This is a genomic window from Pseudomonas sp. GL_090 (assembly GCF_057837765.1).
The window spans coordinates 5,810,172-5,867,085 of the sequence record NZ_CM174452.1; the positions used below are offsets into that span (position 1 = coordinate 5,810,172).

51 protein-coding genes, 1 tRNA gene and 1 pseudogene (2 of these 53 only partly in view) are annotated in these 56,914 nt (G+C 60.1%); 30 read left to right on the forward strand and 23 right to left on the reverse strand.

All coding sequences use genetic code 11. From position 1 onward, the window contains the following. Both AC3ITA_RS26315 and AC3ITA_RS26320 read left to right on the forward strand, forming a co-directional pair. A protein-coding gene (locus tag AC3ITA_RS26315; RefSeq protein WP_489278780.1) for a bifunctional diguanylate cyclase/phosphodiesterase crosses the window boundary here: on the forward strand, positions 1-1,407 show its end. The gene continues 2,340 nt to the left of window position 1, outside the view; 1,407 of the gene's 3,747 nt are visible here — the last part of the coding sequence; its start codon lies off the left edge, out of view; the stop codon is at positions 1,405-1,407. 15 nt (positions 1,408-1,422) lie between these two features. Then, positions 1,423-1,499: transfer RNA gene (locus AC3ITA_RS26320), tRNA-Ile, on the forward strand. A 74-nt stretch (positions 1,500-1,573) separates the two neighbouring features. Here the strand turns inward: AC3ITA_RS26320 and AC3ITA_RS26325 are convergent. Next, on the reverse strand, positions 1,574-1,879 hold the full coding sequence (locus AC3ITA_RS26325) for an XRE family transcriptional regulator (RefSeq protein ID WP_008051594.1): 306 nt from the start codon (positions 1,877-1,879) through the stop codon (positions 1,574-1,576). Then, positions 1,872-2,237: a type II toxin-antitoxin system RelE/ParE family toxin gene (locus tag AC3ITA_RS26330; protein WP_150672013.1), complete on the reverse strand. Its 366-nt coding sequence runs from the start codon at positions 2,235-2,237 to the stop codon at positions 1,872-1,874. The genes AC3ITA_RS26325 and AC3ITA_RS26330 overlap by 8 nt, the downstream gene beginning before the upstream one ends. A 581-nt stretch (positions 2,238-2,818) precedes the next feature. Here AC3ITA_RS26330 and AC3ITA_RS26335 point away from each other — a divergent pair. After that, positions 2,819-3,127, forward strand: coding sequence for a DUF3077 domain-containing protein (locus AC3ITA_RS26335; protein ID WP_489278783.1), 309 nt, complete (start codon positions 2,819-2,821; stop codon positions 3,125-3,127). A gap of 88 nt (positions 3,128-3,215) precedes the next feature. On the opposite strand, the gene AC3ITA_RS26340 is transcribed toward AC3ITA_RS26335, so the two are convergent. Further along, the gene (locus AC3ITA_RS26340) at positions 3,216-3,896 is read right to left on the reverse strand and encodes a zinc metalloprotease (RefSeq protein ID WP_489278784.1); all 681 of its coding nucleotides are present in this window, start codon (positions 3,894-3,896) and stop codon (positions 3,216-3,218) included. Positions 3,897-4,024: 128 nt separating this feature from the next. On the opposite strand from AC3ITA_RS26340, the gene AC3ITA_RS26345 reads away from it, so the two are divergent. From AC3ITA_RS26345 to AC3ITA_RS26390, 10 genes and pseudogenes are all read left to right on the forward strand, one after another. Continuing rightward, a complete protein-coding gene (locus AC3ITA_RS26345; protein ID WP_007980298.1) occupies positions 4,025-4,486 on the forward strand; it encodes an Lrp/AsnC family transcriptional regulator in 462 nt (153 codons plus the stop codon). A gap of 222 nt (positions 4,487-4,708) precedes the next feature. Next, positions 4,709-6,391, forward strand: coding sequence for a flavin monoamine oxidase family protein (locus AC3ITA_RS26350; protein ID WP_489278786.1), 1,683 nt, complete (start codon positions 4,709-4,711; stop codon positions 6,389-6,391). Positions 6,392-6,403: 12 nt separating this feature from the next. Beyond that, the gene (locus AC3ITA_RS26355; RefSeq protein WP_095944840.1) at positions 6,404-7,198 is read left to right on the forward strand and encodes a carbon-nitrogen hydrolase family protein; all 795 of its coding nucleotides are present in this window, start codon (positions 6,404-6,406) and stop codon (positions 7,196-7,198) included. A gap of 48 nt (positions 7,199-7,246) precedes the next feature. After that, a pseudogene (gene pqqF / locus AC3ITA_RS26360) lies at positions 7,247-9,678 on the forward strand (pyrroloquinoline quinone biosynthesis protein PqqF). Between the two features lie 167 nt (positions 9,679-9,845). Then, on the forward strand, positions 9,846-9,920 hold the full coding sequence (gene pqqA, locus AC3ITA_RS26365; RefSeq protein ID WP_003444522.1) for a pyrroloquinoline quinone precursor peptide PqqA: 75 nt from the start codon (positions 9,846-9,848) through the stop codon (positions 9,918-9,920). A 77-nt stretch (positions 9,921-9,997) separates the two neighbouring features. After that, positions 9,998-10,909 carry a pyrroloquinoline quinone biosynthesis protein PqqB gene (pqqB, locus tag AC3ITA_RS26370; RefSeq protein WP_150672018.1) on the forward strand — a complete coding sequence of 304 codons (912 nt, stop codon included), beginning with the start codon at positions 9,998-10,000 and terminating at the stop codon, positions 10,907-10,909. 141 nt (positions 10,910-11,050) lie between these two features. Continuing rightward, positions 11,051-11,803 (forward strand): pyrroloquinoline-quinone synthase PqqC, encoded by a 753-nt coding sequence (pqqC, locus tag AC3ITA_RS26375; RefSeq protein WP_095944837.1) that lies wholly within the window; start codon positions 11,051-11,053, stop codon positions 11,801-11,803. Then, the gene (pqqD, locus tag AC3ITA_RS26380; protein ID WP_090451769.1) at positions 11,800-12,075 is read left to right on the forward strand and encodes a pyrroloquinoline quinone biosynthesis peptide chaperone PqqD; all 276 of its coding nucleotides are present in this window, start codon (positions 11,800-11,802) and stop codon (positions 12,073-12,075) included. Before pqqC ends, pqqD begins: the two co-directional genes overlap by 4 nt. Next, positions 12,047-13,219, forward strand: a complete 1,173-nt coding sequence (gene pqqE, locus AC3ITA_RS26385) for a pyrroloquinoline quinone biosynthesis protein PqqE (RefSeq protein ID WP_095944835.1) — start codon at positions 12,047-12,049, stop codon at positions 13,217-13,219. Before pqqD ends, pqqE begins: the two co-directional genes overlap by 29 nt. After that, positions 13,185-15,011, forward strand: coding sequence for a S9 family peptidase (locus AC3ITA_RS26390; RefSeq protein ID WP_489278790.1), 1,827 nt, complete (start codon positions 13,185-13,187; stop codon positions 15,009-15,011). Before pqqE ends, AC3ITA_RS26390 begins: the two co-directional genes overlap by 35 nt. A gap of 156 nt (positions 15,012-15,167) precedes the next feature. Here the strand turns inward: AC3ITA_RS26390 and AC3ITA_RS26395 are convergent, their stop codons facing one another. From AC3ITA_RS26395 to AC3ITA_RS26410, 4 genes are all read right to left on the reverse strand, one after another. Then, positions 15,168-15,326, reverse strand: a complete 159-nt coding sequence (locus AC3ITA_RS26395) for a YqaE/Pmp3 family membrane protein (RefSeq protein ID WP_003228885.1) — start codon at positions 15,324-15,326, stop codon at positions 15,168-15,170. 82 nt (positions 15,327-15,408) lie between these two features. After that, positions 15,409-15,729 carry a helix-turn-helix domain-containing protein gene (locus tag AC3ITA_RS26400; protein ID WP_414929565.1) on the reverse strand — a complete coding sequence of 107 codons (321 nt, stop codon included), beginning with the start codon at positions 15,727-15,729 and terminating at the stop codon, positions 15,409-15,411. After that, on the reverse strand, positions 15,722-16,078 hold the full coding sequence (locus AC3ITA_RS26405; protein ID WP_095944832.1) for a type II toxin-antitoxin system RelE/ParE family toxin: 357 nt from the start codon (positions 16,076-16,078) through the stop codon (positions 15,722-15,724). Before AC3ITA_RS26405 ends, AC3ITA_RS26400 begins: the two co-directional genes overlap by 8 nt. Positions 16,079-16,329: 251 nt before the next feature. Then, positions 16,330-17,613 (reverse strand): aspartate aminotransferase family protein, encoded by a 1,284-nt coding sequence (locus AC3ITA_RS26410; RefSeq protein ID WP_489278792.1) that lies wholly within the window; start codon positions 17,611-17,613, stop codon positions 16,330-16,332. 169 nt (positions 17,614-17,782) lie between these two features. Here AC3ITA_RS26410 and AC3ITA_RS26415 point away from each other — a divergent pair, with 169 nt between their 5' ends. Beyond that, positions 17,783-18,712 carry a LysR family transcriptional regulator gene (locus AC3ITA_RS26415; protein ID WP_489278794.1) on the forward strand — a complete coding sequence of 310 codons (930 nt, stop codon included), beginning with the start codon at positions 17,783-17,785 and terminating at the stop codon, positions 18,710-18,712. Positions 18,713-18,939: 227 nt separating this feature from the next. Here AC3ITA_RS26415 and AC3ITA_RS26420 read toward each other — a convergent pair whose 3' ends face one another. The 4 genes from AC3ITA_RS26420 to AC3ITA_RS26435 form a co-directional block, all read right to left on the reverse strand. Beyond that, positions 18,940-20,718 (reverse strand): acyl-CoA dehydrogenase C-terminal domain-containing protein, encoded by a 1,779-nt coding sequence (locus tag AC3ITA_RS26420; protein WP_414929563.1) that lies wholly within the window; start codon positions 20,716-20,718, stop codon positions 18,940-18,942. A gap of 174 nt (positions 20,719-20,892) precedes the next feature. Then, positions 20,893-22,689: an acyl-CoA dehydrogenase C-terminal domain-containing protein gene (locus AC3ITA_RS26425; protein ID WP_489278796.1), complete on the reverse strand. Its 1,797-nt coding sequence runs from the start codon at positions 22,687-22,689 to the stop codon at positions 20,893-20,895. Between the two features lie 85 nt (positions 22,690-22,774). Beyond that, a complete protein-coding gene (locus AC3ITA_RS26430; protein ID WP_095944827.1) occupies positions 22,775-24,067 on the reverse strand; it encodes a GGDEF domain-containing protein in 1,293 nt (430 codons plus the stop codon). Between the two features lie 196 nt (positions 24,068-24,263). Continuing rightward, positions 24,264-26,069, reverse strand: coding sequence for a phenylacyl-CoA dehydrogenase (locus AC3ITA_RS26435; RefSeq protein WP_489278799.1), 1,806 nt, complete (start codon positions 26,067-26,069; stop codon positions 24,264-24,266). A gap of 317 nt (positions 26,070-26,386) precedes the next feature. Between AC3ITA_RS26435 and AC3ITA_RS26440 the strand changes: the two genes are divergently transcribed. Further along, a complete protein-coding gene (locus AC3ITA_RS26440; RefSeq protein ID WP_489278801.1) occupies positions 26,387-27,631 on the forward strand; it encodes a hypothetical protein in 1,245 nt (414 codons plus the stop codon). Positions 27,632-27,692: 61 nt separating this feature from the next. On the opposite strand, the gene AC3ITA_RS26445 is transcribed toward AC3ITA_RS26440, so the two are convergent. The 6 genes from AC3ITA_RS26445 to bioB form a co-directional block, all read right to left on the reverse strand. Next, positions 27,693-27,989, reverse strand: a complete 297-nt coding sequence (locus AC3ITA_RS26445; RefSeq protein WP_489278803.1) for a pyrroloquinoline quinone biosynthesis protein PqqE — start codon at positions 27,987-27,989, stop codon at positions 27,693-27,695. 123 nt (positions 27,990-28,112) lie between these two features. Further along, on the reverse strand, positions 28,113-28,793 hold the full coding sequence (bioD, locus tag AC3ITA_RS26450) for a dethiobiotin synthase (RefSeq protein WP_095944823.1): 681 nt from the start codon (positions 28,791-28,793) through the stop codon (positions 28,113-28,115). Beyond that, positions 28,790-29,602: a malonyl-ACP O-methyltransferase BioC gene (gene bioC / locus AC3ITA_RS26455; protein WP_095944822.1), complete on the reverse strand. Its 813-nt coding sequence runs from the start codon at positions 29,600-29,602 to the stop codon at positions 28,790-28,792. The genes bioD and bioC overlap by 4 nt, the downstream gene beginning before the upstream one ends. Beyond that, entirely contained in the window at positions 29,595-30,326 is a 732-nt protein-coding gene (locus AC3ITA_RS26460; protein WP_095944821.1) for an alpha/beta fold hydrolase, read from the reverse strand. Before AC3ITA_RS26460 ends, bioC begins: the two co-directional genes overlap by 8 nt. Then, on the reverse strand, positions 30,319-31,497 hold the full coding sequence (bioF, locus tag AC3ITA_RS26465) for an 8-amino-7-oxononanoate synthase (protein ID WP_150672026.1): 1,179 nt from the start codon (positions 31,495-31,497) through the stop codon (positions 30,319-30,321). Before bioF ends, AC3ITA_RS26460 begins: the two co-directional genes overlap by 8 nt. Positions 31,498-31,656: 159 nt before the next feature. Beyond that, positions 31,657-32,712 carry a biotin synthase BioB gene (gene bioB, locus AC3ITA_RS26470; protein WP_095944924.1) on the reverse strand — a complete coding sequence of 352 codons (1,056 nt, stop codon included), beginning with the start codon at positions 32,710-32,712 and terminating at the stop codon, positions 31,657-31,659. A 93-nt stretch (positions 32,713-32,805) separates the two neighbouring features. On the opposite strand from bioB, the gene AC3ITA_RS26475 reads away from it, so the two are divergent. From AC3ITA_RS26475 to rarD, 5 genes are all read left to right on the forward strand, one after another. Then, positions 32,806-33,546, forward strand: coding sequence for a ComFC family protein (locus AC3ITA_RS26475; protein ID WP_095944923.1), 741 nt, complete (start codon positions 32,806-32,808; stop codon positions 33,544-33,546). Positions 33,547-33,609: 63 nt separating this feature from the next. Further along, entirely contained in the window at positions 33,610-34,374 is a 765-nt protein-coding gene (locus AC3ITA_RS26480; RefSeq protein WP_095944922.1) for a TOBE domain-containing protein, read from the forward strand. 67 nt (positions 34,375-34,441) lie between these two features. Then, a complete protein-coding gene (locus AC3ITA_RS26485) occupies positions 34,442-36,343 on the forward strand; it encodes a PhoX family protein (protein ID WP_095944921.1) in 1,902 nt (633 codons plus the stop codon). Between the two features lie 179 nt (positions 36,344-36,522). Next, on the forward strand, positions 36,523-37,497 hold the full coding sequence (locus tag AC3ITA_RS26490) for a serine/threonine protein kinase (protein ID WP_489278807.1): 975 nt from the start codon (positions 36,523-36,525) through the stop codon (positions 37,495-37,497). A 216-nt stretch (positions 37,498-37,713) separates the two neighbouring features. Beyond that, positions 37,714-38,601: an EamA family transporter RarD gene (gene rarD / locus AC3ITA_RS26495; RefSeq protein ID WP_414929556.1), complete on the forward strand. Its 888-nt coding sequence runs from the start codon at positions 37,714-37,716 to the stop codon at positions 38,599-38,601. A 215-nt stretch (positions 38,602-38,816) separates the two neighbouring features. Here the strand turns inward: rarD and AC3ITA_RS26500 are convergent, their stop codons facing one another. Further along, the gene (locus AC3ITA_RS26500; RefSeq protein ID WP_414929555.1) at positions 38,817-39,335 is read right to left on the reverse strand and encodes a glycine cleavage system transcriptional repressor; all 519 of its coding nucleotides are present in this window, start codon (positions 39,333-39,335) and stop codon (positions 38,817-38,819) included. A gap of 546 nt (positions 39,336-39,881) precedes the next feature. On the opposite strand from AC3ITA_RS26500, the gene AC3ITA_RS26505 reads away from it, so the two are divergent. Continuing rightward, positions 39,882-42,059, forward strand: coding sequence for a malate synthase G (locus tag AC3ITA_RS26505; protein ID WP_095944917.1), 2,178 nt, complete (start codon positions 39,882-39,884; stop codon positions 42,057-42,059). A gap of 108 nt (positions 42,060-42,167) precedes the next feature. Here the strand turns inward: AC3ITA_RS26505 and AC3ITA_RS26510 are convergent, their stop codons facing one another. Then, entirely contained in the window at positions 42,168-42,629 is a 462-nt protein-coding gene (locus AC3ITA_RS26510; protein ID WP_095944916.1) for a response regulator, read from the reverse strand. Positions 42,630-42,882: 253 nt separating this feature from the next. On the opposite strand from AC3ITA_RS26510, the gene AC3ITA_RS26515 reads away from it, so the two are divergent. The 8 genes from AC3ITA_RS26515 to AC3ITA_RS26550 all read left to right on the forward strand — a co-directional run bounded on the left by AC3ITA_RS26515 (position 42,883) and on the right by AC3ITA_RS26550 (position 52,094). Next, entirely contained in the window at positions 42,883-44,823 is a 1,941-nt protein-coding gene (locus tag AC3ITA_RS26515; protein WP_095944915.1) for a DUF294 nucleotidyltransferase-like domain-containing protein, read from the forward strand. Further along, on the forward strand, positions 44,820-45,527 hold the full coding sequence (locus AC3ITA_RS26520) for a 3'-5' exonuclease (protein WP_095944914.1): 708 nt from the start codon (positions 44,820-44,822) through the stop codon (positions 45,525-45,527). Before AC3ITA_RS26515 ends, AC3ITA_RS26520 begins: the two co-directional genes overlap by 4 nt. A gap of 226 nt (positions 45,528-45,753) precedes the next feature. Continuing rightward, on the forward strand, positions 45,754-46,272 hold the full coding sequence (locus tag AC3ITA_RS26525) for an RNA polymerase sigma factor (protein ID WP_008048225.1): 519 nt from the start codon (positions 45,754-45,756) through the stop codon (positions 46,270-46,272). Further along, positions 46,269-47,243: a FecR domain-containing protein gene (locus tag AC3ITA_RS26530; RefSeq protein WP_095944913.1), complete on the forward strand. Its 975-nt coding sequence runs from the start codon at positions 46,269-46,271 to the stop codon at positions 47,241-47,243. The genes AC3ITA_RS26525 and AC3ITA_RS26530 overlap by 4 nt, the downstream gene beginning before the upstream one ends. A gap of 239 nt (positions 47,244-47,482) precedes the next feature. Next, the gene (locus AC3ITA_RS26535) at positions 47,483-49,918 is read left to right on the forward strand and encodes a TonB-dependent siderophore receptor (protein ID WP_095944912.1); all 2,436 of its coding nucleotides are present in this window, start codon (positions 47,483-47,485) and stop codon (positions 49,916-49,918) included. A gap of 72 nt (positions 49,919-49,990) precedes the next feature. Continuing rightward, complete coding sequence (locus tag AC3ITA_RS26540; RefSeq protein WP_095944927.1) at positions 49,991-51,121, forward strand: PepSY-associated TM helix domain-containing protein; 1,131 nt, start codon at positions 49,991-49,993, stop codon at positions 51,119-51,121. Continuing rightward, positions 51,118-51,306 carry a hypothetical protein gene (locus AC3ITA_RS26545; RefSeq protein WP_095944911.1) on the forward strand — a complete coding sequence of 63 codons (189 nt, stop codon included), beginning with the start codon at positions 51,118-51,120 and terminating at the stop codon, positions 51,304-51,306. Before AC3ITA_RS26540 ends, AC3ITA_RS26545 begins: the two co-directional genes overlap by 4 nt. Positions 51,307-51,464: 158 nt before the next feature. Then, positions 51,465-52,094 (forward strand): glutathione S-transferase family protein, encoded by a 630-nt coding sequence (locus AC3ITA_RS26550; protein WP_172435377.1) that lies wholly within the window; start codon positions 51,465-51,467, stop codon positions 52,092-52,094. Positions 52,095-52,275: 181 nt separating this feature from the next. Here the strand turns inward: AC3ITA_RS26550 and creD are convergent, their stop codons facing one another. From creD to rloA2, 4 genes are all read right to left on the reverse strand, one after another. After that, positions 52,276-53,646, reverse strand: coding sequence for a cell envelope integrity protein CreD (gene creD, locus AC3ITA_RS26555; protein ID WP_095944908.1), 1,371 nt, complete (start codon positions 53,644-53,646; stop codon positions 52,276-52,278). 94 nt (positions 53,647-53,740) lie between these two features. After that, on the reverse strand, positions 53,741-55,159 hold the full coding sequence (gene creC / locus AC3ITA_RS26560; RefSeq protein ID WP_095944907.1) for a two-component system sensor histidine kinase CreC: 1,419 nt from the start codon (positions 55,157-55,159) through the stop codon (positions 53,741-53,743). Next, on the reverse strand, positions 55,159-55,839 hold the full coding sequence (gene creB / locus AC3ITA_RS26565; RefSeq protein WP_095944906.1) for a two-component system response regulator CreB: 681 nt from the start codon (positions 55,837-55,839) through the stop codon (positions 55,159-55,161). Before creB ends, creC begins: the two co-directional genes overlap by 1 nt. Positions 55,840-55,898: 59 nt before the next feature. Next, on the reverse strand, positions 55,899-56,405 hold the full coding sequence (gene rloA2 / locus AC3ITA_RS26570; RefSeq protein WP_150672033.1) for a retropepsin-like aspartic peptidase RloA2: 507 nt from the start codon (positions 56,403-56,405) through the stop codon (positions 55,899-55,901). A gap of 164 nt (positions 56,406-56,569) precedes the next feature. Here rloA2 and yihG point away from each other — a divergent pair, with 164 nt between their 5' ends. After that, positions 56,570-56,914 carry the beginning of a 1-acylglycerol-3-phosphate O-acyltransferase, YihG family gene (gene yihG, locus AC3ITA_RS26575; protein WP_414929549.1) on the forward strand. The gene runs 543 nt beyond the window's last position, so 345 of the gene's 888 nt are visible here — the first part of the coding sequence; its start codon is at positions 56,570-56,572; its stop codon lies beyond the right edge, outside the window.

Here is a 56,914-nt window from a genome sequence, read left to right on the forward strand (position 1 = left end):
GAGAAGTTCATCACCCACTTTGTCGCGGTGTTCGCCGACATTTCCAGCCTCAAGCATGCCCAGGCCAAACTCGACTACCAGGCGCACCACGACCCGCTGACCGGCCTGCCGAACCGCACGCTGTTCGAAAGCCGCCTGCTGACGGCGCTCAACAACCAACAGGAAAACGGCGGTCAGGGCGCGGTGCTGTTCCTCGACCTCGACCGCTTCAAGCACATCAACGACAGCCTCGGCCACCCGGTCGGCGACCTGCTGCTCAAGGGCATCGCCGTACGCCTCAAGGAGCAGCTGCGTGACATCGACACCGTGGCGCGCCTGGGGGGTGACGAGTTCATTATCTTGCTGCCGGGCCTGCAACAATCCAGCGATGCCGACCACATCGCCACCAAACTGCTCAATTGTTTCGCCGCACCGTTCCAGGCCGGCGAACACGAGTTCTTCATCAGCGCCAGCATCGGCACCAGCCTCTATCCGAAGGATGGCTGCGACGTTGCCACACTGATCAAGAACGCCGACGCCGCGATGTACCGCTCCAAGGCCAAGGGCCGCAACCGTGTCGAAAGCTACACCCGCGACCTCACCGCCCAGGCCAGCGAACGCGTCGCGTTGGAACACGAACTGCGCCGCGCCATCGAACGCAACGAGTTGCACCTGTGCTACCAACCGAAAATCAGCCTCGAAGACTACGGCCTGGTCGGCGCCGAAGCCCTGATCCGCTGGCACCATCCGACCTTTGGCGACGTGCCCCGGGAACACTTCATCCCGCTGGCCGAAGAAAACGGCATGATCCTGCAAATCGGCGACTGGGTCCTGGAAACCGCCTGCCGGCAGATGGCCGAATGGCACCGGCTGTACGACAGTCCCGGCCCGCTGTCGGTCAACCTGGCCGGCGCCCAACTGCGCCAACCCAACCTGCTGGGCCGCATCGAACAGTTGCTCAAGGACAACGGCCTCAACCCCGGTTTCCTGCAACTGGAAATCACCGAAAACTTCATCATGAGCCAGGCCGAAGAAGCGCTGGCGGTGCTGCATCAACTCAAACAACTGGGCGTGCAACTGGCCATCGACGACTTCGGCACCGGCTACTCGTCCTTGAGTTACCTCAAGCGCCTGCCGCTGGACATCCTCAAGATCGACCAGTCCTTCGTCCGCGGTCTACCGGACGATCCCCACGACGCCGCCATCGTCCGCGCCATCATCGCCCTCGGACGCAGTATGCAATTCACCGTGATTGCCGAAGGGGTCGAGACCCGGGCGCAACAGCAATTCCTCGCCGCCGAGGGCTGTGAACAAATCCAGGGCTACATCGTCAGCCTGCCTCTACCCCCCGACGAATTCGCCGCGACGTTTCTTCGTACAAGCGTAAAGGCTTTTTCGGATAGCACAGTCGCAAAACCGTCGCTATAATCCGCGACCTACTGAGGGCCTATAGCTCAGTTGGTTAGAGCAGAGGACTCATAATCCTTTGGTCCACGGTTCAAGTCCGTGTGGGCCCACCAAACAAGAAAGCCGCGCAATGCGCGGCTTTTGCGTATTTGAATAGCCCAAAACAGTTGAGCCATTTTTTAATCGTTCAGTTGGCAAAGTTTTCGATCTTTACCTGGCCCTCGGGGAAAGTGGCGATGATTTCCAACTCGCCACCCATGGCGCGGATGTAGTTGCGCAAAGTACTGATGTACATGTCCGTTCGCCGCTCCATTTTGGAGATCGCCGCCTGGTTGACATGCAGTGTCCTGGCCAGTGTGTCCTGACTCAACGCTTGCGCCTGGCGCAATTCGTGAAGCGGCATTTGTGCTCGTAGCTTCTGATGCAAGGCCTCAACACGCGCTTGAGACTCTGGAGAGCGACGTGCCACCAAATCAGCAAATTTTTTAGCCATTGTCATAGCCCTCTTTCTTCAATGCTTCCAAATGCTCGTCGTAGAGACGTTCGGCCAGTGGCACCTGTTCCGAATACCAACGCTCCTGGCCGGTTTTATCACCGCCAATCAGCAGAATCGCGCTGCGCCGTGGATCAAACGCGTACAGCACACGGTAAGGCCTGCCAGCGTGCTGCACCCTTAACTCACGAAGGTTGCCATGCCGTGAACCCTTGATATCGCTGGTATGTGGAAAACCCAAGTGTGGGCCATCCTCGCCCAGCAACATCACCGTGGCCTGAACCGAGTCCTGTTCGGCCTCGTTCAGGTGATCCCACCAGGCCTCAAATTCATCCGTGTATTCGACGTCCCATTTCATACAAATATGCCACCAAAGGAATATAACCTCAAAGGAATAAATGTATGAGTTTCAGAGGTGCCCAACCATCCTGATTTCTCTGTCAATTGTTAACGATGGTTGCTGGCAGAGAGTTTGCCGTTTTGCCAATTGCTTCAGTGCCCTCACGACAACACGGGAACCGGGCGTTTGGCTCAACTACTCAGAGGATGCACCGGCCTGGAAAATCGCTCGTTGCGCCAGTCTTCGTTTACAGAGGGTGTCGCAATATCGGATGACGTCCGTAAACCTTGTAGGCAAACTCCGAACCTTGCTTTTGGGCACTTTGCCGCCTTGTTGCGCTTTTCTTCGACGGGATAGTCTCTGGACGTCGCTGACCAATCAGTGATCGGGCTTGGAAACCCGTCGGATCACAGTGCAACAGTACTCCTACCACGATTCCAGACGTTTTTTACTACTGTGAGTTTTGTGTTATGGCAGCTGTGTGCGGGACGCCTTCGGGCGTGCCGGTTCTGTGGTCCCCGGTTTTCCAACCTGCGCACAGCCGCCACCCATTCGCTTGGAAACGAACGTGGCGACTACTCTAATCTTGGAGTACGACCATGACTAAAACTGATTCGCCCTCGCCCTCAGAACTCAAAACCATCGGTTTCACCCCCTTCCTGTATCTCTCGAATCAACCCCTGTTCCACGTCTGCCGCGACGTCCCCATCGCCGACGCCCTGGCCCAAGCCTCCGACCTGCTGTTCCTCGCCAAGTCCCTCACCGTGGACGCCGCCTACGCCCAAGACTCCGACCGCCACGCTTGGGCCGCGCATTACCTGACGACGATGAGCAAAGCGGTGATTGATGATGTGGTGAAAGTGCTGACGCGAAGGCCTGTTCAATCAAGAGCGGATGCAGATCAATAGAACACTGTTCACAGGACCGGAAAACTCCCAAAAAGGGACTGGGCGTTCCCTTTTTGGAACTGATAGAGCCGGCCTCTTCGACCCTTCGTTATTTGCAGTGCTGGACGACATCACTGCAACTGTCAGTCCAAACACGTAACGAAGGGATGGTCTGCACTGCCCGCAACCGCTCCAGCATCGGCCCCGTCAACACAACCTCATACGTATCCGCCGCCCGCCCCCACTGCTCCACAATGACCATCCCGTCCACCAGCGCCCCGGCCAATTCGGCAATCGTCCCGGCCTGATCCTCGATGATTTGTTGCGTCCGATCCCACACGCGATCAGTCATCGCTTTGAGCTGCGCAGTTATGCGTTCAGACGACGCTGGATCGATATCGGGGTAGAGGATATTACGCAGCAGGTGCTGTAGCTCCCTGACTTTTGCGTAATCCTGTTCCGCCCCCTGCTCGCCTTTGAGGATGGCTGTCGCTTGCCGCTTATCGACGCGTTTTGCGGCTGAAGGTTTTGAAGGCAGTGTTTGCGCCATTGCGCCAGCCAGGAGCACCATCATCCGGGCTTCCAGGTATTCCTTCATGGCTTCCATCGACAAAATTGACCGCACCAAGTTGATGGAGGCCCCCCCCTTATGTCTAAGGTCCATGGTCACTGTCAGGCTCACCCCACCCGTTTCAAATCCCAGGGCGCGGGCCACCACGTAGTGCCCCATTTCGTGATGGGCGATCTGCAATGCACGGTCCCGTACAGCGGCAGGCAGCTTTATTGTCATGTCCTTGGCCTCTCACCCTAGACAGCATCAATCTTAGTCGATTGCCTACTCTCTTTCGGCCACAAGCGTCGCGTCGAACGAGCCTGTAACATGCAGGACCATTGATTCACGCCTCTGGAGCCACGCCGTTGCCCGACACTCGCCCCCCTGTTCTCGATGAAATTGACCGCCAATTGATTGCCGCCCTGCAGATCAACGCCCGCGAGAGCGTGGCCATGCTCGCCCGACAACTGGGCATCGCCCGCACCACGGTCACTTCGCGCCTGGCGCGGCTGGAAAAGGCCAAGGTGATCACCGGTTACGGCGTGCGCCTTGGACAGCGGGTGGTGGATGGCGGGTTGCAGGCGTATGTGGGGATAACCGTGCAACCGCGTTCCGGCAAGGAAGTGTTGCGACGCCTGAGCGCGATGGCGCAGGTGCAGCAGTTGTGTGCGGTGAGTGGCGAATTTGATTATGTGGCGTGGTTGCGCACCGATTCGCCGGAGCAACTCGATCAGTTGCTGGATCAGATTGGCAGTGTGGATGGGGTGGAGAAGACCACGACGTCGATCATCTTGAGTAGCAAGATTGATCGGGGGCAGCCGGTTTGACATTCCAATTCAGGTTTCATGGGTGTCTGAGCTGACGCTATCGCGAGCAGGCTCGCTCCTACAGTGGGCAGTGTGTATCGATAGACCGTCATATTGATCGTTGAATTGGCAAAACGACGACACTTTGCGTCTTATTAACGTGCTCCGTGCTCTCTAGAATGGCTGGCATCTTTTCCTATACTCAGATGCGCATTCCGCGTCGGGTCGCCAGCAAGGTCAGCCATGAACAAGAACAATCGCCATCCTGCAGACGGTAAAAAGCCAATCACCATTTTTGGCCCGGACTTTCCTTTCGCCTTCGACGACTGGATCGAACACCCGGCCGGGCTGGGCAGCATTCCCGAGCACAATCACGGTGCCGAAGTGGCGATTGTCGGCGGCGGGATTGCCGGCCTGGTGGCGGCGTATGAGCTGATGAAGCTGGGCCTGAAACCGGTCGTCTACGAAGCCTCGAAAATGGGCGGCCGCCTGCGCTCCCAGGCGTTCAATGGCGCCGAAGGCGTCATTGCCGAACTGGGCGGGATGCGCTTCCCGGTGTCGTCCACCGCGTTCTATCACTACGTCGACAAACTGGGTCTGGAAACCAAACCTTTCCCTAACCCGCTGACACCCGCGTCGGGCAGCACAGTGATCGACCTCGAAGGTCAGACCCATTACGCACAGAAGCTGTCGGATCTTCCTGCATTGTTCCAGGAAGTGGCTGACGCCTGGGCCGATGCCCTGGAAGCCGGCTCGCAGTTCGCCGATATCCAGCAAGCCATTCGCGACCGCGACGTGCCGCGCCTCAAGGAACTGTGGAACACCCTGGTGCCGCTGTGGGACGACCGCACCTTCTACGATTTCGTCGCCACCTCCAAGGCCTTCGCCAAGCTCTCGTTCCATCACCGCGAAGTGTTCGGCCAGGTCGGTTTCGGCACCGGCGGCTGGGATTCGGACTTCCCGAACTCGATGCTGGAAATCTTCCGCGTGGTGATGACCAACTGCGACGATCACCAGCACCTGGTGGTTGGCGGTGTGGAACAGGTGCCACAGGGCATCTGGCGCCATGTGCCGGAACGTTGCGCGCACTGGCCGGCCGGCACCAGCCTCAGCTCGCTGCACAACGGCGCACCGCGCACCGGCGTGAAGAAGATTGCCCACGCGCCGGGCGGCCGTTTCGCCGTCACCGACAACTGGGGCGACACCCGCGAATACGCGGCCGTGTTGACCACCTGCCAGAGCTGGCTGCTGACCACTCAGATCGAATGCGACGAAAGCCTGTTCTCGCAAAAGATGTGGATGGCTTTGGACCGCACCCGCTACATGCAGTCGTCGAAGACTTTCGTGATGGTCGACCGCCCGTTCTGGAAGGACAAGGATCCGGAAACCGGCCGCGACCTGATGAGCATGACCCTCACTGATCGCCTGACCCGTGGCACTTATCTGTTCGACAACGGCGACGACAAGCCGGGAGTGATCTGCCTGTCGTACTCGTGGATGAGCGACGCGCTGAAAATGCTCCCGCAGCCGGTGGAAAAACGCGTGAAACTGGCCTTGGATGCGTTGAAGAAGATCTACCCGAAAGTCGATATCGCCGCGCGGATCATCGGCGATCCGATCACCGTTTCGTGGGAAGCCGACCCGCATTTCCTCGGCGCGTTCAAAGGTGCGCTACCCGGCCACTACCGCTACAACCAGCGCATGTATGCGCACTTCATGCAGGACGACATGCCAGTCGAGCAGCGCGGGATTTTCATCGCCGGTGACGACGTTTCGTGGACGCCGGCCTGGGTTGAGGGCGCGGTACAAACCTCGCTCAACGCGGTGTGGGGCATCATGAAACACTTCGGCGGTGCAACTCACGCCGAGAATCCGGGTCCAGGAGATGTATTCAACGAGATCGGACCGATCGCCCTGCCCGAGTAAGAGGATTCCGAAATGCGCGTAGCCCTTTACCAATGTCCACCGCTGCCCCTGGATGTCGCCGGCAACCTTCAACGCCTGCATCAGTTGGCGCTGGAAGCCAAAGGCGCCGATCTGCTGGTGCTGCCGGAGATGTTCCTGACCGGCTACAACATCGGTGTCGATGCCGTCAGCGTGCTGGCGGAGGTGCATAACGGTGAATCGGCGCAGCAGATTGCGCGCATTGCCAAGGCTGCCGGGATCGCCATTTTGTATGGCTATCCCGAGCGCACCGAGGACGGGCAGATCTACAACGCCGTGCAGTTGATCGACGCTACTGGCGAGCGCATCTGCAACTATCGCAAGACCCATCTGTTCGGCGATCTGGATCACTCGATGTTCAGCGCAGGTGCCGATGAGTTTCCCGTCGTTGAACTCAACGGCTGGAAACTCGGTTTCCTGATCTGCTACGACCTGGAGTTTCCGGAGAACGCCCGACGTCTGGCCTTGGCCGGTGCCGAGCTGATTCTGGTGCCGACCGCGAACATGATTCCGTTCGATTTCGTCGCCGATGTCACCGTGCGCTCCCGCGCCTTCGAAAACCAATGCTATGTGGCTTACGCCAACTACTGCGGCCATGAAGGCGACATCCACTACTGCGGCCAGAGCAGCATCGCCGCACCGGATGGCAGCCGTATCGCCCAGGCAGGCCTGGATGAAGCATTGATCGTCGGTGAGCTGGATCGTCAGTTGATGGTTGATTCCCGCGCCGCCAATCGCTACCTGATCGATCGTCGTCCCGAGCTTTACGGCGACTTGAACAAGCGCTGACTCACTCTAATCCGCTAGCATTGGCACTTCACTGTTCTGGAAGTGCCCATGCCCGCGCCGAATCCCCTTCACCCCCACACTGAAACCCTGGCCAACGGCTTGCGGGTGACGCTGCGTCACGTCCCGAATTTGAAGCGCTGCGCAGCAGCGTTGCGGGTCGCCGCGGGCAGCCATGATGTGCCGCTGGCGTGGCCCGGCCTGGCGCACTTTCTTGAGCATCTGCTGTTTCTGGGGACTGAGCGTTTTCCTGCCGAGAAAGGGTTGATGGCCTACGTCCAGAGTCATGGCGGCCAGGTAAACGCGCGGACCAGCGAACGCACCACGGACTACTTTTTCGAATTGCCGCCTCAAGCATTCGCTGGTGGAATGGAGCGTCTGTCAGACATGCTCGCCCATCCGCGTATGAATCCGGACGATCAACTGCGGGAACGGGAAGTGCTGCACGCGGAATATGTCGCGTGGTCGCAGGATCCGACAGCGCAGCAGCAGTTTGCGTTGTTCAATGGCCTGGCTGAGGCTCATCCGCTACGAGGTTTTCATGCTGGTAATCGCGACAGTCTGCCGGTAGAGCAAACTGAGTTTCAGCAGGCGTTGCAGGATTTTCATCAGCACTTTTACCAGACCGGGCAAATGGCCCTGAGCCTGGTCGGACCGCAGAGCCTCAATGAGTTGAAGGCAATCGCCGAAGCCTTTGGCAGCGTCATCGCCACAGGCGAAACAGTCACGCAACAAGCGCCGATATCGTTGATGGATACGCCGGATAAAAGTTATCAACAGGCTGGCGAACGACGTCTGGAGCTGCTGTTTGCTCTCGAAGCACTGCCCGACCGTTCTGCAGAAGCGTTGGCGTTCCTGTGCCACTGGCTGAACCAGGCTAAACCCGGGGGCTTGCTGGTGGACCTGCGCGAGCGCGGGCTGGCCTCGATCACTTGAAAGCCCAACCGCTGTACCAGTTCGCCGGGCAAGCTTTGCTGCATATCGAATTCACCCTGCCCGCCGCCGACTCGGCAACAGGCATCCGCGAACGCCTGCTGGACTGGCTCAGGTTCTTTGGCAAGCAAGACTGGGACCGATTGCGCGCAGAGTACGCCTCCCTGCTCCAGCGCCAGCAGCAAATCAGCAGCGCCATGCAACTGGCTCGACTGGACAGCGAACAACGCGAAGTCGGGTTATCCGAGCCGGGTGTTACAGCCCTCACGCAAATTCTCCAACAAATCGGCACGGTGGATAACTTCAGCGGCCCATGGCAATTGCCGGCACTCAACCCTTTCCTGCACTCCGAAGCACCAACAGCCAACGCCGGATTGATTCGCGGCCAGACCAGCGCCCACCGCGGCCTGCGCACTTTTGCCCAGGATCGCTCGCGCAGCCGTCGTGAACGTTCGCCAATGCACTTCAGCCAGGCATGGCCGGACAACGGTGCTGAAGGTGCGATTTATCTGCGCTGGCGTCTGGACTCGACTCCCGGCAGCCACCTTCAATCACGGCTGGAAAACCACCTGCAACCGTTGCGCGAAGACGCGCGTCAGGCCGGTGTGGATTTTTCCTTCAGTGCGTCGGGCAACGAATGGCTGCTCAAACTGAACGGGCTACAGGAGCCGATGCCCAGCGTCCTCGAGCATGTGCTGAAAGAACTGACAAAACCTGATGCCGCCGTCTCACAAGCCGAATCGACCAGCGTTGCGTTGATACCGATTCGACAACTGCTCAAGGCATTGCCCGATCACTGCCTCGGGCACGCCGCGAACTCGGACGATGTGCAGCAACTCTGGTCGAGTGCGCGATGGGATGGGCTGGCCATCGGGTTATCGGCTCAGACTCAAGCAGCCATGGGCCTGGCCTTGAGCCGCATACCCGGCGCGCCGGACAATCAACTGACGCCGCCCTCGTCGATCCTTACACAGCATCTATGGAGCACTGTCGATACCGCTTCCAGCGAACACGCCTTGCTGCTGTTCTGTCCGACAGCCACCCAGGAAATGGCCGACGAAGCCGCGTGGCGTTTGCTCGCGCATGTCTGCCAGACCCCCTTCTACCAACGCCTGCGGGTGGAACTTCAACTCGGCTATGCGGTGTTCAACGCCCTGCGGCAGATTCACGGGCAAACCGGGCTGCTGTTCGGTGTGCAATCGCCAAACATTGCGCCGGTGGAGTTACTGCAACACATCGAGCAATTCCTGAATCGATTGCCGGAACTGATCAACGCACTCGACGACACCGCTTTCAACGCTCAACGCCAAGCCCTGGCGGATCAGTTTTCCAGCGCTGCGCTCACCACGGATCAAGCGGCCGAATTGCTCTGGCAGGGCAAGCTGGCCGGCCGTTCGTCGGATTATCTGACGCAATTATCCGAGGCCATTTTGCGCATTGACCGGACCGCTCTACTGGCTGCGGCCCGACGCCTGAATCAGGCCGAGGGTGGCAGGCTGTGTCTTGCCAACAGTCTTGCCCCAGGTACGCCGTGGCAAGCGGCAAAATGATCATTACCGAGGCTGCAAGGAGCTTTCTCAAAGTTTCACGGACAATCCCTTTGAAATTTTGAGTAACATAGCCGCCTAACTAGCCTAACTATCTGGAACATCTCTGATTTGAGGTGGACTATACCTATAGATAGCGCTGTCCCACCCCACTTGAAGGAGTTCAACTTATGGCCTGGACCAAACCTGCCTACACCGACCTGCGTATCGGCTTTGAAGTCACCATGTACTTCGCCAGCCGCTAATCTGCTTAGGCAGACTGCAGCTAACGCCTCGGTTATCCGAGGCGTTTTATTTTCAGCGTTGAAATGATGGAGCGTCCATGTTTGTCCAGATTCTAGGTTCCGCTGCCGGCGGCGGCTTCCCCCAGTGGAACTGCAACTGCGTGAACTGCGCGGGCTTTCGCAACGGCAGCCTGCGGGCCAAGGCACGGACGCAATCGTCCATCGCGATTTCCGACGATGGCGTGAACTGGGTGCTGTGCAACACCTCCCCGGACATCCGCGCCCAACTCCAGAGCTTCGCCCCGATGCAACCGGGCCGCGCCCTGCGCGATACCGGGATCGGCGCGATCATCCTGATGGACAGCCAGATCGACCACACCACCGGCCTGCTCATGCTGCGCGAAGGCTGCCCGCATCAGGTCTGGTGCACCGACATGGTCCACGAAGACCTGAGCACCGGTTTTCCGCTGTTCACCATGCTCAACCACTGGAATGGCGGGCTGACCTGGAATCGTATCGAACTGGACCAAAGCTTCAGCGTACCGACATGCCCGAACCTGCGCTTCACCCCGCTGCCTTTGCGCAGTGCCGCGCCGCCCTACTCACCGCATCGCTTCGACCCGCATCCGGGCGACAACATCGGCCTGATCGTCGAAGACCTCAACACCGGCGGCAAACTGTTCTACGCACCGGGCCTGGGCAAGGTGGATGATGCGCTTCTGGAAATCATGGCCGGCAGCGATTGCCTGCTGGTGGATGGAACCTTGTGGGATGACGATGAAATGCGGCGGCGCGGCGTCGGTACTCGTACTGGGCGCGAGATGGGACACCTGGCGCAGAACGGCCCCGGTGGGATGCTTGAAGTGCTGGAGCAACTGCCCAACCAGCGCAAAGTACTTATCCACATCAACAACACCAACCCGATTCTTGATGAGGATTCGCCGGAGCGCGCAGAACTGGATCGGCGCCAGGTGGAAGTTGCGTATGACGGCATGAGTATTGTGTTGTAAGTAGCCGAGACCGCTGTGCGGTCTATCGCTAGCAGGCTAGCTCCCACAGGGGTATGCGTTTCAACTGTGGGAGCTAGCCTGCTAGCGATAAGGCCAGCTCAGGCACCAAAGATTTCAACGGTTGTACACCGGAGAACCGCCATGACCGACACCCCGATGTCCCCCGCCGAATTCGAAGCGGCCCTGCGCGCCAAGGGCGCCTATTACCACATCCATCACCCCTATCACGTGGCGATGTACGAAGGCCGGGCCACCCGCGAACAGATCCAGGGTTGGGTCGCCAACCGCTTTTACTATCAGGTGAACATCCCCCTGAAGGACGCGGCGATCCTCGCTAACTGCCCGGACCGCGAGATCCGCCGCGAGTGGATTCAGCGCCTGCTCGACCACGACGGTGCGCCCGGTGAAGATGGCGGCATCGAAGCCTGGCTGCGCCTGGGCCAGGCCGTGGGCCTCGACCCGGATCAATTGCGTTCCCAGGAGCTGGTGCTGCCCGGCGTACGCTTCGCCGTGGACGCCTATGTAAATTTCGCCCGCCGCGCCAGTTGGCAGGAAGCCGCGAGCAGCTCGCTGACCGAACTGTTTGCCCCGCAGATCCACCAATCGCGCCTGGACAGTTGGCCCCAGCATTACGCGTGGATCGACCCGGCCGGCTACGAGTATTTCCGCACGCGCCTGGGCCAGGCACGGCGTGATGTCGAGCACGGTCTGGCGATCACGTTACAGCACTACACCACCCGTGAAGGCCAGGAACGCATGCTGGAAATTCTCCAGTTCAAACTGGACATTCTTTGGAGCATGCTCGATGCCATGAGCATGGCCTACGAACTGAAACGCCCGCCGTATCACAGCGTGACCGGGGAACGGGTCTGGCACAAAGGAATCACCTTATGAGTTTCGATCGCAGCAAGACCCCGACCTGGCGTCCCGGCTACCGCTTCCAGTACGAACCGGCGCAGAAAGGCCACGTGCTGCTGTATCCGGAAGGCATGATTAAACTGAATGAAAGCGCTGCATTGATCGGTGGCTTGATTGACGGTGAGCGGGATGTCGCGGCCATCATCAATGAGCTCGACCGACAGTTCCCCGGCGTGCCCGAGCTCGGTGACGACATCGAGCAATTCATGGAGGTTGCCCGTGCGCAGCACTGGATCGAACTTGCCTGATTCATCGGTGCAAGTACCGCCCAAACCCGAGGTCGGCCTGCCGCTGTGGCTGCTCGCCGAGCTGACCTATCGCTGTCCGCTGCAATGCCCGTACTGCTCCAATCCGCTGGATTTCGCCGAGCAAGGCAAAGAGCTGAGCACCGAACAGTGGATCAAGGTGTTTCGCGAAGCACGAGAGATGGGCGCGGCGCAGCTCGGCTTTTCCGGTGGCGAGCCGCTGGTGCGCCAGGACCTCGCCGAACTGATTGCCGAGGCCCGCAAACTGGGTTTCTATACCAACCTGATCACCTCCGGCATCGGCCTCACCGAGCAGAAAATCAGCGACTTCAAGAAGGCCGGTCTCGATCACATCCAGATCAGTTTCCAGGCCAGCGACGAGCAGGTGAACAACCTGCTGGCCGGTTCGAAAAAGGCCTTTGCGCAGAAACTGGAAATGGCCCGGGCAGTGAAGGACCACGGTTATCCGATGGTGCTGAACTTCGTCACCCATCGGCACAATATCGACCAGATCGACCGCATCATCGAGCTGTGCATCGCCCTGGAGGCGGACTTCGTCGAACTCGCTACGTGCCAGTTCTACGGCTGGGCACAACTCAATCGCATCGGGCTTTTGCCAACCAAAGAGCAACTGGTGCGCGCCGAACGCATCACCAATGAATACCGAGCCAAACTGGAAGCCGAAGGGCATCCGTGCAAGCTGATTTTCGTCACGCCGGACTATTACGAAGAACGCCCGAAAGCCTGCATGAACGGCTGGGGCAGTATTTTTCTGACGGTCACGCCAGACGGAACCGCCCTGCCCTGTCACGGTGCCCGACAGATGCCGGTGCAGTTTCCCAACGTGCGCGATCACAGCATGCAGCACATCTGGTATGACTCGTTCGGCTTCAACCGCTTTCGTGGCTACGACTGGATGCCCGAGCCGTGTCGCTCCTGTGACGAGAAAGAAAAAGACTTCGGTGGCTGCCGCTGCCAGGCGTTCATGCTCACCGGTGATGCCAGCAACGCCGACCCGGTGTGCAGCAAGTCGCCACAACACGGCGTGATCCTCAAGGCCCGCGAAGAAGCCGAGAACGCCACTCAGACCATCGACCAACTGGCCTTTCGCAATGAACGAAACTCACGCCTCATCGCCAAAAGCTGAACCTTTCAGCGCTGCCAAAGCCGTGGCCGCCGGTATCGACTTTGCCGAACTGCAGGTCGGTCGGCAGGGCCTGTTCTGGAACGAGTACCGCCCCGAAGACGCGGCGTGCCGGATCTGGCATTGGCGCGACGGTGCAGCGAAATGCCTGACGCCACCGGGGTTCAGCGTGCGCAGTCGGGTGTACGAATATGGCGGCGGCGCGTTTTGTCTGACGGATGACGGCATCGTTTTCGTCAACGAGGCCGACCAGCAGTTGTATCGACAATCCTTGCAAGGCGAAGCGCCCGAAAGGCTGACGTCCGGGGCATGCCGTTTTGGCGATCTGCAGTTCGCCAACGGCCAGGTGCTGGCGGTCGAGGAACATCGCGATCAACACCGACTGGTGGCGATCGATCTGTTCGATGGCGCACGTCACCTGCTGGTCGAAGGTGCTGATTTCTACGCCGCACCAACGCTGAGCCCTGATGCCCGGCGTTTGGCCTGGATCGAATGGGGTCGCCCGGATCAGCCATGGACAGCGACCCGCTTGATGGTTGCCGAACGCCTCGCCAACGGCGGCTTTGCCGAGGCTCGTTGTGTGGCGGGCGACGGCGTTCAAGAGTCAGTGCAACAACCGCGGTTTGATGCCAGCGGGTGCTTGTATTGCCTGACGGATCGCGCGGGTTACTGGCAGCCATGGAAAGAATCTGAAAAAGGCTTGAGCCCATTGCCAAGTGCGACCGCCGACCATGGCCCCGCGCCCTGGCAACTCGGCGGCAGCACCTGGTTGCCGCTGAGCGACGACAATTATCTGGCCAGTTGGACCGAAGGCGGGTTTGGCCGATTGGGCATAGGCGGCGATTCCAGCGCCGACTTCACCGGCGACTACAGCCGCTTCCGCCATCTCGCCGTGGATGAGCGGTTCATCTATTGCATCGCGGTATCGCCCGTCAGTTCAACCGCCGTGATCGCCATCGACCGCCAGAGCCGGCAAGTACAAGTGCTGGCCGGCGGCATCGCGCCGCTTGCTCCCGAACAGATCAGCCGCCCGCAAACCTTGCACTACCCAAGCGGCTCAGGCGAAGCCCACGGCTTCTTCTACCCGGCGATGACCGGCGAGGCGAAACCACCATTGGTGGTGTTCGTCCATGGTGGCCCGACTTCGGCGTGTTACCCGATGTTAGATCCGCGTATCCAGTACTGGGCACAGCGGGGCTTCGCCGTGGCCGACCTCAACTATCGCGGCAGCAGCGGTTATGGCCGGGCCTATCGTCAGGCATTGCATATGAGCTGGGGTGATGTGGATGTCGAAGACGCTTGTGCGGTGGTCAGCCATCTCGCCGAGCGTGGTTTGATCGATGGCACTAAAGCGTTCATCCGCGGCGGCAGCGCCGGCGGCTACACCACCCTCTGCGCCTTGGCCTTTCACAACGTGTTCCGCGCCGGCGCCAGTCTGTATGGGGTCAGCGACCCGGTGGCGCTGGGCCGCGCGACCCACAAATTCGAAAGCGACTATCTGGACTGGCTGATCGGCGATCCGCAGCTGGATGCCGAACGCTACGCCGCCCGCACACCACTGTTGCATGCCGGCAACATCCGCGTGCCGATGATCTTCTTTCAAGGAGAACTGGATGCCGTGGTCGTCCCGCAACAGACCCGCGACATGGTCACGGCATTGCAGGACAACGGCATCCTGGTCGAAGCGCATTACTACGCCGATGAACGCCATGGCTTTCGCAAGGCCGGCAATCAGGCCCATGCGCTGGAACAGGAGTGGTTGTTTTATCGGCGGGTGATGGATTCAATGGACTGAAGCCCGCGCTCATTGCCGAAACGGTGGCGCCTCAATCGCGAGCAGGCTCGCTCCCACAATTAATCGCGTTCCTTTGGGAGAACTCGGTCGAATGTGGGAGTGACGGTGCGGCGATCCGACCTGCTCGCGAAGACGATCTACCTGCCGACACTCCTCTCAGCGCTTGGCGATGATGTACACCGCATGCACGATCCCCGGAATGTAACCGCACAACGTCAGCAGAATATTCAGCCAGAACGCCCCGCCGAATCCTACTTGCAGAAACACACCCAGTGGCGGCAACAGGATGGCGATGATGATGCGAATAAAGTCCATGGGGCAGCTCCTGATTGGGGTGAATTCGTTCGAGCCTACAGCTAATCGACCTGTGCCGTTTGTCAGGGTTCAGCCCGATTCCTCAGGCCAGTATCTCCAGGCCGTGTTTGCGCACGACACTCAGCAACTTCAACGCCATGCCACTGGGGTGCTTATCCCCGGCTTCCCATTGTTTGACCGTGGAAGCGCTGGTGTTCAGGTAGCGTGCGAACACCGGTTGGCTGACATTGTTGCGCTCACGCAATGCCTTGATCTCTTGCGCGGGAATTGCATCCGGTACCGTTGCAAGACAAGACTCATCGAACTCACGCATGGTCGCCTTGCTGATTGCACCGATGGCGTACAAGGCACTGGCCGATTCGTGGATCGATTCCGATAGCTCACTTTTGAATTTTTTACTCATTTGGTATCTCCACAAACTCCTTTGCATCCAGCAAGCGCTGAATTTCCATTTCGGTCAGTCCACCATATGTCTTGGCCAACTCTCGCAAGTCGAGCAAATGCCTGGGACTGATATTGCTCTGATCTTTCTTTGCGTACAGGAACTGATAGACCCAATGAGCACCGCCCTTGGCCAGGATAATCGAGCGATGGCGGTTGGCATTCAAACGCTTCTTCCAGACCCCGCCGCCCAAATTGTCAGCCTGACCATTGAGCATTTCGGTGAATGCCTCCCGGAGTTCGTCATCACCGATCCAGGCCTTGGCAGCCTGCATTGCGAAGCGCTTTGTCTTGAACAGCCTTGGTGACATCGGCATCCCTTCCATAAAACATACCACTCAGTGGTACAGAAATCAAAACCAACGCGACAGCAATACCGTTTCGCTGGCACCGGCACTCCCTGCCGATGCACGCTAGAAAGCCATTGATGTGCTAACCGCTCAAGCCGAAATTGCCTTTGGAAAAGACCAGCCACAAAAAAACGCCCCACGCCAAAAGTGTCGGGCGTGAGGCGTGCGTATTACCGCGAGACGGTTCTGGAATGTGTGCAGGGCGCGTCTGATCAGACGGCAATCCCTTTGCGGCACTGCAACTGCGCGGTGCGTACTCGGGAGAAGGCCCGCGTCAGGCGCAGGAGCATTTCATCGATGTTGGCGTTGCTGACATTGAGCGCAGGGGTAAAGCGCAGGCAGTCGGGTTGTGGGGCATTGAGCAGCAACCCTTCGTACAGAGCGGCCTTGACCACCGCGTCAGCGGAGTCGTCCGACAGCGTCAGCCCCCAAAGCAGCCCTTGTCCGCGCAACTCGCCGTGACCGTAACGATGGGCCAAACGACCCAAGCCTTCACGCAGGTGTTGCCCGGCTTGTGCGACGTGTTTGAGGAAAGCCTTGTCCTGCACGGTATCGAGCACCGAAAGTCCCGCCGCGGTCATCAACGCATTACCGTGATGAGTGCCTGTCACCTCGCCAATATCGAAACAGCAAGCCTTGCCCCGCGCCAGCAGCGCGGCCAATGGCACGCCGCCGCCCAAGCCTTTGCCGAGCACAACGATATCCGCCGTGACGGCGCAAGACTGTTCCGCGAGCAAGGTGCCACAACGGCCGATGCCGGTTTGCACTTCGTCGAGGATCAGCAAAATGCCGAGTTCACGGCACAAGCGTTCGACGCCCTTGAGGTAGTGCGCGGTGGCCGGAATCACGCCGGCTTCGCTCTGGATCGGCTCGAGCATGATCGCCACGGTCCGTTCATCCACGGCCGCATGCAACGCTGGCAGGTCATTGAACGGAACACGACTGAAGCCTGGCAGTTGCGGCTCGAATCGGTTGGTCAATGTCGAACTGTCCGACGCTGAAATCGTCCCCAGGCTCCGGCCGTGGCAACCGTTGTTGGCCACAATGATTCGCGACGCACCGCCACGATGCCGTTGACCCCATTTGCGCGCCAGTTTGATCGCCGCCTCACAGGCTTCGCTGCCGGTATTGAGCAGGTAGGCCTGATCACTGCCGGTGCTGGCACACAGATGTTCGGCGAGGCTGAGCATGCCGCGGTTGTGCAGGCTGAAACCCGGGTTGATCAGCGATTGAGCCTGGGCAGTGATTGCGTTGACCAGAACCGAAGGGCTATGACCAAGGCTATTGGCCCCGCCGCCCTGGGAAAAATCCAGGTACGCACGGTCATCGCTGTCCCACAACCATGAACCCTGGCCACGCACAAACACCTGTTTCGGCCGTTCGACACTGGGCATCAAGTACTCGCTGGAAAGGTTATCGCCTTGGGATGGCCGGGAGGCGTCCATGACCAGATCATCAAGACTGGGAGGACTGCGGCGCAGACTGAACAGACTCATCTGACAAAACCTCTGATGAGGTTTTTTGCCTTACCTATGTAAATACCATCGAAGCAAAGGGTATTCATCGCGCTCTGTGGCCCTGTAAGCCCTGTGAATGCGCTTAGACTAGGCTCAGGCGAGGCGTTCAGCCATTTCGATTTCCCAGCAATTTCGATAAGCATTACTTATGGATTTCAAGCAACTGCGTTATTTCGTCGCGGTCTATGAAGAAGGTCAAGTGGGCCGGGCCGCCGAGCGCCTGTCCATCTCCCAGCCGGCGCTGTCCCAGCAAATCCGCCACCTCGAACAAAACCTCGATGTGTGCCTGTTCGAGCGCAGCAGCAAACGCCTGTTGCCGACCCTCGCGGCTCATACGCTGTATAACCACGCTCTGCCATTGCTCGATGGCCTGCAGCGGGCACGGGAAGCGCTCGGCAACTTCAAGGGTCAGGCGCTGCGCACCCTGGCCATCGGTGTATTGCAGACCGTGCACACCAGCCTCGTCCCGCAGATGCTCGAACGAGTGCGCAAGGCGCAGCCGCATCTGGTGGTGCAGATCTACGAACTGACCGGGCTGGAAATCGAGCGGCGACTGCTCAACGGTTCTCTGGATATCGGCATCGGCTACCTGCCGCCCCGCCAGCCTGGCTTGCATGGTGTGATGCTGTACGAAGATGAACTGACCCTGGTCATCCCCGCAGAGCATCCGCTGCGTGAATTCAAGAAAGTGTCCATGAGTCAGGCCGCCGAACTGCCGATGTTGCTGCTGGGCGAGGAATTTCAGATCAGGCAGATCTGGCAGGCACAGCTGACAAGCCTGGGACGTCGCCCACAGGTGCAAGCCGAAGTGAACAACATGGCGGGCATCCTCGACAGCCTGCCCCACACGCGCCTGGCAACGGTATTGCCCGGTCGCTCGCAAAAGACCCATGGCAACCACGAACTGCTGTGGAAACCCCTTAGCGAACCCCGAGTGCCGCTGAAAGTCGGTTTGGTGTGTCGGGATGTGCAGCGGCAGCAGGCCTCGCTGGCATTGCTGCGGACATTGCTGGAGGAAGTGATAAACGGCCCGGATGAACGCTTGAACAGCGCGCAGACTCTGGATGGGCTGGGCTAGAAACTTTTCTTTGGGCAAAAGAAAACCCCGCCGAAGCGGGGCTTTGCAGACTGTTTCCCTGACATCCATTTCACTCCGCCGTCCTGGCAGAATCCTACGTGTCCCTGTTGTTGCTTCGCGCTTCCTGCGCTACGTCCATGTAAAGTAGATTAGCTGTGGATCCAATTTGCATCTATGGGAGAACAGCAGCACGTTATGTAAGAGAATGCTTACAAAATGCTACTTCATCAGAATTGTCCCGCATCCAGCAGGAACAACGATTCGCTACCGGCCTTCACTGACGCGCTCAACGAGTGAATGCGCGGCAGCAGACGGGCAAAATAGAACCGCGCCGTGCCCAGTTTGCTGGCGTAGAAATCGTCTTGCGCTTCCTTGCCAAAAGCCGCCTTGGCCATCAGGGCCCACATGTAGGCGTAGGCCACATAGCCGAATACTTGCAGATACTCGACCGACGCCGCGCCGATTTCGTTCGGATTGCTCTTCGCACGGTCCAGCAACCACGCGGTCAATTCATCGAGGGTGGTCACTGCGTCGTTCAGTGGCTTGGTGAATTCGGCGAGGTCCGCGCTGGCAGTCGCCGTGAAGTGGCGAATCTCGTCGGCGAACAGGTTGTAGAACGCCCCGCCGCTACCCACGATCTTGCGCCCGACCAGGTCCAGCGCCTGAATGCCGTTGGTGCCTTCGTAGATCTGGGTGATGCGCACGTCACGCACCAGTTGCTCCTGGCCCCACTCACGGATGTAACCGTGGCCGCCGAAAACCTGTTGGCCGTGTACGGTGGTTTCCAGGCCGAGGTCGGTCAGGAACGCCTTGGCCACCGGGGTCAGCAACGCCACCAGGTCTTCCGCGCGCTTGCGGGTGACGGCGTCTTCGCTGAACTTGGCGGTGTCCAGTTGCATCGCCACGTAGGTGGAGAACGCACGACCACCTTCGTTCGAGGCTTTCATGGTCAGCAGCATGCGACGCACGTCCGGGTGGACGATGATCGGGTCAGCCACTTTGTCCTTGTTCTGCGCGCCGGTCGGCGAACGGCTTTGCAGACGGTCACGGGCGTATTCCACAGCGTTCTGGTACGAGCGCTCGCCCGTGGCCAGGCCCTGGATACCAACACCCAGGCGCTCGTAGTTCATCATGGTGAACATGGCCGCCAGGCCTTTGTTCGGCTCACCGACCAGGTAACCCACGGCTTCATCGAAGTTCATCACGCAGGTCGCGGACGCCTGGATGCCCATCTTGTGTTCGATCGAGCCGCAGTTGGCCGGGTTGCGTGCGCCCAGGCTGCCATCGGCATTGACCATGAACTTCGGCACCAGGAACAGCGAAATGCCTTTCGGCCCCGCCGGTGCATCTGGCAGCTTGGCCAGCACCAGGTGGATGATGTTTTCGGTCAGGTCGTGTTCGCCACCGGTGATGAAGATCTTGGTGCCACTGACCTTGTAGGAACCGTCGGCCTGAGGCTCGGCCTTGGTGCGGATGATCCCCAGGTCTGTACCGGCGTGTGGCTCGGTCAGGCACATGGAACCGGCCCAGATGCCGGCATACATGTTCGGCAGGTACGCGGCTTTCAGCTCTTCGCTGGCGTGGGCGTTGATCGACAGGCAAGCACCGGCGGTCAGCATCGGGTACAGGCCGAACGACAGGCTGGCGGAGTTGACCATTTCTTCGACCTGGGCCGAAACGGCTTTGGGCATGCCCATGCCGCCGTAGGACGGATCGCCACCGACACCGACCCAACCGCCTTCAGCGTAGGTCTGATAAGCCTGTGGGAAACCTGCCGGAGTGGTGACGGCACCGTCGGCCCAATGGCAACCTTCTTCGTCAGCGGCACGGCTCAGCGGTGCGATGCTTTTGCTGGTGACTTTGCCGGCTTCTTCCAGGATGGCTTCGACCGTTTCTGCATCCACAGTCTCGGCCAGTGCAGGCAGTTCGGCCCAGAGTTTGGCGACCTCGAAAACTTCATTGAGGACGAAGCGCATATCGCGCAGGGGCGCTTTGTAGTCAGCCATGGCAAACCTCGCAAGATCTATACAGGTGATTCACAGGAAGAGTGTTTTCGTTGGGTCGGAGTGTACCCCAACAACTTTTGCGACACATAGGGTCAGCTCATGACCATTTTGTTATTTTTAGTCACCAACAAAAAGCCCGCACAAGGCGAGCTTCTTTGTAACGGACTTTTATGACTAAAGCGCAAACAACTCCGCCGGCAGTTGCATCAGGCAATCGCTACCCGCTTCAATGGCCGCCCGATGAGCGGCAGTGCGTGGCAACAGACGCTTGAAGTAAAACTCGTTGGTCGCCAGCTTGCCCCGGCAGAAGTCGCCTTCGCCGCTGCCGGCATCGAGCTGCGCCTGAGCCACCAGCGCCATGCGCAACCACAGGTAGCCGAGGATGATGTAACCGCTGTACATCAGGTAATCCACCGACGCGGCACCGACTTCATCCGGGTTTTTCATCGCGGCCATGCCGACCCTGGTGGTCAATTCACCCCACTGCTGGTTCAGTTGATTGAGCTGTGCCACATACCCGGCCAGTTGTGGATGCTCGGCGTTCGCCGCGCAGAACTTGTGGACGATTTTGGTGAAGCCGCGCAGCAGCTTGCCCTGGCTGCCGAGTACCTTGCGCCCGAGCAAGTCCAGCGCCTGAATGCCGTTGGTGCCCTCATAGATCGGCGCGATCCGGCAGTCACGGACCAGCTGCTCCATGCCCCACTCGCGAATGAAGCCGTGACCGCCAAACACCTGCATGCCGTGGTTGGTCACCTCCAGCCCGGTGTCGGTCATGAAGGCTTTGCAGATCGGCGTGAGGAACGCCAACAAGTCTTCGGCGTCCTGGCGCGCCGTTTCATCCGGGCTCAGGTGGGCAACGTCGAGCAACTGCGCGGTGAAGTAGGTCAGCGCGCGGTTGCCTTCGTTGAAGGCTTTCATGGTCAGCAACATCCGCCGCACATCAGGGTGCACGATGATCGGGTCGGCGGCTTTTTCCGGCACTTTCGGGCCGGTCAGCGAGCGCATCTGCAAACGGTCGTTGGCGTATTTGATCGCGCCCTGGAAGCTCGCCTCCCCCAGACACAGCCCTTGCATGCCGGTGCCCAGCCGCGCGTGGTTCATCATGGTGAACATGCAGTTGAGGCCCTTGTTCGGCTCGCCGATCAGAAAACCCTTGGCCTCGTCGAAGTTCAGCACGCAGGTGGCCGAGGCCTTGATGCCCATTTTGTGTTCGATCGAGCCGCAGGACACGCCATTGCGCTCGCCCGCTTCGCCCGTCGCATCGGGCAGGAACTTAGGCACGATGAACAGCGAAATGCCCTTGGTCCCGGCCGGTGCGTCCGGCAATTTGGCCAGCACCAGGTGAATGATGTTGGCGCTCATGTCGTGCTCACCGGCCGAGATGAAGATCTTGCTGCCGGAGATCGCGTAGCTGCCATCGGCCGCAGGTACGGCGCGGGTCTTGATGATGCCCAGGTCGGTGCCGCAATGGGCTTCGGTCAGGCACATGGTGCCGGTCCATTGGCCAGCGGTAAGCTTCTTCAAATAGGTCTGCTTCTGCGCCTCGGTGCCATGGGCGTGGATCGCCGACATGGCTCCGTGGGTCAGGCCGGGGTACATGCCCCATGAGGTGTTGCTGGAGCCCACCATCTCGCTGATCACCAGGCCCAGAGAGATCGGCAGCCCCTGACCGCCGTAAACCGGATCCGCCGCCAGGCCATGCCAGCCGCCCTCGACATATTGGGCGAATGCCTGCTTGAAGCCCGCGGGCGTTGTGACCACGCCATTGTCGAAATGACAGCCTTCTTCATCGCCGCTGCGATTGAGCGGCGACAGTACGTTTTCGCAGAACTTCGCGCCCTCCTCGAGGATCGCATTGACCATATCCGGGCTGGCATCGGTGGCCCCCAGCGCGGCGTAGTTGCGGTGAAAGTCGAAGACGTGGTCGATCAGAAAGCGCATGTCGCGCAAGGGAGCTTTGTACTCGGGCATGGTCATTCTCCGTCGGCAGATTTCTCCAACCTACTGCTGCCGACCACGCCTCACAATCACTTTGCGCTCGCTGAATGCGCCATCATCACTCAACCGTAGCGGCGTCCATGCGCACGGCGCCACGGCGGTTCTGCCCGAACGCCATCACGCAGTTGCGCCCCGCGCCCTTGGCGCTGTAGAGCGCCTGGTCGGCGGACTTGAGCACTTCTTCCGGGGTGCGTTGATCGACCCGTTCGGCAACGCCGATACTGACCGTCACCGACACACTCGACGCTGCGGAACCGGCACGCCGCTGGCGCCCCTGACTATCGTCCTGCGGGCGGTTTTCCTGATTGCGCAATTGAATATTGTAAGTGGCGATGGACTCGCGGATGACTTCCAGGTGCGGCATGCATTCCTCGAGGGTCTTGCCTGCAAACACCAGGGCAAATTCCTCGCCGCCATAGCGATACGCCTTACCGCCACCGCCGATTTTCGACAGCTTGCTGGCCACCAGCCGCAGCACCTGGTCGCCGACGTCGTGGCCGTGGGTATCGTTGAATTTCTTGAAGTGGTCGACGTCGCTCATGGCCAACACATAGTTGCGTCCCAAGCGCTGCATGCGTTCATTCAGCGCACGACGCCCCGGCAGCCCGGTCAGCTCGTCGCGGAAGGCCATTTGATAGGCTTCGTGGGCAACGGCAGCGGCGATCATCAGCATCGCCTGGCTGCACATGATGTTCAGCGTGAACGGCAGGATGAAGGTTTTCGGCAACATCCAGAACAACCCGAGCAGCCCCACCAGTTGCGCGGCATGCAGCGGTCGCGGGTTGCGCCAGTACTGCCAGGCCAGCAGCAAAAACGCGGCAATGAACACCGGATAGGACAACTGGATCAGGCTCATCCAGGCGCCATGCAAGGCAGGCCACCGAATCTCCGACAGCCAGATCAGCAGCGCATGTGGATAACTTTGCTCAAGCCCCAGCGCCACGCTGCCGACTGCGAGCAAGACCGCGAAACGCGCCACCATGTCCTGGAACAGATGGGTACGTTCCTGCCACGCCGCGAACACGCCAAACAGCAGCGGCAGCAGCAGGCAACACAAATGAAAGACCACGGCGGCATCGTCACGCACCTTACCGTTGTCGCGGTAATAGTCGGTCTGGGTGTCGAGCAGGAAATAGGCGATGTACACCGTGACCATCAGAAACAGTTCACGCTGGCGTCGGTACACCGCGCAATAGGCGCCACCGAGCAACAACACCAGGGTGGGCAGCACGTTGAACAGCGACGTGAAAAAGACGTTCAGATCCTTGATGTAAGCAGCCGCAAGCCCCGCCACCAACAGCACCAATGACGGCAGGAAATGACTGAAACGTACAGCAGATGAGCGCGGCAAGGGTAAAGCTCCGACCCGTCAGATCAATAGATGGCAATGTGCCCACTACTGTAACGGCAGGAAGCCCGAGTTACTGAGTAAATTACTGAGGTATTTTTCAAAGGGCGTTACAGACATTTTTCCGCCGGTAATCTTCAAAGCAAAAAAGCCGCTGGTCCCGAAGGAGCAGCGGCTTTTTCAAGTGCTTCGTTAAGGCTTAGTAGCCCAGGTCGAAGTTCTCTTCTTTCATGTCCATCAGGTTGTTGGCGCCCGACAGCATGGTTACGACGTGAGTGCGGGTACGCGGCAGGATACGCTGGAAGTAGAAGCGCGCAGTCTGCAGCTTGGCGGTGTAGAACGCCTCTTCGGAAGTGCCGGCAGCCAGTTTCTCGGCAGCCAGGCGCGCCATGTCAGCCCAGAAGTAGGCCAGGCAGGCGTAACCGGAATACATCAGGTAGTCCACGGAGGCCGCGCCGACTTCTTCGCGATCTTTCATGGCAGCCATACCGACCTTCATGGTCAGCTCGCCCCATTCCTTGTTCAGTGCAGCCAGCGGAGCGACGAACTCTTGAACCGCTTCGTTGCCTTCGTTGGTCTGGCAGAACTTGTGGACGATCTTGGTGAAGCCTTTCAGAGCCTCGCCTTGGGTCATCAACACTTTACGGCCCAGCAGGTCGAGCGCCTGGATACCGGTGGTGCCTTCGTACAGCATCGAGATGCGGCTGTCGCGGACGTTCTGCTCCATGCCCCACTCAGCGATGAAGCCGTGGCCGCCGTAGATCTGCACGCCGTGGTTGGCCGATTCGAAACCGACTTCGGTCATGAAGGCTTTGGCGATCGGAGTCATGAAGGCCAGCAGTGCGTCGGCTTTCTTCTTCTCCTCTTCGTCCACGCCGTATTTGACGATGTCGACTTGCTTGGCAGTGAAGTAAACCATCGCACGGTTGCCTTCGGCGAATGCCTTCATGGTCAACAGCATGCGGCGTACGTCAGGGTGCACGATGATCGGGTCAGCGGCTTTGTCCGGCGCTTTCGGGCCAGTCAACGAACGCATTTGCAGACGGTCACGAGCGTATTTCAGGCCGCCCTGGAAACCGACCTCGGCGTGGGCCAGGCCTTGCAGCGCGGTACCTAGGCGTGCGGTGTTCATGAAGGTGAACATGCAGTTCAGGCCTTTGTTCGCCGGGCCGATCAGGAAACCGGTGGCACCGTCGAAGTTCATCACGCAGGTGGCGTTGCCGTGGATGCCCATCTTGTGTTCCAGGGAACCGCAAGACACAGCGTTACGCGCGCCAACCGAGCCATCGGCGTTCGGCATGAACTTCGGCACGATGAACAGGGAGATACCTTTGGTACCAGCCGGTGCATCCGGCAGGCGGGCCAGCACGATGTGGACGATGTTGTCGGCCATGTCGTGTTCACCGGCCGAGATGAAGATCTTGGTGCCGGAAACCTTGTAGGAACCGTCGGCCTGAGGTTCGGCCTTGGTGCGCAGCATGCCAAGGTCGGTGCCGCAGTGCGGCTCGGTCAGGCACATGGTGCCGGTCCACTCGCCGGAAACCAGCTTGGTCAGGTAAGCCTCTTGCTGCTCGGGGGTGCCGTGCTCGGAGATAGTGTTCATCGCACCGTGCGACAGGCCTGGGTACATGCCCCACGACCAGTTGGCCTCGCCAACCATTTCGCTGACTGCCAGACCCAGGGACTCCGGCAGGCCTTGGCCGCCGTGCTCTACGTCGTGAGCCAGACTCGGCCAGCCACCTTCAACGAATTGCTTGTAGGCTTCCTTGAAGCCGGTCGGGGTTTTAACGCCAGACTCGCTCCAGGTGCAGCCTTCGAGATCGCCCACGCGGTTCAGCGGAGCCAGTACCTGCTCACAAAACTTGGCGCCTTCCTCAAGAATGGCGTCAACCATGTCCGGAGTTGCGTCGGCACAAGCCGGAAGGCTCTGATAGTGCGCTTCGTAGCCGAGCAGCTCGTCACGAACGAAGCGAATATCACGCAAGGGGGCCTTGTAGTCAGGCATAGCGATAAACCTCTGCTGATGTAACCGGGAATGAACGACCGCATGGATTCGTTGTTGCGATCAAACAGTTGTTTGAAACATACGTTTACGCCCAAATCTTGTCAAGCGTCGATCTTTTGCCGTTCGTCATCGCTAAAACCGGCAATGAACAGGGCCACAGGAAACTGGCCTGATTGACACTGAAAATGGCCAATAAAGCCTATCGTTCTGGTAGTTCTTACAGGTTCACGAAACAGCGAAAAGACGCCTACTGACTATAGGCTCTCGTGGGGTCAATGGTGACCTTCCCCGAGGATCGTCTATGGAGGGGATTTGAGATGGACAATCAACCAGATACTGACTTGCGACTACCCGGTAATCTTGACCCGAATTTTGGCAGCAATGGCGTGGTACGCCCCAGTGAAGCACCTGGAGTGACACATACCATCGTCTCTGATGAGCATGGACGCTTGACCCACGCATCAAGAATCGGGAAAGAGTTTCTTCTCGCTCGTCTGCTGATGGATGGTCAGGTAGACGAGGGGTTCACGCCCACCAAGAGTCAGTTCGACGCAGGCGACCAATCCATTCCGATGAGACTGCTAATGCAAAAAGACGGAAAAACCGTCCTGATCGGTGAATCGCAAAAAGACAACGTTCGCCGACCTGGCGTACGACGCTTTAACGCCAATGGCAGCCCTGACCTTGTTTTTGGTAACCGGATCGTCACGGGACCGGATAATTCATATGCGCCAGCGGTTCCCCACAAGTTCGTTGACGGCTGCCTGCAAGACGATCAAAAGATACTCATCGTCGCTTACTATCACGTCAACTACCCCATCGGAACGCTCGTGAGTCGCCTGTCCCGCCTGCAAAGCAACGGAGAACCGGATACCGGGTTCGGCAATGGCCAAGGCTTCATTGATATCAAGTTCAAGCAAATGGACAGCTTTGCCCAAATGGTTCATGTACAGAGCGACGGCAAGATTATCGTCACAGGCCTCTACTTTGATGCGCAAAGAAAAAGAACCGGGGCGGTAGCGCGTTACGACGAACAAGGAGAGCTGGATGAAACTTTCGGAACGGATGGCTTCAGCGATATTCCGCTGGAGGTGGCAGGTTCGTCCATCGCCAGCGACTTTATCTTTAGCGATGCACTCAGTCGCCTGCAGTCGGACGACAAGATCATTTTCGCAACCTGGACGAAAGGGGCTGACGACAGGGTTCGGGGTCTACTGACCAGACTCAATGCTGACGGCAGCAACGACAAACAATTCAATACAGGCTCGCCAGTAATCACCTCTCGCGATGATGGCGATGTGCACTGGCGTGCAGCGGCAGTGCAAGCGGACGGAAAAGTTGTCCTCGTGGGCTACGTACGCTGGGCGACTCCAGGCAGCGAATTTTTCATAGCCAAACAACGATTTTCTCCAGAGGGACAACCGGAGGATTTCACCTGGGATAACAGCCCCGGCGACTACTGGGATGTGGTAATCCAATCAAGTCAACGGATCGTCGTGTCGGGTAGTAGCGGGGGATATTCGACAGGAGAGCCCAGGGTAATCGGATTATTGGCCGAATGAGCGCGTTTTTCATTTCCAGCAAAGGATGTTTGCCCGACTTTTTTCAGTCAGGCAAACAGAATCAGGCGTAGGTATCGATCAACGTCCCGAGCACTTCGTCGGCTGCCTTGGCGACTTTCACACCCAGCTCCGCCTGAATCTTGCCTTGGGCCATTTCGACCACGTTGCTGGCCAGATCCGATTGCCGGCTGCGATCAACCGATCGCAGCCGATCAACCTGTGCCTCGGAAGACTGGCTGGTCACCGAGCGCTCGATCGTCGTGTTGGCGATCTGCCCGGCGGCTTGATCGACACGATTCTGCCCGGTCTGAAGGGTGCTCAGACCGGCATAAAAAGCGGTGCTTCCTGATATTTCCATGGGAGAACTCGTCCTTTCAAAGGATCAACAGCGGCCATTGAAGCAGAGTGACCGGCAAAACACTCGACAAAAACACTAATGGCACAGTGCCTTGTCATAGGCAAAGCCCGCATGCGACAAACCTCAGTCCAACAGGTCCAGTTGCAAGTGCTCCGCCACTGCCTCGGCCGTAACGGCCTTGAGTTTAGGCACACGCCCCAGGCACGGTGCCGGGATGCGCTCGGCAAGAGTGGCCAGGTTTTCTTCCAGCCGCGAGGTCTTGGGGTCGATGATGTTGGCCACCCAGCCCGCCAGTTGCAAACCGTCCCGGGCAATCGCCTCAGCGGTCAGCAAGGCATGGCTGATACACCCCAGGCGTACACCGACCACCAGGATCACCGGCAGCTTCAATGCGATGGCCAGGTCCGACAGATTGTCCTGATCCGCCAAGGGTACGCGCCAGCCGCCAGCGCCCTCGATCAGGGTGAAGTCCGCCTGCATGCCCAGAATCTGCCGCATCGGCGTCAGCAACGACTGCACCGTCAGCGCCACGCCCGCCTCTCGCGCCGCCAGATGCGGGGCAATGGCCGGTTCAAACGCCATCGGATTGACCTGTGTATAGGTCAGCGGCAGTGAACACTCCGCCAGCAAGGCCAGCGCATCGGCATTACGCAAGCCTTTGGGCGTCACGTCGCAACCTGACGCGACCGGCTTACCCGCCGCCGTACTCAAACCCGCCGAACGCGCCGCATGCAGCAACCCGGCAGCGACCGTGGTTTTACCGACATCGGTATCCGTGCCGGCGATGAAATAGGCTGCGCTCATAAGGGTTTCTCCAAAACGGCGTACACCACTTGATAAGTCGCCGGCAGTCCCTGGGCCTGACGAAACTGTTCGTAAGCCTCGATCAGCCCCAGAATCCGCGCCCGGCCGGTCAAGCCACCCGGCCGCCCGGGATTGAGATTGTGCGCACCCAACGCCTTGAGTTCATGGGTCAGGCTGCGCACATCCGGGTAATGCAGCACGTGCGCAAGGTTTTGCAGACTGACCGTTCTCAAGCCGCTCGCCGCACACAACTGCTGATAAACACCAAACTCCCGGAAACGATTGACGTGCACCATGCCGTCAACTTCGCGCCAGCTGTCACGCAATTCAAACAACGTTCCTACACACAGACTAGCAAACGCGAAGATGCCGCCCGGTTTCAGCACCCGAAAGGCTTCACTGAGCACCGAGTCGAAGTCTGCGCACCACTGCACCGCCAGGCTGGAGAAGATCAGGTCGCAGGTCGAATCCTGCAGTGGCAAACGCTCGGCATCGCCGGCCACGAAGTGTGTGGCACCGCCCAATGGCCGGGCGTGGTTGAGCATGCCTTCGGCGATGTCCAGCGCCACCCCGTGACTGCCCGGAAACTGCTCATCCAGGGCGCGACTGAAATGCCCGGTGCCACAGCCCAGGTCTAGCCAACGCTGCGGTACGAAGTCCTGCGGCAGACGCCCGAGCAATTGGCTGCCGACATCGCGCTGCAACTCGGCCACGCTGTCATAGCTGGCCGCCGCGCGGGAGAATGAAGCGGCTACCTGGCGCTTGTCGGGCAAGGTGCCGGGCAGGTTGGGAAGGGATAAATCAGTCATCGCCGGACTCATGCAAAAAGGCCTGGATCGCCCCCGCCACACCATGGGGATCCTCCAGGAGAAACCCGTGGCTGGCCTGTTCAATCAGACCGATTTCGACATCCGGCAGCAATGCCAGCAACTCGCCCGCCGCTTGCGCCGGCACCAGCCCGTCGAGGCCGGCGAACAGATGCAGTTGCGGACCGCGGAACGATTGCAGCGCCTGTCGTGTATCCAGTTGCGCGAGCACTTGCAGACCACTGAGCAGCACTGGCGCGGAGGTATTCGGGGCGCCACCGAGCAACAACCGCGACAATCCGCGTGGGTCTTCGGCGCCTTGGGCGCAGAGCAGTGAAAAGCGTTTCAAGGTCGCGCGCGGATCGGCTTCACAGCCCGCCAGAAACGCATCGAAGGTTTCCCCAGGCATGGCGCTTGACCATTGATCATGGGCGACAAAAGAAGCGTTGCTGGCCAAGGTGAACACGCCACAGCAGCGATCGCCACGCCGGGCCGCCAACTCGCAGGCGAGCATGCCGCCCAATGACCAACCGCCTAGCCAGACGTCTTGCGGCAAGGTCGAATCAAGCTCTTCGAGCCACTCTTCAAGATCGCTCGACTCCAGCTCCGGCAACGGCTCGATCTCGACGTGCAGGTGCTCATCCAGGCCTCGCAAGGCCGCCGCCAGAGGCTCCAGCGGTGAAACGCCAAGACCCCAGCCAGGCAGCAGAATCAGACGATCACGCATGGCTTGGCTCCGGCTTCAGTAGCTGAAAACAATCGGCCAGTCCACTTAACAATAGCTGTACCTGGGCTTCACTGTGGGCAGCCGTCAGCGTGACCCGCAATCGGGCGCTGCCGGCGGGTACGGTCGGCGGGCGAATCGCGGTCACCATCAACCCGCGATCACGCAGCATCTGTGAAAGACGCACCGCGCGCCCCGCGTCACCGATCATGATCGGCTGGATTGGCGTGAAGCTGTCCATGAGCTCCAGGCCAATCTGTTCGGCACCCCGGCGAAACTGGCGGATCAGCACCTGCAAATGCTCGCGGCGCCAGTGTTCGCTGCGCAGCAGTTCCAGGCTTTTCAACGTGGCGCAGGCCAGCGCAGGCGGCTGGCTGGTGGTGTAGATATAGGGGCGGGCGAACTGGATCAGGCTTTCGATCAGCTCTTCGCTGCCAGCCACAAAGGCACCCGCCGTGCCAAACGCCTTGCCGAGGGTGCCGACCAGCACCGGAACGTCATCCTGGCTCAAGCCGAAGTGTTCGACGATGCCGCCACCGTTGGCACCCAGCGGTCCGAAACCATGGGCATCGTCGACCATCAACCAGGCACCTTTGGCCTTGGCTTCCCGGGCCAGCGCCGGCAGGTCGGCGATATCACCGTCCATGCTGAACACGCCATCGGTGACCACCAGCGTATTGCCGGTGGCTTTTTCCAGGCGTTTGGCGAGGCTCGCCGGGTCGTTGTGCAGGTAGCGATTGAACCGCGCGCCGGACAGCAGCCCCGCGTCGAGCAGCGACGCATGATTGAGACGGTCTTCGAGCACCGTATCACCCTGCCCCACCAGCGCCGTGACCGCGCCGAGGTTGGCCATATAACCGGTGGTGAACAGCAACGCGCGCGGACGACCGGTCAGGTCGGCCAACGCTTCTTCCAGGGCATGGTGCGGGGAACTATGACCGATGACCAGATGGGATGCCCCTCCGCCCACCCCCCACTTCGACGCGCCGGCACGCCAGGCTTCGATCACTTGCGGATGATTGGCCAGGCCCAGGTAGTCGTTGTTACAGAACGCCAGCAACGGCTGGCCATCGACCACCACTTGCGGCCCCTGCGGGCTTTCGAGCAGCGGGCGCTGGCGGTAGAGGTTTTCGGCACGACGGGCGGCAAGGCGTGCGGCGAGATCGAAAGACATGCAGGCCTCGACTATCAAATGACACATGTCCCCTGTGGGAGCGAGCCTGCTCGCGAAGGCGTCGTGTCAGCCAACATCAATGTTGAATGTCAGTCCGCATTCGCGAGCAGGCTCGCTCCCACAGGGTTTTGCATTCCTTCAGAGGAATAAATGTTGGATTTAAACCGCCGCGTTGTAGAACTGCTCGCTGCTCTTCTGCTCCACCAGCGCCTGCTCGATCGCCGCCTGATGCACTTCATCGGCGTGCTCTTCGCGGGCTTCCGGCAGGATGCCCAGGCGCGAGAACAGTTGCATGTCCTTGTCGGCCTGCGGGTTGGCGGTGGTCAGCAGTTTTTCGCCGTAGAAAATCGAGTTGGCGCCGGCGAAGAACGCCAGGGCCTGCATCTGCTCGTTCATGGCTTCGCGGCCGGCAGAGAGGCGCACGTGGGATTGCGGCATCAGGATGCGCGCGACGGCGAGCATGCGGATGAAGTCGAACGGATCGACGTCGTCGGCGTTTTCCAGCGGCGTACCGGCGACTTTCACCAGCATGTTGATCGGCACCGACTCCGGATGCTCCGGCAGGTTGGCCAACTGGATCAGCAGGTTGGCGCGGTCGTCCAGCGACTCGCCCATGCCGAGGATGCCACCGGAACAGATCTTCATTCCCGACTCACGCACATAGGCCAGGGTTTGCAGGCGCTCGCTGTAGGTGCGGGTGGTGATGATGCTGCCGTAGAACTCCGGCGATGTATCGAGGTTGTGGTTGTAGTAGTCGAGGCCGGCCTTGGCCAGCGCTTCGGTCTGATCCTGATCCAGGCGACCGAGGGTCATGCAGGTTTCCAGGCCAAGGGCTTTCACGCCTTCAACCATCTTCAGGACATAAGGCATGTCCTTGGCCGACGGGTGCTTCCACGCCGCGCCCATGCAGAAGCGGGTCGAACCGATGGCTTTGGCGCGAGCGGCTTCTTCTAGGACCTTCTGCACTTCCATCAGCTTTTCTTTTTCCAGGCCGGTGTTGTAGTGACCGGACTGCGGACAATATTTGCAATCTTCCGGGCAGGCGCCGGTTTTGATCGACAGCAAGGTCGACACCTGGACGCGGTTGGCGTCGAAATGCGCACGGTGCACCGTCTGCGCCTGGAACAACAGGTCATTGAATGGCTGAACGAAGAGTGCTTTGACTTCGGCCAAAGTCCAGTCATGACGCAGGGTTGCAGTGGTGCTGGCGCTCATGGGCGTTTCCTTTGAATTATGCTTTGGCAGGCGGCTGGCTAATGGAATGTCACAGTCGCTTCACAGATGTTTCGGCATATTTAAGGAAGAGCGATGCGCTGTCAACCACGATACGAAGGACAGGTTTACATCTGGTTAAAAAACAAACAATCATGCCTTTTGTGCGATGAACCGGCCGAAGGCGTCCCTCCTGTCTGCACGGCTTGCGAATTCGAGCTGCCCTGGCTCGGCGATCATTGCATCACCTGCGCCCTGCCGCTTCCGGCTGCGGGCCTCACATGCGGCCATTGCCTGAAGCAGCCACCGGCCTTCGAGCAGGTGATTGCGCCCTGGACCTACAACTTTCCGGTAGACAGCCTGATCACCCGCTTCAAACACAACACCAAGTGGCCGTTTGGCCGCCTGCTCGCCGAACTTCTTGCTCAATGCCTGCAACATCGCTTCGAAGACGACCTACCGCGCCCCCATGCCCTGATCCCGGTACCGTTGGCCACCCGACGCCTGCGCCAGCGCGGGTTCAATCAGGCGGCGATGCTGGCTCGCTGGTTGAGTGCGAGTCTCGATATCCCTTGCGACGAACGGTTGCTGCTGCGCACCCAGGACACCGACGCCCAACAGGCCTTGAACGCCGAAGCCCGCCGAAAGAACCTGCGCAACGCTTTCGCCCTGACACCCGGCGCCATCGTCAAAGGCCAGCACCTGGCTCTGGTCGACGATGTATTGACCACCGGCGCCACGGCCCAGGCCCTGGCTCGCCTGCTGATGGACGCCGGGGCGGCCAGGGTCGATGTCTATTGCCTGGCCCGCACGCCTAAACCCGGCGAGACACCCTGACTTGACTCACGCGACCCAAGCGGCCAACGTCCTGACCATCGTCACCACCCAAAGCGACTTGCCATGTCTTTGCCCACCTTGCTGTCCCAGCACATCGTCCGCCGTCCGCAACGCATCGCCCTGCTGCAGCACATCGCCGAACAAGGCTCGATCACCCGCGCGGCCAAAAGCGCGGGCATGAGCTACAAGGCCGCCTGGGATGCGATCGATGAGCTGAACAATCTGGCGCAGAAACCGCTGGTGGAGCGGATTGTCGGAGGCAAGGGCGGCGGCGGTGCGCGCCTGTCCAACGAAGGTGAGCGGGTGCTGCGCCTGTACCAGAAGCTGCAAGCCTTGCAGGCCCAGGTGCTCGAAGCCGCTGAAGACGCCAGCGACCTGGACCTGCTCGGGCGTCTGATGCTGCGCACCAGCGCGCGCAACCAGTTGCACGGCAAGGTGATGGCGATCGAACCTCAGGGGCGCAACGACCTGATTCGCCTCGAAGTCGCCGAAGGCCTGATCGTCGCCGCGCAAATCACCCACGACAGCACCGAGCGCCTGGAGCTGCAAATCGGCACCGAAGTCGTGGCATTGATCAAGGCCGGCTGGCTCGACGTGCTGCAAATCGACTCTGTCGAAACACCTGGAAATAATTGCCTCAGCGGCATCATCGAAAAAATTCTCGATGCCGACGACGGCCCCAGCGAAGTGCGCATCACCCTGCCCAACGGTCTGACCCTATGCGCCTTGGCCGAACCGAGTCATCTGCAAGCATCGGGGCTGACCTGCGGCAAACCGGTGCGCGTCGAGTTCTCGCCGTCCCGGGTTCTGCTGGGCACACCACTGTAAGCAGAACTGCAACAAAAGGTTCATTACTCATCTTTAAGGTGTCTGCAAAATCCGCAGGGAGCCTGAAATGAGTCTATTAGAAGAAAACCAGTCCACCGACCTCGAAAACATGGTCGGCCTCAGCCGTCGCGGCTTCATCAGCGCAGGTGCCTTGTGCGGCGCTGCGATGTTCCTCGGCGGCAATCTGCTGAGCCGCAGCGTGATGGCCGCCAGTGTCAGCGCCGGCAACAGCCAGTTGTTGGGCTTCGACAGCATTGCCGCCGCCACCAGCGATGCCATCACCCTGCCACCGGGCTACAAGTCCTCGGTGCTGATCAGCTGGGGCCAGCCGCTGCACAAAGACGGCCCGGCGTTCGACCCGAGCGGCAACGGCAGCGCCGAACATCAGGAAGTCCAGTTCGGCGACAACAACGACGGCATGAGCCTGTTCGAGTTTCCGGGCGAAAAAGACCGGGCGCTGATGGCGATCAACAACGAATACACCAATTACCGCTACCTCTACGCCCACGGCGGCATGCCGCAATCGGCGCAAGAAGTGCGCAAGGCACTGGCCTGCGAAGGTGTGTCGGTGATTGAAGTGCAGCGCAAGAACGGCCAATGGCAATTCGTCCAGGGCTCGCGCTACAACCGCCGCATTCACGGCAACGCCCCCATCACCCTGAGCGGCCCGGCCGCCGGACATGCCCTGCTCAAAACCAGCGCCGATCCGCTGGGCAAGAACGTCCTGGGCACGTTCCAGAACTGCGCCAACGGCAAGACGCCGTGGGGCACCTATCTGACCTGTGAAGAGAACTTCACCGACTGCTTCGGCAGCAGCAACGCCGAGCAGAAATTCGACCCGGCGCAAAAACGCTACGGTGTGGTGGCCACCAGCAAAGAAATCAACTGGCACCCGCACGACGAGCGCTTCGACATGGCGAAGAACCCCAACGAGCTCAACCGTCACGGCTGGGTGGTGGAGATCGATCCGTTCGATCCGAAATCGACGCCGGTCAAACGCACGGCCCTGGGCCGCTTCAAACACGAAAACGCCGCCCTGGCCGAAACCGGCGACGGTCATGCCGTGGTGTACATGGGCGACGATGAACGCGGTGAGTTCATCTACAAATTCGTCAGCCGCGACAAGATCGACCACAAGAACCCCAAGGCCAACCGCGATATTCTCGATCACGGCACCCTGTACGTGGCGCGTTTCGATGCCGGGGACGGCAACGTCGATCACCCGAAAGGCCAGGGTGAATGGATCGAACTGACCCACGGTAAAAACGGCATCGACGCCAGCAGCGGTTTTGCCGATCAGGCCGAAGTGCTGATCCACGCCCGTCTCGCCGCCAGTGTGGTGAAAGCCACGCGCATGGACCGCCCGGAATGGATCGTGGTCAGTCCCAAGGACGGTCAGGTCTACTGCACGCTGACCAACAACGCCAAACGAGGCGAAGACGGGCAACCGGTGGGCGGTCCGAACCCGCGCGAGAAGAACGTCTACGGCCAGATCCTGCGCTGGCGCACCGAGCGTGACGATCACGGTTCGAAAACCTTTGCCTGGGACCTGTTCGTCGTCGCCGGTAATCCGGGGGTTCACGCAGGCACACCAAAAGGCGGATCGTCGAACATCACGCCGCAGAACATGTTCAACAGCCCGGACGGCCTGGGCTTCGACAAGGCCGGACGCTTGTGGATTCTCACCGACGGCGATTCGAGCAACGCCGGCGACTTTGCCGGCATGGGCAACAACCAGATGCTCTGTGCCGACCCGGTAACCGGCGAGATTCGCCGCTTCATGGTTGGCCCAGTCGGTTGTGAAGTGACGGGGATCAGCTTCTCCCCGGATCAGAAAACCCTGTTTGTCGGGATTCAGCATCCGGGTGAAAACGGCGGTTCGACCTTCCCCGAGCACTTGCCCAATGGCAAGCCGCGGTCTTCGGTGATGGCGATTTCGCGGGAGGATGGCGGGATCGTCGGCGCCTGACAGCCCCTCATCGCGAGCAGGCTCGCTCCCACAAGGACTACATGACTCCCTGTGGGAGCGAGCCTGCTCGCGAAGATGCCAGCCCAGACAACACATCTCGCAACCCTGCCCCTAAAGAGCGCCCGTCTGCGCTACCATGCCTGGCCGGACGCAGCAGCCTGCTGCGCGCAGGAGTCAGCATGGCCCACCCGTTTGAAACCCTCACACCAGACCTCGTGCTCGATGCCGTCGAAAGCATCGGCTTTCTCAGCGACGCGCGCATCCTGGCGCTCAACAGCTACGAGAACCGCGTCTATCAGGTCGGCATTGAAGACGCCGAGCCGCTGATCGCCAAGTTCTACCGGCCGCAACGCTGGAGCAACGAAGCGATTCTGGAAGAGCACCAGTTCACCGCCGAACTCGCCGACTGCGAGGTGCCGGTCGTGGCGCCGTTGATCCACAACGGTGAAACCCTGCACGAACACAATGGTTTCCGTTTCACCCTGTTCCCCCGCCGTGGTGGCCGCGCGCCGGAGCCGGGCAACCTCGATCAACTGTATCGCCTGGGCCAGTTGCTCGGACGCCTGCATGCGGTCGGCTCGACCCGGCCCTTCGAGCACCGTGAAGCGCTGGCGGTGAAAAATTTCGGTCATGACTCACTGGCCACGCTGCTGGACGGCAACTTCATCCCCCGCAGCCTGCTACCGGCCTACGAATCGGTGGCCCGCGATCTGCTCAAGCGTGTGGAAGATGTCTACAGCAACACGCCGCACCAGAACATCCGCATGCACGGTGACTGCCACCCCGGCAACATGATGTGCCGTGACGAGATGTTCCATATCGTCGACCTCGACGACTGCCGCATGGGTCCGGCGGTGCAGGACATCTGGATGATGCTCGCCGGCGATCGTCAGGATTGCCTGAGCCAGTTGTCGGAACTGATGGACGGCTACAACGAATTCCACGACTTCGACCCCCGTGAACTGGCCTTGATCGAACCGCTGCGCGCCTTGCGCCTGATGCACTACAGCGCCTGGCTCGCCCGCCGCTGGGAAGACCCGGCCTTCCCTCGCAGTTTCCCGTGGTTCGGCACCGAGCGTTATTGGGGTGATCAAGTGTTGGCGTTGCGCGAGCAACTGGCGGCGCTCAACGAAGAGCCACTGAAGCTCTTCTGACCCACCCGCCCCCCCTGTAGGAGCGAGCCTGCTCGCGATGGACGTCAACGATAACGCGTGCTGTCTGGATAAACGCGTTGCCCTTGCGTTCTTCGCGAGCAAGCTCGCTCCTACAGAGACCGATGTTCACAAATGACCTACCTATTCAGTCAGGACATCCACAGACAATTCTCCTTACAATCCCCTCTTTGTTAGCTGCCTAAGCAAGGATTCTGCATGCAAGCCGCCAACCCGCGCCACGGGTACATTCTAGGCCTGAGTGCCTACATCATCTGGGGACTTTTCCCCCTCTACTTCAAAGCCATCGCCAGCGTGCCCGCCGTGGAAATCATCATCCACCGGGTGCTTTGGTCGGCGCTGTTCGGCGCCTTGTTGCTGATGGTCTGGAAACATCCCGGCTGGTGGCGCGAACTGCGAGAAAATCCGCGACGGCTGGCGATCCTGGCCCTGAGCGGTGCGCTGATCGCGGCCAACTGGCTGACCTACGTCTGGTCGGTGAACAACGGACGCATGCTGGAGGCCAGTCTTGGTTACTACATCAACCCCTTGGTGAACGTATTGCTGGGCATGCTGATCCTCGGCGAACGGCTGCGGCGCATGCAATGGATTGCCGTCGGTCTGGCGGCTGTGGGTGTGGCGCAACAGGTCTGGCAGGTCGGCAGCCTGCCATGGGTGTCGCTGGTGTTGGCACTGACCTTCGGTTTCTATGGCCTGATTCGCAAGCAGGCGCCGGTCAAGGCGCTGCCGGGACTGGTGGTGGAAACCTGGATGCTGGTGCCGATTGCCCTCGGCTGGTTGCTGCTCAATCCGACGGCCAGCAGCGCCCAGGCCGAATTCTGGACCACGTCCCAGGCCTGGTGGCTGGTCGCCGCCGGCCCGATCACGCTCGTGCCGCTGGTCTGCTTCAACGCTGCTGCACGGCATTTGCCCTACACGACACTGGGCTTTCTCCAGTATCTGGCGCCAACTCTGGTACTGCTGCAAGCGGTCCTGCTGTTTGACGAGCACCTGTCGTCCAGCACCCTGGTAGCGTTCATGTTTATCTGGGCCGGCCTGGCGGTTTACAGCATCGATGCGTGGATAAGTTTGCGCCGCCGCAGCTGATCAAAAAACGCACAAAACCCTGCCGGCCACGTCTCCCGTGGCCTGCACCATTCCTTCCCAAGGTTATCCACAACGTGATCCCCGCCGTTTGTGCGCAAGTGGCTGAAACTGCTGGTTTTTTGATCAGAAGCTGGAGAGCCCCGGTCGGCGTGGCCTGGCGGGGTGTCTCTACAGGTTATCCACAGGCGGGTGCACGTTTAACTTGGATAACCTGATCAGGGTTCACTGCGCAGCACCAATTCGACCATCAGGTCGTCAGCCAGGGTTTCCAGGCGCGATTGCAGTACGTCCAGCGACAGCGTCAGCGGTACCGCGAGAATCGCTTCGGCATGGAACAACGGCTCACTGCTCATCGGGGCAGGGCGCACTTCAGTGATCAGCCGTTCCAGGTTCACCCCCTGCTCGCTCAGCAAGCGCGTGATGTCACGCACGATCCCCGGGCGATCATTGCCCACCAGTTCCATGGCGATCGGTTTCCAGGTGCAGGATTGTTCGATACCGCTTTCAGCGATCAACACGCGAATGCCCTGGGCGGACAAGCCCTGCAAGGCATCGACCAGTTCGTCGTAGGCCTCTGCCGGCACCCCCACTCGAAGAATCCCGGCGAATTGTCCCGCCATGCGCGACATGCGGCTTTCCAGCCAATTGCCGCCGTGTTCGGCAATGCATTGGGCAATGCGCTCGACTTGCCCGGGCTTGTCCGGAGCAAAAACAGTGAGTACGAGGTGGTCCATGGCGCAGCCCTCTTGTCATGACTTTTGTTATGGAGAACCAAGTATAGGCAAGGGTTGGACCTGCGCCGACAGGTCAGGCGCCTTCGCGAGCAGGCTCGCTCCCACAACGGTTGCGCGGGCCTTTGTGGGAGCGAGCCTGCTCGCGAATGAAGGCACCGCCGATCTGACTGACCCAACAAATCGTGTACAACTTTTGATATTTAACTGGAACAATCCACTGGTTTTTTGAGAACATCCTGCTCCGCGCCGTGACCGCAATGCGTCATGGGGTCGCAGAACGACGTAATTAGTCTAATTTTCACAACCGCAATTCATCATGTAGTATGCCGCAGCGCGCACTACATAACGTTGGATCGATGTCTGCCGCAGGCACGTTCGCAACCCTGAAAGCCCTGTCAGCAAGGCCCCAAGCCGTTGATTGGTCCCAACCCAGCCGCCTGTCATGGGCATGTACTGGTAGACGGGTTTGTGGTTTAAATGGCCAAAGGCTTCATTGTTAAATTGAAGAGCTGAAAAGCGAAATAGCTGAGCAGAGTGAGGCAAGCAATGACTGAACACGTTCAAGTCGGTGGCCTGCAGGTCGCCAAAGTCCTGTTCGACTTCGTGAACAACGAAGCCATTCCCGGTACCGGCCTCACCGCCGATAAGTTCTGGGCCGGTGCCGACAAGGTCATTCATGACCTGGCGCCGAAGAACAAAGCCCTACTCGCCAAACGCGATGATTTCCAGGCTCGCATCGATGGCTGGCACCAATCCCGTGCCGGTCAAGCGCATGACGCCGTGGCCTATAAAGCCTTCCTGCAAGAGATCGGTTATCTGCTGCCAGAAGCGGCCGATTTCCAGGCAACGACGCAAAACGTCGACGAAGAAATCGCCCGCATGGCCGGCCCGCAGCTCGTGGTGCCGGTGATGAATGCCCGTTTCGCCCTCAATGCCTCAAACGCCCGCTGGGGTTCGCTGTATGACGCGCTCTACGGCACCGACGCCATCAGCGAAGCCGACGGCGCGGAAAAAGGCAAAGGCTACAACAAGGTTCGCGGCGACAAGGTCATCGCCTTCGCCCGTGCCTTCCTCGACGAAGCGGCGCCATTGGCGGCCGGCTCCCACGTCGATTCCACCGGCTACAAGATCGTTGACGGCAAACTGGTGGTCGCCCTTAAAGGCGGCAGCAACACCGGCCTGCGCAACGACGCACAACTGATCGGTTTCCAGGGCGATGCCCCTGCACCGACCGCGATCCTGCTGAAAAACAACGGCCTGCATTTCGAAATCCAGATCGACGCCAGCACCCCGGTCGGCCAGACCGACGCGGCCGGCGTCAAAGACATCCTGATGGAAGCCGCACTGACCACCATCATGGACTGCGAAGACTCCGTTGCCGCCGTCGACGCCGATGACAAAGTGGTGATCTACCGCAACTGGCTCGGCCTGATGAAGGGCGATCTGTCGGAAAACGTCGCCAAAGGCGGTCAGACCTTTACCCGCACCATGAACGCCGACCGCACCTACACCGCTGTCGATGGCAGTGAACTGAGCCTGCACGGTCGTTCGTTGCTGTTCGTGCGTAACGTCGGTCACCTGATGACCATCGATGCGATCCTCGACAAAGATGGTAACGAAGTGCCGGAAGGCATTCTCGATGGCCTGGTGACTTGCCTGGCATCGATGCACAACCTGAACGGCAACACCTCGCGCAAAAACACCCGCACAGGCTCCATCTATATCGTCAAGCCGAAGATGCACGGCCCGGAAGAAGCGGCGTTCACCAACGAGCTGTTCGGTCGCATCGAAGACGTGCTGGGCCTGCCACGCAACACCCTCAAAGTCGGGATCATGGACGAGGAGCGTCGTACCACCATCAACCTCAAGGCCTGCATCAAGGCGGCGAGCGAGCGTGTGGTGTTCATCAACACCGGCTTCCTCGACCGCACGGGCGATGAAATCCACACCTCCATGGAAGCCGGCCCGATGGTGCGCAAGGCGGACATGAAGGCGGAAAAATGGATCGGCGCCTACGAGAACTCCAACGTCGATATCGGCCTGAGCACCGGCCTGCAAGGTCGCGCACAAATCGGTAAAGGCATGTGGGCCATGCCTGACCTGATGGCGGCGATGCTCGAACAGAAAATCGCTCACCCGATGGCCGGTGCCAACACCGCCTGGGTACCATCGCCGACCGCTGCCGCGTTGCACGCGCTGCACTACCACAAGGTTGACGTGTTCGCCCGTCAGGCCGAACTGGCCAAACGTGCCCACGCTTCGGTGGACGACATCCTGACCATCCCGCTGGCGGTAAACCCGCAGTGGACCGCCGAGCAGATCAAGAACGAACTGGACAACAACAGCCAGGGCATTCTCGGTTACGTGGTGCGCTGGATCGACCAGGGCGTCGGCTGTTCGAAAGTGCCGGACATCAACGATGTCGGCCTGATGGAAGACCGTGCCACGCTGCGTATTTCCAGCCAGCACATCGCCAACTGGCTACGTCACGGCGTCGTCACCGAAGAGCAAGTGATGGAAAGCCTCAAGCGCATGGCGCCGGTGGTTGACCGTCAGAACGCCGGCGACGCGCTGTACCGTCCGCTGGCCCCGAACTTCGACAGCAACATCGCCTTCCAGGCGGCGGTCGAACTGGTGGTCGAAGGCACGAAACAGCCGAACGGCTACACCGAGCCGGTCCTGCACCGTCGTCGTCGCGAGTTCAAGGCTGCCAATGGCCTGTAACTGAGCGTCTGCGCCGGACATGAAAAAGCCCTGATCGACAGATCAGGGCTTTTTCTTTGTGGGCTGTCCGCGATCCCACAGAGTTAGTTCAGGACTGACAGGCTTGGACTAAGGCTTCATCCCTAGCTCACGTTTGACCAACTCCAGCAGATTGCCGGTATCAATCGGCTTGAGCAGAAAATCCACCACGCTCATATGCATCGCAGCGATCGCATCCTTCACGTCGGCGTCACCCGAGACAATGATGATCGGCAATGCCGCCCTTACCGATTCGCGCACCTGACGGATCAGTTCCAGGCCATCAACGTGTCCCATCCGCAGGTCGGTGATCAGTAAACCGATCGTCGGCTTTTTGACCTCTGCCTCGGCCACCAGCATCTTGAGTGCCGCTTCGCCACTGGCCGCGGTCAGGCAGCGAATACCGTCCAGTGCCAGGATCTCTGACAGCAGGTCCCGGGCGTCCTTATCGTCATCGACGATCAGCACCCGTTGCGGTGGCAGGTCAGGCTCCAGCATGACGGCACTCAGCGCTTCGCGCTCGGCGTCGCTCAAAATATCGTGGTCGGACATGGCTTTCTCTACATGTTCAATTCATTTCCCTAGCACACTGACGAGACATCGCTAAGCAGATCATCAATGTGCACTCCGGCAGATAATTTTCCAATAGGGGGGCCGAGAGGTTTTTCGCACGTTTGCGTAGGCTTCTTCCGACATTTCAGGACACCAACCGCCTACCTAGACTTACGTCCAATGGGCACCCCGACCGCAGGGGTCGACCATGTCCATGTCATCCGACTACAACAATTCAAAAAAGACTGCGGTAATGGTTATGAATAAAGCGGACGCCTTCACACAGGCAGGGAAAACCGCGGTGTTGCAGAACATCCAGGGTACGTTGCAATTCCTTCAGCGCTTCCCGCCCTTCAACCAGATGGAACACGCTCACCTGGCGTATCTGGTCGAGCAATGTCAACTGCGTTTTTACGCCCCCGGCGAGAGCATCATCAAACCCGCCGACGGGCCGGTCGAGCACTTCTATATCGTCAAGCAAGGCCGGGTCGTGGGCGAGCGTCCGCATACGGCAAAAGGTGGCACCGAAACGGTCTTCGAGATCACCACCGGCGAGTGTTTCCCCCTCGCGGCATTGCTGGGTGAACGGGCGACCCGCACCGAGCACCTGGCCGGCGAAGACACCTTCTGCCTGCAACTGAACAAACCGGCGTTCATCCGCCTGTTTTCGCTGTCGGACACCTTCCGCAACTTCGCCTTGCGCTGCGTCAGCAGCCTGCTGGATCAGGTCAACCAGCAAGTGCAGCAAAAAGCCGTGGAAACCCTGGGCACCCAATATTCGCTCAATACCCGACTGGGCGAATTGGCCATGCGCCACCCCGTAACGTGCGGCCCGCAGACGCCATTGCGCGAAGCCGTGACGTTGATGCACGAACAACAGGTCGGCAGCATCGTGGTGGTCGATGAGTGCAAGGCGCCATTGGGGATTTTCACCCTGCGCGACCTGCGCCAGACCGTGGCCAACGGCAGCAGTGATTTCAACGAAGCCATCGATGGGCACATGACCCGGGCGCCGTTCTTCCTGTCGCCGGATCACAGTGCATTCGACGCGGCGATTGCCATGACCGAGCGTCACATCGCCCATGTCTGCCTGGTCAAGGACCAGCGCTTGTGCGGCGTGGTTTCCGAGCGCGATCTGTTTTCCCTGCAACGGGTCGACCTGGTGCACCTGGCGCGCACTATCCGCAATGCCCAGAAAGTGGAAAACCTGGTGGCGCTACGGGGCGAAATCGGTCAACTGGTCGAGCGCATGCTGGCCCATGGCGCGTCTTCGACGCAGATCACCCACATCATCACCTTGCTCAACGACCACACCGTGTGCCGGGTTATCGAACTGATCCTCGCCGAAAAAGGCGACCCCGGCGTGCCGTTCAGCTGGCTGTGCTTCGGCAGCGAAGGCCGTCGCGAGCAGACCCTGCACACCGACCAGGACAACGGCATTCTGTTCGAAGCCAGGGATGCGGCCCATGCGGCCGAGATTCGCGGCAAGCTGCTGCCCATTGCCCAGCAGATCAACCAGAGCCTGGCGCTGTGTGGTTTCACCCTGTGCAAGGGCAATATCATGGCCGGCAACCCCGAGCTGTGCCTGTCCCGGGCCGAATGGGCGCGGCGCTTCGCGGCGTTTATCCGTGAGGCAACCCCGGAGAACCTGCTGGGTTCGAGCATCTATTTCGACTTGCGCGTGGTCTGGGGCAACGAACAAGGCTGTGAGCAGTTGCGTCGGGGCATTCTCGATCAGGTCGGCGACAACCGTTTGTTCCAGCGCATGATGGCCGAGAATGCGCTACGCAATCGCCCGCCCGTAGGACGTTTCCGCGAGTTCGTGCTGGCGCGTAAAAATGGCGAGAAAGCCACCCTGGACCTGAAGATCCAGGGTCTGGCGCCCTTTGTCGACGGCGCCCGGTTGCTGGCCCTGGTCCACGGTATCGAAGCGAACAACACGCTGGAGCGTTTTCGCCAGTTGGTCGAAAAGGAGATCATCGCTCCCCTGGACGGCGCCGCGTACGAAGAGGCCTATCACTTCATCCAGCAAACCCGCATGCAGCAACATCAACTACAGACCCGGGAGAATTTTCCTTACTCGAACCGGGTCGATCCCGACAGCCTCAATCATCTGGACCGGCGCATCCTGCGTGAGTCCCTGCGCCAGGCACAGCGCCTGCAAAGCAGCCTGGCCTTGCGGTATCAGTTATGAGCCTGTTTTCATGGCTGCGCCCGGCCGGCCCGAGCTTGTCCGCCGACCTGCAGCAACGCCTTCAACGCCTGCCGACGGTCACCGGTTTGAGTGATTGCAGCCTGCGCGAGCAGCGCTGGGTAGTGCTCGACCTGGAAACCACCGGGCTGAATATGAACAAGGACCGGGTACTGTCCATCGGCGCCGTGGTGATCGAGGATGGCGCGATCGATTTCAGCCGACAGTTCGAGCGAACCTTGCAATGCGAGGAACTCAAACTCGGCCCCAGCGTGCTGATCCACGGCTTGGGCCCTAGTGCAATTGCTGCCGGCAGTGATCCAGCCGAGGCGCTGCTCGAATTCATGGAGTTTGTCGGAGACAGCCCGGTTTTGGCCTTTCATGCGCCGTTCGACCAGCATATGTTGGGGCGCGCACTGAAGGATCATCTGGGTTACAAGTTGCAGCATGCCTTTCTGGACGTGGCAGACATTGCGCCGCTGCTATGCCCCCAGGCGCACATTCGCGAGGCCGGGCTGGACGACTGGATCGACTGGTTCAAGCTCGAAGTCTTCGAGCGCCACCACGCCAGCGCCGACGCCCTGGCCACCGCTGAATTGATGTTGATCCTGTTCAGCCGTGCGCAACAGCAGCAAATCCACAGCCCGTTGAATTTGCAACAGCGCTTGAATCAGTGGAAGCGACGGCAACAGGCGCCGTCTTTCTGACCCACATGCCATCCTTGTAGGAGCGAGCTTGCTCGCGAAAATCGTCAACGGTGACACGTTTTTCCGGTAAGACCGAGGTGTCAGATAATTTTTCGCGAGCAAGCTCGCTCCTACAAAAGCCGTCACCAGATTCCCACCCGACCAACGCCAATTGCTTACCTCCCTCGCCTCTGCCACAATCGCGAACAATTCTCGTTAGTTAATACTTCCCAATCGGTGATGCGGCGTGTCGTCAGTTCCAAGCCCTCAAAGTGAGCTCGTCGGTGCGTTATATCGCGACCATCGCGGCTGGCTATTGGCCTGGCTTCGGCGCAACGTCGCCTGCCCACAGCGGGCCGAAGACCTGAGCCAGGACACTTTCGTGCGCTTGCTGGGCCGCGAGGAACTGAAGGTCCCGCGCGAGCCCCGGGCGTTCCTGGTGGCGATCGCCAAGGGCCTGCTGTTCGATTACTTCCGTCGCGCCGCCCTGGAACAGGCCTACCTCACCGAGCTGATGCTGATTCCCGAAGCCGAACAACCGTCGGTGGAAGAACAGCAAATGATCCTCGAAGACCTGAAAAACATCGACCGCCTACTCGGCAAGCTTTCCAGCAAGGCCCGGGCAGCGTTCCTCTACAACCGCCTCGACGGCCTCGGCCACGCAGAAATCGCCGAGCGCCTCGGTGTGTCGGTGCCCCGGGTGCGCCAGTACCTGGCCCAAGGCATTCGCCAGTGCTACATCGCGCTGTATGGTGAGCCGACATGAACCCGCTCAACTCCAAACCGGTATCGGCCAGCGTGCTGGACGCGGCAATTGCCTGGCAGTTGTCCATGGACTCCGCCAACCCGGTAGAGCGCGAAGAGTTCGCCAAGTGGCACGCGGCCCACGAAGAGCACGCCCGCGCCTGGCGCCAGCTGGGGATGCTCGACCAGCGTTTCAGCGTGGCCAGCGGCCCGGCCCGCACGGCCTTGCTGCAGTCGCGCATAGGCATTCGTCGGCGAGTGCGCAAGCTTGGCAACGGTGTCGCCAGTATCGTTGCCGTGATCGGCCTGGCCCTGTTCGCCGGGGATCGTTACCTGCCGATCGACTATTGGCTGGCCGACCAGCGCACCGCCGTTGGCGAGCAGCGCACCCTGCGTCTGGCTGACGGCACGCTGATCAATCTCAATACCCACAGCGCGCTGGATCTGCGTTTCGATGAAAAGCAGCGGCGCATCGTGCTTCAGGAAGGCGAAATCCTGGTTGAAACCGGTCATGGCGATCCCCGGCCGTTCATCGTCGAAACCCGCGAAGGCAGCATGCGTGCGCTGGGTACGCGGTTTCTGGTCAAGCGCGAGGAAGATGGAACGCGCTTGAGCGTTTTGCAGTCGGCAGTGGCGGTTCACCCTGAGTCCAACCCTGACGAACTGATTCTGCGTGAAGGCCAGCAGGTGCTGATCCGCAACAACGGCCTGGGTCCGGTTCTGGCGGTCAACCTTGGCGCGGATGCCTGGACCCGCGGCATGCTGGTGGTGGACAACACGCGGCTGGAAGATCTGGTGCATGAAATCGGCCGCTATCGAAACGGTTACGTCGGCGTCGCGCCGGAAGTGGCCGACCTGCGCATCACCGGCAGCTTCCCGCTGCGCGACACCGACCTGGCACTCAATGCCCTGCTGCCGACCCTGCCGGTGCAGATCGAACAGCACACGCAATGGTGGGTGAAGGTCGTGGCCAAGGCCGATACCAAACCCTGAAATGCTTTGTGTCTGATTAACCGTCATCGCGAGCAAGCTCCCACATTGGAATGCATTTCAAAATGTGAGAACGAGCTTGCTCGCGATGACGGCGTTCGACTCCCCGCAAAAACCGGTTTGACCCAATACCAGCCGCAACCGACTTCTGAATCGAAATTATTTTCATCCAGCCCTATCACTTTTTGATTTTCGTTCGGCACACAGGCAATTGAGAAATGTTTCCATTCAGGAGCCGCTGTATGCCTCGTTCGCTAGACTCCCTGTTGCGCCGCAGTTTGCTGGCGGTCGCCATTGCCCTTTGCACCCCGTTGGCCAGCAGCCAACTGGTCGCCGCTGAACAGGCGTCCAGCGTCCGCGCCTACAACCTGCCGGCCGCGCCGCTGGCCAGCATCCTGAACCAGATCGCCAGCCAGGCCGGTTTGGCCCTGTCGTTGAATCCATCCCTGGCGGCGGGCAAGACCTCGGCGCCGGTCAAAGGCCAGTTCGACGCTGCCGGCGCCCTGCGCGAAGCCCTGCGCGGCACCGGGCTGCAACTGGTACAGAGCAGTGCGGGCACCTACAGCCTGGAGGCCGTGCCCGAGGGTGTGATGGATTTGCCGGCAACCAGCGTGATCGGCGTGCAAGATTCTGAAAGCGCATGGGGTCCGGTACAGGGCTACCTGGCCAAGCGCACCGCCGCCGGCACCAAGACCGACACCGCGCTGGTCGAGGCGCCGCGTTCGATTTCGGTCGTCACTCGTGAGCAGATGGACGACCGCAACGCCCACACCCTCGACGATGCCGTGCGCTACTTGCCGGGCATCACCTCCAGCAGCTTCGGCAGCGACACTCGCGCCGACTGGTTGCGCGTGCGGGGTTTCGAGCCGACTCAATTCCTCGACGGCCTGCCACTGCCAAAAGGTGTGTACTCCAACCCGAAACAGGAAACCTGGAACCTCGACCGCCTGGCGCTGCTGCGCGGCCCGGCCTCCTCGGTGTACGGCCAGACCCCGCCGGGCGGCCTGCTGGACATGGTCAGCCGTCGCCCGAGCGCTGAAGCCAGCAGCGAGATCCAGTTGCAATACGGCAGCGACAATCATCGCCAGATCAACTTCGCCAGCACCGGCAAGATCGATGACGAAGGCCAGTTCCTGTACAGCCTCAGCGGCGTACTGCGCGACGGCGGCACACCCATCGACCACATCGATGACAAGCGCTACAACATTGCGCCGAGCCTGACCTGGAACATCGACGAAGACACCAAACTCACCCTGCTCACGCAGTTCACCCGTGACGATACCGGTATCACCAGCCAGTTCTATCCGATCCAGGGCACCAAGATCGACATGCCGTTCGGCGATATCTCCCACCACAAGAACCTGGGTGACCCGAACTACGACTTCTACGACCGCACCTACTACGCGCTGGGTTATGCCTTCGAACACCGCCTGAACGATGTCTGGCAGTTCCGGCAGAACCTGCGCTACACCAAGTCGGAGCTGTCGTTCCAGGCCGTGACCGTCAACAGCTACGGCCCCTCTTACGGGTCTATTGTCGACGATCAAGGCAACACCGGCCGTGGCACTACCAATGTCGACGAAGACATCGCCCAATTCGCCGTGGACAACAATTTCCAGGGCGACTTCGTCACCGGCGACGTCAGTCACACCTTGCTGATCGGCCTGGATCACCAGCGCAACACCACCAACTACCTCTCGATCTTCGGCACCGCACCTGACATCAACGTCAACGACCCGGTCTATGGCTTGCCGATCACCCGTCCGCCACGCTCCACTGCCTTCTATGACTACGAACAGAAGACTCAGCAGACCGGCCTGTACATCCAGGACCAGATGGCCCTCGGCCAATGGCGCCTGACCCTCGGCGGTCGTGAAGACTGGGTCCACACCGGTACCACGTTCTTCAACAAGGGCGATGCCACCAACACCGAACGCGACAAGAACTTCAGCGGCAACGCGGCGATCAGCTACGTGTTCGACTCGGGCTTCGTGCCCTACCTGTCCTACGCCGAATCGTTCCAGCCGACCAGCAATGCCGTCGCCTCGCCGACCGAGTCGTTCAAGCCGACCGAAGGCAAGCAATGGGAACTGGGAATCAAGTACCAGCCACCGGGCAGCAACACCCTGCTGACGGCAGCTGTGTATGACCTGACCCAGAAAAACGTTTCCGTCACCAACAACGTGGGCAACGTGACAGTCACCAGCCAGACCGGCGAAGTGAAAGTCAAAGGCCTGGAGCTGGAAGCCGTTTCCGACGTGACCGAAAACCTCAAGGTCACCGCTGCCTACACCCTGGCAAAATCCGAAGTGCAAGAGGGCATCTACAAGGGCAATCGCCTGCAACTGATGCCTAACCAGCAAGCGTCGGTATGGGGCGACTACACCTGGCACAACGGCGTGCTGGACGGCTTCGGCATTGGTGCCGGCGCGCGCTATACCGGCAATACCTATGGCGACCAGGCCAACACCTGGCTGGGCAAGGCCGATGCCTACACGGTGTTCGACGCGGTGGTTCACTACGACCTCGGTCGCCTGGACAACAGCCTCAAAGGCGCTTCGCTGGCCGTTAACGCGACCAACCTGTTCGACAAGGACTACATCTCGACTTGCGACAGCTACTACTGCTACTACGGCGACCAGCGCAGTGTCGTCGCAAGTGCAACCTACAAGTGGTAACGCGTTGAGCTGACACGCCCAATGACCAGGCCGTCCTTCGTGGACGGCTTTGGTTTTTCTGAAGGCTATGAAATGAAAAGTAAAACAATTCGCCGCTGGTCCGCTGTTCATACCTGGGCCAGCCTGATTTGTACGGTGTTCCTGTTGCTGCTGGCACTGACCGGCCTGCCGCTGATCTTTCACCACGAGATCGACCACTTGCTGGGCGATGCGCCTGACGTGAAGGAAATGCCGGCGGACACCCCGCACCTGAATTTGCAGCAGTTGGTGGAAGCGGCCGAGAAGCATCGCCCCGGTGAAGTCATGCAGTATTTCGGCTTCGAGGACGATGAACCCAACGCGGTGCTGACCATCATGGCCGCGACCGCGGGCACCGAGCCGAACGCGTCCCACACTTTCATGCTGGACGCCCGTACCGGCGAAGCACTGGAAACGCCATCGGCCAACGGCGGTTTCATGATGACCATGCTGCGCCTGCACGTGGACATGTTTGCCGGGCTGCCGGGCAAGTTGCTGCTGGCGTTCATGGGCATTCTGTTCGTGGTGGCGATTGTCTCCGGCACGGTGCTGTACCTGCCGTTCATGCGCCGCTTGAAATTCGCCACCGTGCGCCAGGAAAAATCCACCCGCCTGCGCTGGCTCGACCTGCATAACCTGATCGGCGTCGTGACGCTGACCTGGGCTCTGGTGGTCGGCGTGACGGGCGTGATCAGCGCCTGCGCCGACCTGATCATTGCCGCCTGGCGCAACGACAGCCTGAGCGCGATGGTCGCGCCGTACCGCGATGCGCCACCGCTGACGCAACTCGCGCCCGCGACCCGTTTGCTCGACATCGCCAAGGAAGTCGCACCGGGCATGCAGCCGGACTTCATCGCCTTTCCTGGCACGCGGTTTTCCAGCGAACACCATTACGCGGTGTTCATGAAAGGCCGCACGCACCTGACCTCACACCTGCTGACGCCGGTACTGATCGATGCCAGCACCCTGCAAGTCACCGCCGTGGCCGAACGACCGTGGTACATGGACGCCATGGGCATGTCGCAACCGCTGCACTTCGGTGACTACGGTGGCATGCCGATGCAGATACTCTGGGCGACCCTGGATGTGCTGACCATCATCGTGCTCGGCAGCGGGGTCTACCTGTGGGTGGTGCGGCGCAAGGCGGTCAGGCCGGTGCCGGAAAAAGCGGAGAACGTGGCATGAAGCCCCGGCAGTCGAACTTCTGGAAGGTATTTGCCATTCCGACCGTCATCGCAGTGCTCAGCGCGGCCGGGTTGTTTGCCGCGTTGCTCGGTGATGGTGTGTGGGATTCACTTAGCTGGCTGGGCTTGGGCATCCCCGCAGCCCTGGCCCTTCGCGGTCTATTCCAACGCTGCTGCCCCCTGTAGGAGCGAGCCTGCTCGCGATGGGGCCGTATCAGTCGACATTGAATTGCCTCACACATCGCCATCGCGAGCAGGCTCACTCCTACAAGGGTGTTTGCCATCTTGAGCTATCGCTCCAACACGCTATGCTGCCCGTCACTGCCACCGACCGAGACGCTGCCATGTCCGCCCCGAGCATGACCCTGTACCACAACCCGCTCTCTCCCTTCGTTCGCAAAGTCATGGTGCTGCTGCACGAAACCGGCCAGCAGAATCGTGTGGCGTTGCAGACCAGCGTGCTCACCCCGGTCAACCCGGACCTGACCCTGATCGAAGATAACCCGCTGAGCAAAATCCCGGCCCTGCGCCTGGCCGACGGCAACATCATCCACGACAGCCGGGTCATCCTCGACTACCTCGACCACCAGCACGTCGGCAACCCGCTGATCCCCCGCGAAGGCTCGGCCCGCTGGCGGCGCCTGACCCTCGCGTCGCTGGCCGACGGGATCATGGACGCGGCCGTGCTGGTACGCTACGAAACCGCCCTGCGCGCCCCGGAAAAGCACTGGGACGAATGGCTCGACGGCCAGCGCAACAAGATCCGTCGCGCCCTGGCATTGCTGGAAAAGGACGCGATTGCCGAGCTGACCTGCCACTTCGACGTGGCCGCGATCAGCGTGGCCTGTGCACTGGGTTACCTGGACCTGCGCCATCCGGATCTGGATTGGCGCACGGCGAATCCGCAGTTGGCGGCGTGGTATTTCGAGGTGAGCCAGCGGCCTTCGATGATTGCGACGATGCCGAAGGTTTAGATCTTCGCTGACTGCTCCACCCCCTTCGCGAGCAGGCTCGCTCCCACCTTTGACTGCGGTCCCATGTGGGAGCGAGCCTGCTCGCGATGGCAGCACAACGAATCCAGCTCAAACAACCCGGCAATCAGCGTCGCCAACACCCTCCCCTCTCGCTGGTCCTCCCGCAACCCCACCGACCGGCTCATTGCACCGCTCCAATATCGAAGTCCAAAGGTTTCGGCGTTTTTTGCCCAACCCCGTACCAGTCCAGCTTGCGGGTCAGCACCATGAACACGCCCAGCAAGCCGAACAGCAGCAACGAGCCCATCAACAACGCGTAATCCTCTGCACTCAACAACCCGTAGAGCAGCCCATACAACGCCGCCAATCCCGCGGAAAAGCTCAGCCCGTGTCGCACGCTGCGCAACACGTGGCAAACGTAGAACCCGATCAACAACACACAACCGCTGGCTGACAACAGGTACGCCAGGGCAAAGCCGATGTGCTCGGACAACGACAGCAACAACAGGTAGAAGAACGCCAGTGCCACCCCCACCAACGCGTATTGCACCGGGTGCACCGCGAGGCATTTCAGCACTTCGAACAGGAAGAACCCGGCGAAGGTCAGGACAATGAACAGCAACGCGTATTTGATCGCCCGATCGCTTTTCAGGTACTGGTCCACCGGGTCGATGAAGCTCACCCCGAAGCTGCGACCGGACAACGCCTCACAACTGCCGCGGGACACGCAGCTGTTCAAGGTTTCTTGCAGGTTGGTGGAGAAAAACGAGGTCTGCCAATGGGCGGTAAAACCTAGATCAGTGATCTCGCGCTGGGCAGGCAGGTAGTTGCCGATGAAGCTTGGATGAGGCCAGTTGGCATTCAGCGAAACGTTGCTGGTCTTGCCCACCGGCAGGATCTGTAACTGACCGGTGCCTTGCAGTTTCAGGTCAAAACCGAAGGCCAACTCCGTGACCTGTTTTGTCTCCAACGCTGGCAGGGTCACGTGGACGCCTTCACCCAGCCAGCCCACCTGGCTGCCCGGAATGAAATCCAGTTTCTGGCCATTGAGTTCAAGCTTCAAAGCGTTTTCGATACCCCGAATGTCGCTGATACCAACGGCGAGGAACGGCTGGTCGAATCGGTAATCGGCGAACTCTTCCTTGATGCCCAGTTGAACCGGCAGGGAAAAGTGGCCGCTGATGCGGTTGTCGGCATGGAACAGCCGCGCCTGGTAGATACCTCGGGAACGCAGTTCGGTCTGAACGTCTGCGTCGACTTCGAAGCGCTCCGGCAGAAAATACAACCGACCGCGCTCCTCACCGATCTCCTGATAACGCTTGTTGGTTTTTTCGTGGATCTTCCAGGTGCGCACGACTTTACGATATGGCACCACCATCAGCGGCCCGCTCAATTGCTGGCTGTAACTGGAACTGCGGGCAATGTCTTCGAGCACGCCGTCGCGCAATTGCTGGCGGTCCTGGATCACGCCGTTGATCATCAGCAGTGGAACCAGCAATAACAGAATCAACAGGGCAATCGCCCCGAATTTTAGGGCCAGGCTACGGTTCATGGGACTCTCCCTGTTTTTGATGGGGAAAGTCTGGGTGGGCTGTGTGAGGAATGAATGGAGGGAGTGTGGAGACTTTGTGGAGACTGGGCCGGTCCTAAGGTAAGTGCAATGTCACTTCCACACCGCCATCGACATTCCCGATGCTCATCGTACCGCCATGCAGCTTGACCACTTCCTCGACAAAATTGAGCCCAAGCCCGGTGCTTTTGCGCCCGCTGTCCGGTCTCGGCAACGAATAGAAACGCTCGCTCAACCGTGGCAACGCATAGTCGGGAATCGGCTCTGCCTGATTGAAAAGCTTGAACTCGACCTGCTCGCCTGCCCGTTCGGCGGTGAATCGCAGCCCCCCCTCAACAGGGGTGAAATCCAGCGCATTGTCCAGCAGATTGCCCAGTGCCTGACGCAGCAAAAACGGCTCGCCGATCAGCGCCAGGTCCGATGGAATCGTTTGCTCTACGCGCAACTGTTTGCCTTCGATCCGCGCCGCTTGCGCGTTCAGCAGGCCATTCACCAACGCCGCCAATGGCACCGCCACCCGCTCCTCCAGCCCCTGGCGCTGCTCGACCTGAGCCAGATTCAGCAAGCGCTCGATCAACTGCTGCATGCGCGCACTTTCGCTGTCGATGTTGCCGACAAACCGCTGCCGTTGGGCCAACGGCATCTCGCCTTGCAGCAACTCCGCCGCACCACGAATCGCCGCCAGCGGACTCTTCAGCTCATGGGTCAAGGTGTGTACGTAGCGCTCGACGTAGGCCTTGCCTTCAAGCTGCGTGCGCATCTGCTCCACCGCTGTAGCCAATTGCTCCAGCTCACCGCCGTGATAATGCGGCACTTCAACCCGCCGGCCTTCACTGACGCCTTGGGCGTACGCCGTCAATCTTCGCAGGGCGCGGCTCAGCCACCAGGACAACAACGCGCCGAACAGCAGACCGAGCCCGATCAGCCCGGCGCCATAAGCCAGCAACCGGCGCTCGGTGCGATCCACATAAGGCTGCAACGAGCTATTGGGCTTGGCCACGGTGACCACGCCGATGATCTGGCCGTTGTCGCGAATCGGCGCGCCGACATGCATCACCGAAGACCCCGGATCGTTCGCATCATTGCGCGTGGAGCGAGCGCCGTATTCGCCGCGCAGGGTCAGGTAGACGTCATTCCAGCGCGAGTAATCCTGCCCCACCGCCGCCCCGCTGGAGTCCAGCATGACAATGCCCTTGGCGTCGGTGACGTAAATGCGATGGTTGACCTGATTCTTTGGCAAGCCCCAGATTTTCGCTCCGGGCTGCCGTTCACCATAGGCCTTGAGCAGTTCCGGCCAGCGGTTCTGGTTGAGGCTGCCGGCCTTGAAGTCGTCGTGCAGGATCTCGGCCATCAGGTTGGCGGTATCGACCAGGGTTTCTTCGGTGGACTGACGAACGCCGGGCCGGATCTCTTGCATGACCGTGTTGAGCACAAAGTAGCCAGTCAGGCCGATGAACAATGCGTAGACCAGGAAAATCCGGATTCCCAGCGGCATCAGCTTTGTCCCGGGCTGTAGCTGTAGCCAAGACCGCGATGGGTCTGGATCGGCTCGGCGTCAGCCTTCACCAATCGCAGCTTGGCGCGCACGCTCTTGATGTGGCTGTCGATGCTGCGCTCGTAACCGGCGTCGGCGGCCACGCCCAGGGCATCGAGCAACTGTTCTCGACTGAAGACGCGCTCGGGCTGCTCCAGCAGGCATTGCAGCAGGCGGAATTCATGGCGGGTCAGGGTCAGCAGTTGACCGCGATAACTGATTTGCACACGTTCTCTATCGATGCGAAACAGTGCCGTCGACGGTTCGTTCACCGTGCGGGGCGCCATGCGCTTGAGAATCGCCCGGACTCGCGCCGCCACCTCCCGAGGGCTGAACGGCTTGACCACGTAATCGTCGGCACCGATTTCCAGGCCCACAACGCGATCGATCTCGCCATCCCGGGCACTGAGAAACATCACCGGCACTTCGCTGAAGCGCCGCAGTTGCTTGCAGGTTTCGAAGCCGCTGATGTCCGGCAGGCCGATATCGAGAATGATCAGATCCGCCGGGGTCTGGCGCTGATGTTCCAGCGCCGCCGCGCCGAGGCTCAACCATGTGGTGGTGAAGCCCTCGCCTTGCAGGGCGAAAACCAGGGTGTCGGCAATGGCCGCTTCGTCTTCGACAATCAGGATATGAGGCATGGCGTCCGAGCCCGGCAGGGATATGGGCGAACGGTGCCCCAAGCCTCACACCCCGTCAATCAGCAATCGGGCTTGTCCGCCGTAAAACGCCGCGCCGGGTTCACCGCCGCCCCGAACTCGCGCAATGCCTTGGCGCCGATCAGCAACGGATAGTTAAAGCTGCTGCGGTCCGTCAAATTCACCTCGACCGTGCGCTTGACGTTGCCCAGGCACAGTTCCAGATCGACCACCGGACGCTTGGTGGGTGCGATCACTTCGCTGTCATCCTCTTCCTCTTCGGAACGGGTCTTGATCTTGCTGATGCGCGCGATCTTGTGCTCGTAGACCTTGTTGCCGGCATCTTTGGTGGCGAGGCGGAATCGCACCCATTCTTCGCCATTGCGGGTAAAGGTTTCGATGTCCTTGGCCGACAGCGAGGCGGTCAGGGCGCCGGTATCCATTTTCGCCTTGAGGACCTGCCCGCCGATTTCCGGCAGGGCGATGTATTCATAACGCCCGTACAGAGTCGGTTCGGCGGCCATTACCGGCAGGGCGATGAGGGAGAGCACTGCAAGGAGGGATTTCACGTAATGGGTTTCCATGAGAGTGAGCAGTCGGATTTTAGACCGTCGTTCGCTTGATCGTTCCCACAAGGTTACCGACCCAAAAGTGAAACATTCGTCACCGCCGATTTGGCCTGCTGCCCGAAGCTGCTTATCATGGCGCGCCCAACCGCTTCCACGAGTGACTTATGCGCCGCCTGCTCACCGGCTGTTTCGTGACCCTGCTGCTTGTGCTCAACACCCTGGTTCTGATCGGGCCGTTAATGGTGTTTGCCCTGCTCAAGCTGGTCCTGCCCGGCCGTTTTCGCGATTACGCCTCATGGTCGGTGATGTGGATCGCCGAGACCTGGTCCGAGATCGACAAGCTGATCTTCCGCCTGTGTATCCCCACCCAATGGGACATCCGCGGCGGTGACGATCTGCGTCGCGATACCTCGTATCTGGTGATCAGCAACCATCAATCCTGGGTCGACATCCCGGCACTGATCCAGACGCTGAATCGGCGTACGCCGTTCTTCAAGTTCTTCCTCAAG

What these genes read in the sequence shown, in the direction of transcription:
- pqqD (WP_090451769.1), top strand. Translation starts at nt 11,800, where the DNA reads ATGAGTTTCGATCGCAGCAAGACCCCGACCTGGCGTCCCGGCTACCGC.
- AC3ITA_RS26350 (WP_489278786.1), top strand. Translation starts at nt 4,709, where the DNA reads ATGAACAAGAACAATCGCCATCCTGCAGACGGTAAAAAGCCAATCACC.
- AC3ITA_RS26500 (WP_414929555.1), bottom strand. Translation starts at nt 39,335, where the DNA reads ATGGACCACCTCGTACTCACTGTTTTTGCTCCGGACAAGCCCGGGCAA.
- AC3ITA_RS26400 (WP_414929565.1), bottom strand. Translation starts at nt 15,729, where the DNA reads ATGAGTAAAAAATTCAAAAGTGAGCTATCGGAATCGATCCACGAATCG.
- rarD (WP_414929556.1), top strand. Translation starts at nt 37,714, where the DNA reads ATGCAAGCCGCCAACCCGCGCCACGGGTACATTCTAGGCCTGAGTGCC.
- AC3ITA_RS26515 (WP_095944915.1), top strand. Translation starts at nt 42,883, where the DNA reads ATGGTTATGAATAAAGCGGACGCCTTCACACAGGCAGGGAAAACCGCG.
- AC3ITA_RS26435 (WP_489278799.1), bottom strand. Translation starts at nt 26,069, where the DNA reads ATGCCTGACTACAAGGCCCCCTTGCGTGATATTCGCTTCGTTCGTGAC.
- creB (WP_095944906.1), bottom strand. Translation starts at nt 55,839, where the DNA reads ATGCCTCATATCCTGATTGTCGAAGACGAAGCGGCCATTGCCGACACC.
- AC3ITA_RS26325 (WP_008051594.1), bottom strand. Translation starts at nt 1,879, where the DNA reads ATGGCTAAAAAATTTGCTGATTTGGTGGCACGTCGCTCTCCAGAGTCT.
- AC3ITA_RS26520 (WP_095944914.1), top strand. Translation starts at nt 44,820, where the DNA reads ATGAGCCTGTTTTCATGGCTGCGCCCGGCCGGCCCGAGCTTGTCCGCC.
- AC3ITA_RS26540 (WP_095944927.1), top strand. Translation starts at nt 49,991, where the DNA reads ATGAAAAGTAAAACAATTCGCCGCTGGTCCGCTGTTCATACCTGGGCC.
- bioD (WP_095944823.1), bottom strand. Translation starts at nt 28,793, where the DNA reads ATGAGCGCAGCCTATTTCATCGCCGGCACGGATACCGATGTCGGTAAA.
- AC3ITA_RS26335 (WP_489278783.1), top strand. Translation starts at nt 2,819, where the DNA reads ATGACTAAAACTGATTCGCCCTCGCCCTCAGAACTCAAAACCATCGGT.
- bioC (WP_095944822.1), bottom strand. Translation starts at nt 29,602, where the DNA reads ATGACTGATTTATCCCTTCCCAACCTGCCCGGCACCTTGCCCGACAAG.
- AC3ITA_RS26490 (WP_489278807.1), top strand. Translation starts at nt 36,523, where the DNA reads ATGGCCCACCCGTTTGAAACCCTCACACCAGACCTCGTGCTCGATGCC.
- AC3ITA_RS26550 (WP_172435377.1), top strand. Translation starts at nt 51,465, where the DNA reads ATGTCCGCCCCGAGCATGACCCTGTACCACAACCCGCTCTCTCCCTTC.
- pqqC (WP_095944837.1), top strand. Translation starts at nt 11,051, where the DNA reads ATGACCGACACCCCGATGTCCCCCGCCGAATTCGAAGCGGCCCTGCGC.
- AC3ITA_RS26445 (WP_489278803.1), bottom strand. Translation starts at nt 27,989, where the DNA reads ATGGAAATATCAGGAAGCACCGCTTTTTATGCCGGTCTGAGCACCCTT.
- bioB (WP_095944924.1), bottom strand. Translation starts at nt 32,712, where the DNA reads ATGAGCGCCAGCACCACTGCAACCCTGCGTCATGACTGGACTTTGGCC.
- AC3ITA_RS26545 (WP_095944911.1), top strand. Translation starts at nt 51,118, where the DNA reads ATGAAGCCCCGGCAGTCGAACTTCTGGAAGGTATTTGCCATTCCGACC.
- AC3ITA_RS26330 (WP_150672013.1), bottom strand. Translation starts at nt 2,237, where the DNA reads ATGAAATGGGACGTCGAATACACGGATGAATTTGAGGCCTGGTGGGAT.
- creD (WP_095944908.1), bottom strand. Translation starts at nt 53,646, where the DNA reads ATGAACCGTAGCCTGGCCCTAAAATTCGGGGCGATTGCCCTGTTGATT.
- AC3ITA_RS26475 (WP_095944923.1), top strand. Translation starts at nt 32,806, where the DNA reads ATGCGCTGTCAACCACGATACGAAGGACAGGTTTACATCTGGTTAAAA.
- AC3ITA_RS26420 (WP_414929563.1), bottom strand. Translation starts at nt 20,718, where the DNA reads ATGGCTGACTACAAAGCGCCCCTGCGCGATATGCGCTTCGTCCTCAAT.
- AC3ITA_RS26505 (WP_095944917.1), top strand. Translation starts at nt 39,882, where the DNA reads ATGACTGAACACGTTCAAGTCGGTGGCCTGCAGGTCGCCAAAGTCCTG.
- pqqB (WP_150672018.1), top strand. Translation starts at nt 9,998, where the DNA reads ATGTTTGTCCAGATTCTAGGTTCCGCTGCCGGCGGCGGCTTCCCCCAG.
- AC3ITA_RS26355 (WP_095944840.1), top strand. Translation starts at nt 6,404, where the DNA reads ATGCGCGTAGCCCTTTACCAATGTCCACCGCTGCCCCTGGATGTCGCC.
- AC3ITA_RS26405 (WP_095944832.1), bottom strand. Translation starts at nt 16,078, where the DNA reads ATGTCACCAAGGCTGTTCAAGACAAAGCGCTTCGCAATGCAGGCTGCC.
- AC3ITA_RS26425 (WP_489278796.1), bottom strand. Translation starts at nt 22,689, where the DNA reads ATGCCCGAGTACAAAGCTCCCTTGCGCGACATGCGCTTTCTGATCGAC.
- AC3ITA_RS26440 (WP_489278801.1), top strand. Translation starts at nt 26,387, where the DNA reads ATGGACAATCAACCAGATACTGACTTGCGACTACCCGGTAATCTTGAC.
- AC3ITA_RS26460 (WP_095944821.1), bottom strand. Translation starts at nt 30,326, where the DNA reads ATGCGTGATCGTCTGATTCTGCTGCCTGGCTGGGGTCTTGGCGTTTCA.
- AC3ITA_RS26530 (WP_095944913.1), top strand. Translation starts at nt 46,269, where the DNA reads ATGAACCCGCTCAACTCCAAACCGGTATCGGCCAGCGTGCTGGACGCG.
- AC3ITA_RS26390 (WP_489278790.1), top strand. Translation starts at nt 13,185, where the DNA reads ATGAACGAAACTCACGCCTCATCGCCAAAAGCTGAACCTTTCAGCGCT.
- AC3ITA_RS26395 (WP_003228885.1), bottom strand. Translation starts at nt 15,326, where the DNA reads ATGGACTTTATTCGCATCATCATCGCCATCCTGTTGCCGCCACTGGGT.
- AC3ITA_RS26535 (WP_095944912.1), top strand. Translation starts at nt 47,483, where the DNA reads ATGCCTCGTTCGCTAGACTCCCTGTTGCGCCGCAGTTTGCTGGCGGTC.
- bioF (WP_150672026.1), bottom strand. Translation starts at nt 31,497, where the DNA reads ATGTCTTTCGATCTCGCCGCACGCCTTGCCGCCCGTCGTGCCGAAAAC.
- creC (WP_095944907.1), bottom strand. Translation starts at nt 55,159, where the DNA reads ATGCCGCTGGGAATCCGGATTTTCCTGGTCTACGCATTGTTCATCGGC.
- AC3ITA_RS26340 (WP_489278784.1), bottom strand. Translation starts at nt 3,896, where the DNA reads ATGACAATAAAGCTGCCTGCCGCTGTACGGGACCGTGCATTGCAGATC.
- AC3ITA_RS26410 (WP_489278792.1), bottom strand. Translation starts at nt 17,613, where the DNA reads ATGAGTCTGTTCAGTCTGCGCCGCAGTCCTCCCAGTCTTGATGATCTG.
- AC3ITA_RS26485 (WP_095944921.1), top strand. Translation starts at nt 34,442, where the DNA reads ATGAGTCTATTAGAAGAAAACCAGTCCACCGACCTCGAAAACATGGTC.
- AC3ITA_RS26415 (WP_489278794.1), top strand. Translation starts at nt 17,783, where the DNA reads ATGGATTTCAAGCAACTGCGTTATTTCGTCGCGGTCTATGAAGAAGGT.
- AC3ITA_RS26510 (WP_095944916.1), bottom strand. Translation starts at nt 42,629, where the DNA reads ATGTCCGACCACGATATTTTGAGCGACGCCGAGCGCGAAGCGCTGAGT.
- AC3ITA_RS26480 (WP_095944922.1), top strand. Translation starts at nt 33,610, where the DNA reads ATGTCTTTGCCCACCTTGCTGTCCCAGCACATCGTCCGCCGTCCGCAA.